The organism is Natrinema sp. SYSU A 869 (assembly GCF_019879105.1).
Taxonomy (GTDB): domain Archaea; phylum Halobacteriota; class Halobacteria; order Halobacteriales; family Natrialbaceae; genus Natrinema.
The window spans coordinates 57672-114251 of sequence record NZ_CP082249.1 but is presented as its reverse complement, the minus strand read 5'-3'; the positions used below and the strand labels follow the sequence as shown (position 1 = coordinate 114251).

The 56580-nt window shown below is 61.4% G+C and carries 52 protein-coding genes, 1 tRNA gene and 6 pseudogenes (2 of these 59 running past the window's edge); 37 read left to right on the top strand and 22 right to left on the bottom strand.

Annotated elements, in window-relative coordinates:
• Both eno and rpsB read left to right on the top strand, forming a co-directional pair.
• A protein-coding gene (eno, locus tag K6I40_RS08650; RefSeq protein WP_222918644.1) for a phosphopyruvate hydratase crosses the window boundary here: on the top strand, window positions 1–290 show its 3' portion. 916 nt of this gene lie to the left of the window's left edge; only the last 290 of its 1206 coding nucleotides appear in the window; its start codon lies beyond the left edge, outside the window; the stop codon is at window positions 288–290.
• Window positions 287–1096 carry a 30S ribosomal protein S2 gene (gene rpsB / locus K6I40_RS08645; protein WP_222918643.1) on the top strand — a complete coding sequence of 270 codons (810 nt, stop codon included), beginning with the start codon at window positions 287–289 and terminating at the stop codon, window positions 1094–1096. Before eno ends, rpsB begins: the two co-directional genes overlap by 4 nt.
• A 508-nt stretch (window positions 1097–1604) precedes the next feature.
• Here rpsB and K6I40_RS08640 read toward each other — a convergent pair.
• On the bottom strand, window positions 1605–2531 hold the full coding sequence (locus K6I40_RS08640) for a thiamine-phosphate synthase family protein (RefSeq protein ID WP_222918642.1): 927 nt from the start codon (window positions 2529–2531) through the stop codon (window positions 1605–1607).
• A gap of 113 nt (window positions 2532–2644) precedes the next feature.
• On the opposite strand from K6I40_RS08640, the gene mvk reads away from it, so the two are divergent.
• Both mvk and K6I40_RS08630 read left to right on the top strand, forming a co-directional pair.
• A complete protein-coding gene (mvk, locus tag K6I40_RS08635; RefSeq protein ID WP_222918641.1) occupies window positions 2645–3631 on the top strand; it encodes a mevalonate kinase in 987 nt (328 codons plus the stop codon).
• A complete protein-coding gene (locus tag K6I40_RS08630) occupies window positions 3628–4368 on the top strand; it encodes an isopentenyl phosphate kinase (protein ID WP_222918640.1) in 741 nt (246 codons plus the stop codon). The genes mvk and K6I40_RS08630 overlap by 4 nt, the downstream gene beginning before the upstream one ends.
• Window positions 4369–4405: 37 nt before the next feature.
• On the opposite strand, the gene K6I40_RS08625 is transcribed toward K6I40_RS08630, so the two are convergent.
• Window positions 4406–5944 (bottom strand): TrkH family potassium uptake protein, encoded by a 1539-nt coding sequence (locus K6I40_RS08625; protein ID WP_222918639.1) that lies wholly within the window; start codon window positions 5942–5944, stop codon window positions 4406–4408.
• A gap of 216 nt (window positions 5945–6160) precedes the next feature.
• On the opposite strand from K6I40_RS08625, the gene K6I40_RS08620 reads away from it, so the two are divergent.
• The 4 genes and pseudogenes from K6I40_RS08620 (at window position 6161) to K6I40_RS08605 (ending at window position 8552) form a co-directional block, all read left to right on the top strand.
• Complete coding sequence (locus K6I40_RS08620) at window positions 6161–6406, top strand: hypothetical protein (RefSeq protein WP_222918638.1); 246 nt, start codon at window positions 6161–6163, stop codon at window positions 6404–6406.
• Window positions 6407–6547: 141 nt separating this feature from the next.
• Window positions 6548–7232, top strand: a pseudogene (locus K6I40_RS08615) (TrkA family potassium uptake protein).
• 199 nt (window positions 7233–7431) lie between these two features.
• Window positions 7432–8352: pseudogene (locus K6I40_RS08610) on the top strand (potassium transporter TrkG); the annotation flags it as partial.
• The gene (locus K6I40_RS08605; protein ID WP_222918637.1) at window positions 8349–8552 is read left to right on the top strand and encodes a hypothetical protein; all 204 of its coding nucleotides are present in this window, start codon (window positions 8349–8351) and stop codon (window positions 8550–8552) included. The pseudogene K6I40_RS08610 and the gene K6I40_RS08605, both read left to right, overlap by 4 nt.
• Window positions 8553–8731: 179 nt before the next feature.
• Here the strand turns inward: K6I40_RS08605 and trkA are convergent.
• Window positions 8732–10062 (bottom strand): annotated as a pseudogene (trkA, locus tag K6I40_RS08600) (Trk system potassium transporter TrkA).
• A 363-nt stretch (window positions 10063–10425) separates the two neighbouring features.
• On the opposite strand from trkA, the gene K6I40_RS08595 reads away from it, so the two are divergent.
• Window positions 10426–11778, top strand: coding sequence for a ribonuclease J (locus K6I40_RS08595; RefSeq protein ID WP_222918636.1), 1353 nt, complete (start codon window positions 10426–10428; stop codon window positions 11776–11778).
• A 1-nt stretch (window position 11779) separates the two neighbouring features.
• Window positions 11780–12832: a polyprenyl synthetase family protein gene (locus K6I40_RS08590; RefSeq protein WP_222918635.1), complete on the top strand. Its 1053-nt coding sequence runs from the start codon at window positions 11780–11782 to the stop codon at window positions 12830–12832.
• A gap of 174 nt (window positions 12833–13006) precedes the next feature.
• Here K6I40_RS08590 and K6I40_RS08585 read toward each other — a convergent pair whose 3' ends face one another.
• Window positions 13007–14311, bottom strand: a complete 1305-nt coding sequence (locus K6I40_RS08585; protein WP_255681899.1) for an FAD-dependent monooxygenase — start codon at window positions 14309–14311, stop codon at window positions 13007–13009.
• Between the two features lie 164 nt (window positions 14312–14475).
• On the opposite strand from K6I40_RS08585, the gene K6I40_RS08580 reads away from it, so the two are divergent.
• Window positions 14476–16218: a glutamate--tRNA ligase gene (locus K6I40_RS08580; protein ID WP_222918633.1), complete on the top strand. Its 1743-nt coding sequence runs from the start codon at window positions 14476–14478 to the stop codon at window positions 16216–16218.
• Between the two features lie 82 nt (window positions 16219–16300).
• Here K6I40_RS08580 and K6I40_RS08575 read toward each other — a convergent pair whose 3' ends face one another.
• The 3 genes from K6I40_RS08575 to K6I40_RS08565 all read right to left on the bottom strand — a co-directional run bounded on the left by K6I40_RS08575 (window position 16301) and on the right by K6I40_RS08565 (window position 17566).
• Entirely contained in the window at window positions 16301–16630 is a 330-nt protein-coding gene (locus tag K6I40_RS08575) for a hypothetical protein (RefSeq protein ID WP_222918632.1), read from the bottom strand.
• 242 nt (window positions 16631–16872) lie between these two features.
• Complete coding sequence (locus K6I40_RS08570; protein ID WP_222918631.1) at window positions 16873–17037, bottom strand: hypothetical protein; 165 nt, start codon at window positions 17035–17037, stop codon at window positions 16873–16875.
• Window positions 17038–17080: 43 nt separating this feature from the next.
• Window positions 17081–17566, bottom strand: a complete 486-nt coding sequence (locus K6I40_RS08565) for a DUF456 domain-containing protein (RefSeq protein WP_222918630.1) — start codon at window positions 17564–17566, stop codon at window positions 17081–17083.
• Window positions 17567–17644: 78 nt separating this feature from the next.
• Here K6I40_RS08565 and K6I40_RS08560 point away from each other — a divergent pair, with 78 nt between their 5' ends.
• Window positions 17645–18385, top strand: a complete 741-nt coding sequence (locus K6I40_RS08560; RefSeq protein WP_222918629.1) for an SDR family NAD(P)-dependent oxidoreductase — start codon at window positions 17645–17647, stop codon at window positions 18383–18385.
• Between the two features lie 42 nt (window positions 18386–18427).
• Here K6I40_RS08560 and tmcA read toward each other — a convergent pair whose 3' ends face one another.
• On the bottom strand, window positions 18428–20734 hold the full coding sequence (gene tmcA / locus K6I40_RS08555; RefSeq protein ID WP_222918628.1) for a tRNA(Met) cytidine acetyltransferase TmcA: 2307 nt from the start codon (window positions 20732–20734) through the stop codon (window positions 18428–18430).
• A gap of 70 nt (window positions 20735–20804) precedes the next feature.
• Window positions 20805–21845 carry a hypothetical protein gene (locus tag K6I40_RS08550; RefSeq protein ID WP_222918627.1) on the bottom strand — a complete coding sequence of 347 codons (1041 nt, stop codon included), beginning with the start codon at window positions 21843–21845 and terminating at the stop codon, window positions 20805–20807.
• Between the two features lie 282 nt (window positions 21846–22127).
• Here K6I40_RS08550 and rpl7ae point away from each other — a divergent pair, with 282 nt between their 5' ends.
• From rpl7ae to K6I40_RS08515, 7 genes are all read left to right on the top strand, one after another.
• Window positions 22128–22490 (top strand): 50S ribosomal protein L7Ae, encoded by a 363-nt coding sequence (gene rpl7ae / locus K6I40_RS08545; RefSeq protein ID WP_222918626.1) that lies wholly within the window; start codon window positions 22128–22130, stop codon window positions 22488–22490.
• Window positions 22491–22501: 11 nt separating this feature from the next.
• Window positions 22502–22726, top strand: a complete 225-nt coding sequence (locus K6I40_RS08540) for a 30S ribosomal protein S28e (RefSeq protein WP_006064297.1) — start codon at window positions 22502–22504, stop codon at window positions 22724–22726.
• Window positions 22726–23085, top strand: a complete 360-nt coding sequence (locus K6I40_RS08535) for a 50S ribosomal protein L24e (RefSeq protein WP_222918625.1) — start codon at window positions 22726–22728, stop codon at window positions 23083–23085. The genes K6I40_RS08540 and K6I40_RS08535 overlap by 1 nt, the downstream gene beginning before the upstream one ends.
• The gene (gene ndk, locus K6I40_RS08530; protein ID WP_222918624.1) at window positions 23082–23546 is read left to right on the top strand and encodes a nucleoside-diphosphate kinase; all 465 of its coding nucleotides are present in this window, start codon (window positions 23082–23084) and stop codon (window positions 23544–23546) included. The genes K6I40_RS08535 and ndk overlap by 4 nt, the downstream gene beginning before the upstream one ends.
• Window positions 23547–24053: 507 nt before the next feature.
• Window positions 24054–24461 (top strand): hypothetical protein, encoded by a 408-nt coding sequence (locus K6I40_RS08525; RefSeq protein ID WP_222918623.1) that lies wholly within the window; start codon window positions 24054–24056, stop codon window positions 24459–24461.
• Between the two features lie 217 nt (window positions 24462–24678).
• Window positions 24679–25281 (top strand): superoxide dismutase, encoded by a 603-nt coding sequence (gene sod / locus K6I40_RS08520; protein ID WP_222918622.1) that lies wholly within the window; start codon window positions 24679–24681, stop codon window positions 25279–25281.
• 202 nt (window positions 25282–25483) lie between these two features.
• On the top strand, window positions 25484–28615 hold the full coding sequence (locus K6I40_RS08515) for an FAD-binding and (Fe-S)-binding domain-containing protein (RefSeq protein ID WP_222918621.1): 3132 nt from the start codon (window positions 25484–25486) through the stop codon (window positions 28613–28615).
• A gap of 320 nt (window positions 28616–28935) precedes the next feature.
• Here K6I40_RS08515 and K6I40_RS08510 read toward each other — a convergent pair whose 3' ends face one another.
• Window positions 28936–29622, bottom strand: a complete 687-nt coding sequence (locus tag K6I40_RS08510; RefSeq protein ID WP_222918620.1) for an RNA ligase partner protein — start codon at window positions 29620–29622, stop codon at window positions 28936–28938.
• Between the two features lie 138 nt (window positions 29623–29760).
• Here K6I40_RS08510 and K6I40_RS08505 point away from each other — a divergent pair, with 138 nt between their 5' ends.
• Window positions 29761–30900, top strand: a complete 1140-nt coding sequence (locus K6I40_RS08505) for an RNA ligase (protein ID WP_222918619.1) — start codon at window positions 29761–29763, stop codon at window positions 30898–30900.
• 42 nt (window positions 30901–30942) lie between these two features.
• Here the strand turns inward: K6I40_RS08505 and K6I40_RS08500 are convergent, their stop codons facing one another.
• Window positions 30943–32757: a histidine kinase N-terminal 7TM domain-containing protein gene (locus K6I40_RS08500; RefSeq protein ID WP_222918618.1), complete on the bottom strand. Its 1815-nt coding sequence runs from the start codon at window positions 32755–32757 to the stop codon at window positions 30943–30945.
• Between the two features lie 402 nt (window positions 32758–33159).
• Between K6I40_RS08500 and K6I40_RS08495 the strand changes: the two genes are divergently transcribed.
• A complete protein-coding gene (locus tag K6I40_RS08495) occupies window positions 33160–33426 on the top strand; it encodes a DUF5827 family protein (protein ID WP_222918617.1) in 267 nt (88 codons plus the stop codon).
• Complete coding sequence (locus K6I40_RS08490; RefSeq protein WP_222918616.1) at window positions 33423–34253, top strand: ATPase; 831 nt, start codon at window positions 33423–33425, stop codon at window positions 34251–34253. Before K6I40_RS08495 ends, K6I40_RS08490 begins: the two co-directional genes overlap by 4 nt.
• A gap of 62 nt (window positions 34254–34315) precedes the next feature.
• On the opposite strand, the gene K6I40_RS08485 is transcribed toward K6I40_RS08490, so the two are convergent.
• Window positions 34316–34894: an MBL fold metallo-hydrolase gene (locus K6I40_RS08485; protein WP_222918615.1), complete on the bottom strand. Its 579-nt coding sequence runs from the start codon at window positions 34892–34894 to the stop codon at window positions 34316–34318.
• A gap of 188 nt (window positions 34895–35082) precedes the next feature.
• Between K6I40_RS08485 and K6I40_RS08480 the strand changes: the two genes are divergently transcribed.
• The 3 genes from K6I40_RS08480 (at window position 35083) to K6I40_RS08470 (ending at window position 37820) form a co-directional block, all read left to right on the top strand.
• Window positions 35083–36300: a hypothetical protein gene (locus K6I40_RS08480; protein WP_222918614.1), complete on the top strand. Its 1218-nt coding sequence runs from the start codon at window positions 35083–35085 to the stop codon at window positions 36298–36300.
• Between the two features lie 175 nt (window positions 36301–36475).
• Window positions 36476–36550: transfer RNA gene (locus K6I40_RS08475), tRNA-Glu, on the top strand.
• A gap of 166 nt (window positions 36551–36716) precedes the next feature.
• Window positions 36717–37820 carry a site-specific integrase gene (locus tag K6I40_RS08470; RefSeq protein ID WP_222918613.1) on the top strand — a complete coding sequence of 368 codons (1104 nt, stop codon included), beginning with the start codon at window positions 36717–36719 and terminating at the stop codon, window positions 37818–37820.
• Window positions 37821–37932: 112 nt separating this feature from the next.
• Here the strand turns inward: K6I40_RS08470 and K6I40_RS08465 are convergent, their stop codons facing one another.
• A complete protein-coding gene (locus K6I40_RS08465) occupies window positions 37933–38985 on the bottom strand; it encodes a site-specific integrase (RefSeq protein WP_222918612.1) in 1053 nt (350 codons plus the stop codon).
• A 583-nt stretch (window positions 38986–39568) separates the two neighbouring features.
• On the opposite strand from K6I40_RS08465, the gene K6I40_RS08460 reads away from it, so the two are divergent.
• Complete coding sequence (locus K6I40_RS08460; RefSeq protein WP_222918611.1) at window positions 39569–39976, top strand: hypothetical protein; 408 nt, start codon at window positions 39569–39571, stop codon at window positions 39974–39976.
• A gap of 335 nt (window positions 39977–40311) precedes the next feature.
• Here K6I40_RS08460 and K6I40_RS08455 read toward each other — a convergent pair whose 3' ends face one another.
• Entirely contained in the window at window positions 40312–40743 is a 432-nt protein-coding gene (locus K6I40_RS08455) for a universal stress protein (protein ID WP_222918610.1), read from the bottom strand.
• 269 nt (window positions 40744–41012) lie between these two features.
• Between K6I40_RS08455 and K6I40_RS08450 the strand changes: the two genes are divergently transcribed.
• The 6 genes and pseudogenes from K6I40_RS08450 to K6I40_RS28985 form a co-directional block, all read left to right on the top strand.
• On the top strand, window positions 41013–42119 hold the full coding sequence (locus K6I40_RS08450; RefSeq protein WP_222918609.1) for a hemolysin family protein: 1107 nt from the start codon (window positions 41013–41015) through the stop codon (window positions 42117–42119).
• An 88-nt stretch (window positions 42120–42207) separates the two neighbouring features.
• Entirely contained in the window at window positions 42208–43311 is a 1104-nt protein-coding gene (locus K6I40_RS08445) for a hemolysin family protein (RefSeq protein ID WP_222918608.1), read from the top strand.
• Window positions 43312–43456: 145 nt separating this feature from the next.
• A complete protein-coding gene (dpsA, locus tag K6I40_RS08440) occupies window positions 43457–44005 on the top strand; it encodes a DNA starvation/stationary phase protection protein DpsA (RefSeq protein WP_222918607.1) in 549 nt (182 codons plus the stop codon).
• A gap of 13 nt (window positions 44006–44018) precedes the next feature.
• The gene (gene dpsA / locus K6I40_RS08435; RefSeq protein WP_222918606.1) at window positions 44019–44600 is read left to right on the top strand and encodes a DNA starvation/stationary phase protection protein DpsA; all 582 of its coding nucleotides are present in this window, start codon (window positions 44019–44021) and stop codon (window positions 44598–44600) included.
• Window positions 44597–45166 (top strand): DNA starvation/stationary phase protection protein DpsA, encoded by a 570-nt coding sequence (dpsA, locus tag K6I40_RS08430; protein WP_222918605.1) that lies wholly within the window; start codon window positions 44597–44599, stop codon window positions 45164–45166. The genes dpsA (K6I40_RS08435) and dpsA (K6I40_RS08430) overlap by 4 nt, the downstream gene beginning before the upstream one ends.
• 79 nt (window positions 45167–45245) lie before the next feature.
• Window positions 45246–45479 (top strand): annotated as a pseudogene (locus K6I40_RS28985) (transposase); the annotation flags it as partial.
• Between the two features lie 269 nt (window positions 45480–45748).
• Here K6I40_RS28985 and K6I40_RS08425 read toward each other — a convergent pair.
• The 5 genes and pseudogenes from K6I40_RS08425 to K6I40_RS08405 all read right to left on the bottom strand — a co-directional run bounded on the left by K6I40_RS08425 (window position 45749) and on the right by K6I40_RS08405 (window position 48652).
• Window positions 45749–46012: a hypothetical protein gene (locus K6I40_RS08425; RefSeq protein WP_222918604.1), complete on the bottom strand. Its 264-nt coding sequence runs from the start codon at window positions 46010–46012 to the stop codon at window positions 45749–45751.
• Entirely contained in the window at window positions 46009–46212 is a 204-nt protein-coding gene (locus K6I40_RS08420) for a hypothetical protein (protein WP_222918603.1), read from the bottom strand. The genes K6I40_RS08425 and K6I40_RS08420 overlap by 4 nt, the downstream gene beginning before the upstream one ends.
• Window positions 46213–46282: 70 nt before the next feature.
• Window positions 46283–46951, bottom strand: a pseudogene (locus K6I40_RS08415) (sulfite exporter TauE/SafE family protein); the annotation flags it as partial.
• Window positions 46952–46980: 29 nt separating this feature from the next.
• Complete coding sequence (locus K6I40_RS08410) at window positions 46981–47226, bottom strand: hypothetical protein (protein WP_222920487.1); 246 nt, start codon at window positions 47224–47226, stop codon at window positions 46981–46983.
• A complete protein-coding gene (locus tag K6I40_RS08405; protein ID WP_222918602.1) occupies window positions 47219–48652 on the bottom strand; it encodes an FAD-binding oxidoreductase in 1434 nt (477 codons plus the stop codon). The genes K6I40_RS08410 and K6I40_RS08405 overlap by 8 nt, the downstream gene beginning before the upstream one ends.
• Before the next feature lie 149 nt (window positions 48653–48801).
• On the opposite strand from K6I40_RS08405, the pseudogene K6I40_RS08400 reads away from it, so the two are divergent.
• The 4 genes and pseudogenes from K6I40_RS08400 (at window position 48802) to K6I40_RS08385 (ending at window position 52222) form a co-directional block, all read left to right on the top strand.
• Window positions 48802–49742 (top strand): annotated as a pseudogene (locus K6I40_RS08400) (transcriptional regulator).
• A 181-nt stretch (window positions 49743–49923) separates the two neighbouring features.
• Window positions 49924–50190, top strand: coding sequence for a winged helix-turn-helix transcriptional regulator (locus tag K6I40_RS08395; RefSeq protein ID WP_345779428.1), 267 nt, complete (start codon window positions 49924–49926; stop codon window positions 50188–50190).
• A gap of 144 nt (window positions 50191–50334) precedes the next feature.
• Window positions 50335–51360 (top strand): methyltransferase, encoded by a 1026-nt coding sequence (locus K6I40_RS08390; RefSeq protein ID WP_222918600.1) that lies wholly within the window; start codon window positions 50335–50337, stop codon window positions 51358–51360.
• Window positions 51361–51382: 22 nt separating this feature from the next.
• Complete coding sequence (locus K6I40_RS08385) at window positions 51383–52222, top strand: plastocyanin/azurin family copper-binding protein (protein ID WP_222918599.1); 840 nt, start codon at window positions 51383–51385, stop codon at window positions 52220–52222.
• A gap of 310 nt (window positions 52223–52532) precedes the next feature.
• Here the strand turns inward: K6I40_RS08385 and K6I40_RS08380 are convergent, their stop codons facing one another.
• The 3 genes from K6I40_RS08380 to K6I40_RS08370 form a co-directional block, all read right to left on the bottom strand.
• Window positions 52533–53075, bottom strand: coding sequence for a cupin domain-containing protein (locus K6I40_RS08380; RefSeq protein WP_255681896.1), 543 nt, complete (start codon window positions 53073–53075; stop codon window positions 52533–52535).
• 227 nt (window positions 53076–53302) lie between these two features.
• The gene (locus K6I40_RS08375; protein WP_222918598.1) at window positions 53303–54298 is read right to left on the bottom strand and encodes an ArsR family transcriptional regulator; all 996 of its coding nucleotides are present in this window, start codon (window positions 54296–54298) and stop codon (window positions 53303–53305) included.
• A 253-nt stretch (window positions 54299–54551) separates the two neighbouring features.
• Window positions 54552–55799 (bottom strand): alpha/beta fold hydrolase, encoded by a 1248-nt coding sequence (locus tag K6I40_RS08370; protein WP_222918597.1) that lies wholly within the window; start codon window positions 55797–55799, stop codon window positions 54552–54554.
• A 508-nt stretch (window positions 55800–56307) separates the two neighbouring features.
• Here K6I40_RS08370 and K6I40_RS28980 point away from each other — a divergent pair.
• A protein-coding gene (locus tag K6I40_RS28980; protein ID WP_345779427.1) for a tyrosine-type recombinase/integrase crosses the window boundary here: on the top strand, window positions 56308–56580 show its beginning. The gene runs 303 nt beyond the window's last position; the window shows 273 of its 576 coding nt (coding positions 1–273); its start codon is at window positions 56308–56310; the stop codon falls past the right edge of the window.

Sequence of the window (56580 nt, the reverse complement as noted above, 5' to 3'; positions counted from 1 at the left end):
TCACCAATACCGACCGTCTCGTCGAGGGAATCGATCGCGGCGCGGCCAACAGTATCCTGATCAAGCCGAATCAGATCGGGACGCTGACGGACGCGTTCGACGCGATCGAGCTCGCGACGGAGAACGGCTACGACTCGGTCGTTTCCCATCGGTCGGGCGAGACCGAAGACGCGACGATCGCACACCTCGCCGTCGCGACCGACGCACCCTTCATCAAGACGGGTGCCGTCGGCGGCGAGCGAACCGCAAAGCTCAACGAGCTCATTCGAATCGCAGACGACGCGACATGACAGAGAACGACGCAACCCAGGAAGGGCTCGACGCCGCCGAGGAGGCGATCGACGAGGAGCCAGCCGAAGGGGCTGGCCCCGCCGCCGACGCCGACGACGTCGAGCCAGTAGACGAACAGCCCGCCGACGCCGAGGAATCGCCCGCGGCCGACGCCGAACAAGCCGACGACGTCGACGAGGAGGACGCCGGTCCGACCCTCGACGACGACGTTATGTCCGACGAGGAGGCGGACCTACTGATCCCCGTCGAGGATTACCTCGGCGCTGGTGTCCACATCGGGACCCAGCAAAAGACCAAGGACATGGACCGGTTTATCCACCGCGTCCGGACCGACGGGCTCTATGTGCTCGACGTCTCGAAGACCGACGGCCGCATCCGTACGGCCGCGGACTTCCTCGCGAACTACGACCCCGAGCAGATTCTGGTCACCTCGAGTCGCCAGTACGGTCGGTTCCCGGCGGAGAAGTTCGCCGAGGCCGTCGGCGCTCGCGCCCGCACCGGTCGCTTCATCCCGGGCACCCTGACGAACCCGAAGTACGACGGCTACATCGAGCCGGACGTGCTCGTCGTCACGGACCCGATCGGCGACGCCCAGGCCGTCAAGGAGGCCATCACGGTGGGTATCCCGGTCATCGCGATGTGTGACTCGAACAACCAGGTCAGTAACGTCGACCTCGTCGTCCCGACGAACAATAAGGGTCGCAAGGCCCTCTCGGTCGTCTACTGGCTGCTGGCCAACGAGGTCCTCGATCGGCGCGGTGCCGAGCCGTCCTACTCGCTCGAGGACTTCGAGAGCGGCGTCTAATTCGGTCGATTTCAACACTGTCCGTTTTCTCGCTGCCCTGTCGCGAAGAGCTGCCGCGCTCGAGTGCGAGTCACAGCTATTGCCCCGAGTGAGCGATTTCTCGGATCAAATTGGTTCGAGTAGTGGGTGGTGAGTTACGGGTTCGATCAAACGGATGGGGTTACCGGTTTATCGAAAGAGACGTCAACCGGAAGCAATGGAGAATGTTCACGATGCGATAGACATTCTCGTGGCGGTATGGATAGAGCGCCATCACATCGACCTGCTACGTAATTCTGGTGAGATCGAGTTTTACTGTCCTCTCGGCCGAGCCATGGCGACAGACCGGCGACGAGATTCCCGACCAACTGGTCGTCGGGTGTCGGACGCTCGAACGAGAACGCGAACGTGGCAGTTCGGAATGTGGACTCCGTGACTGAGTGTCGGAAAATGGGTTCTACGACGAAACTCGAGCTGCTCGTACCGAGAATTGAGCGCAGGAGTAAAGCACAGCGTCAGTGAGGCGGTGTCACAGTGACGATGATTCTGTGAGCAACGTTTCGATCCGGTTAGCGGCGTCGGCGGCCGTCGCGCCGAAGACGTACGTCGCAGGTTCGATACCGAACGCGCCGCGGTGGTAGGCGACGGCTGGTACCCGCCCCTGGTCCGCAAACCGGCTTCGGAGGTGTGCGCCGCGGTCCTCGTAGTCGGCGTCGAACTCGAGCGGGTCGATGCCCATCGTTCGTGCAGCTTCGAGTAGGTCGTCGTCGGTTGCGATGTTGATCGCGCCGCGGATTTCGGAGTCGACGCTGTTGGCGGCGAGGACCGCCGTCGAGACGTGTTTGGACGCGCCGAACTCGGGGTTGGCGGGAATCTCGATCCGGCCGTTCATCGCGTAGATCCGGCCCGGAACCGCAGCGACGTCGGTCTCGTCGCGGGGATCGGGCAGGCACATCCCGACGTTCGTGCCAACGTTCGGGATATTGCCGGCCATGCTGGGAATCGAGGCGAGCGTCCGCGCGGCCGTCCGAACGTTCGCGAGGACGTCCCGTTCGGCGCGCACGTCGGGATCGAGACCGCGGACGCACAGATCACAGCCAAGCCCCTGCAGTTCGGGCATCACCTCTTCGTGGAGTTCACAGATGGGGCCCCGATCCTCGAGACTGCGGACGAGCGAGAGGAGTTCGGCGAGGGCGTCGTAGCCGTCCATCTCGTCGCCAGCGAGTCCGTCCGCGATGCGGTCGACGGTGGCAACGGTTTCGGGATCGTCCCGGAAGCGATCGTCACCGCCGCTTTCGCCGCCGATATACTTGCTGACCGCGGCCTGGGTGACGCCGAGTTCGGCGGCGATCTCCTGTTGGGTCAGTCCGTGCTCGGCGAGGCGAGTGGCCAGCATTGCCCGGACCGTCGGCAGGAATCGATCGACGACGAGTTCACTCGGGACGACGAGCGACATACCACCGACGTTCGCCCGCAGGGGCATAAGTCCGACTCCAGTGGGCCGACCGACCCACCGCTGGGCGATGCGACAAAGATAGCTATTAACCGTCGTCGGACGAACGGCCGGGCATGACACGCTCGAGCGCTCCCGGGAAGGTATACTTGTTCGGGGAGCACGCGGTGGTTTACGGCGAACCAGCCGTTCCATGTGCGATCGAACGGCGGGCGCGAGTAGCGGTGCACAGACGCGATGACGGACGCCTCCGGGTCAATGCCGAGGATCTCAGCCTAAATGGGTTTACGGTCGAGTACGGAGCCACGGCGGACAGCCGACCTGACGTCGACGTGCCAGAACCGCTGGTGACGGCGGCGACGCAGTACGTTGATGGTGCGATCGAACAGGTCCGAGACGTTACCGGCGAGGACGACGCCGGCTTCGACGTCACGATCGAGAGCGATATCCCGCTGGGTGCGGGACTCGGTTCCTCGGCGGCGGTCGTCGTCGCGGCCATCGACGCGGCGACCCGCGAACTCGGCGTCACCCTCGAGCCCGCCGAACTCGCTGAGCGTGCCTATCAGACGGAGTCGCAGGTTCAGGACGGTCAGGCCTCGCGGGCCGACACGTTCTGTTCGGCGACCGGCGGCGCGGTCCGCGTCGAGGGCGACGACTGCCGCTCGCTCGAGGCCCCGGAGCTGCCGATCGTGATCGGGTTCGACGGCGGCGCGGGCGATACCGGTCAGCTGGTCGCGGGCGTTCGCGACCTGCGCGAGGAGTACGATTTCGCGGCCCACACGGTCGAAGCCATCGGTGACGTTGTCCGGAACGGCGAAGACGCCCTCGCGGACGGCGACATCGACGAAATCGGCCGGCTGATGGACTTCAATCACGGGCTCCTCGCTGCGCTGGGGGTCTCTTCGCGCTCGCTCGAGACGATGGTCTGGGCGGCCCGCGACGCGGGTGCCCGCGGTGCGAAGCTCACCGGTGCCGGCGGGGGCGGCTGTATCGTCGCGCTGGATCCCACAGAGGAGACGGAGACGGCTCTCTCTTTTACGCCGGGCTGTGAGAACGCTTTCCGCGCAGAACTCGCCGAAACGGGGGTCGAACGGCTCGAATGATCGTCCTGAAACTCGGCGGCAGTGTCATCACCGAGAAGGACCGAGCGGAGACCCTCGACGGCGAGGCGCTCGAGCGGACGACAGATGCGATCGCGGCGGCACAGAAGGACAGTCGAGAGGATCTCGTAATCGTCCACGGCGGCGGGAGCTTCGGCCACCACAACGCCAGCGAACACGGCGTCAGTACGACCGACGGAACGCACGACGCGAGCGCGGCGCTCGCCATCCACGGCGCGATGAAGACCTTGAACCAGTTCGTCCTGAGTCGACTGCTCGAGCGCAAGGTACAGGCGGTGCCGGTTCATCCCTTCTCAGCGGGCCACCGCGACGGCGAGGGGGAACTCGACCTGCCGACCGGACAGGTCGAAACGATGCTCGAGGAAGGGTTCGTCCCCGTGCTCCACGGCGACGTGATCGCCCACGCCGGCGCAGGTGCGACCGTCATCAGCGGCGACGAACTCGTGGCAGCCCTCGCCGGTGCGCTCGAGGCAGACCGGGTCGGACTCTGTTCGACGGTCCCCGGCGTGCTGGACGAGGCGGATACCGTGATCGATCGGCTCGACGATTTCGATGCCGTCGCCGACGTGCTCGGAGCGAGCGAGGCGACCGACGTGACCGGCGGGATGGCCGGCAAAGTACGGACGCTACTCGGACTCGAGGCCGAGGCGTCGATCTTCGGGCTCGAGTCACTCGAGTCGTTCCTCGACGGCGAGAATCCGGGGACGACGATCGACTGAACGCGGGAGCAGAGGTGAGAGAGGACGGACGGTCTTTTTAGCGCGTCCAGAACCCGCCGGTGAACATGACGAGGACAGGGATGATCTCGAGGCGGCCGATCCACATCAGGAAGACCATCAGGAGCTTCGAACTGTACGATAAATTGATATAACTCCCGAACGGGCCGAGCGAACCGAACCCGGGACCGATATTTCCGATCGTCGCGAGGCTCGCGCTGAACGCCTCGAGGGGCTCGAGAGAGTAACCGATTCGGCTGGCGTCGAGCATGATGACCAGCGTCGCGAGAGCGAAGATGAAGAGATACATGAAGGTAAACCCGAGGACGCCGCGAATGGCGTCTTCGTCGACCACGTTCCCGCCGAGCCGAATCGGCCGGATGACTTCAGGGTGAGCGGCCGTGAACAGTTCACGCCGGAGTACTTTGAGCACGATCAGCCATCGAACGACCTTGACACCGCCACCGGTCGAGCCTGCACAGCCGCCGACGAGCATTGCGAACAGGAGCACGACCTTGCCGGTCGCAGACCACGCTGCGAAGTCACTGGTCGCATATCCGGTCGAGGTCAACAGTGACGCAATCTGGAAGGCGCTTTGTCGCAGTGAGTTCTCGAACACGCCCTCCGTCACGCCGCCGAGCTCCGCCAGCGCCGGCGCGGTACCGACGTAGAGCATCCCGGCAAGAAGGACCGTAAGCCCGGCAATCGCGCTAATGTAGGCGCGAAACTCGGAGTTGCGGACGAAGCGATGACCCTCGCCGCTGAAGACGTGCCAGAACAGGGCGAAATTGGTCCCGGCGATGATCATGAATGGAATAGCAGTCCACTGCACGACCGCAGAAAACGCCGCGACGCTGTCGGCCTCCGGCGAGAACCCGCCCGTCGGGAGCGTCGTAAACCCGTGGGCGATTGCGTTGTAAAGGCCCATATTAGGAGCCATCCCTGCGAGGTGGAACCCGTAAAGAAGGCCGATGTAAACGATGGTGAACGCGAAGTAGACGAGCCAGAGGATACGCGCCGTCTCGGCGATTCGCGGCGTGAGTTTCTGTAACTGCGGCCCCGGCGCTTCCGACTCGACGAGCTGTGCGCCGCTGACCGCTAACTCGGGCAAGATCGCGACCATCAACACGATGATCCCCATCCCGCCGAGCCACTGGGTGAGCTGTCGCCACATCATGATCGCGTGCGAGTGACTGTCCAGTGAGATCTCCCCAAGGACCGTCGCTCCAGTCGTCGTAAAGCCGGACATCGACTCGAACAGGGCGTTGACGGGATGAGCGAGCGTCGATTCGGTTCCCCAGCCCGCGAGCACGTACGGCACTGCGCCGATGACCGCCACTGCCAGCCACGAGATCGCCACGAAGAGCATTGCCTCGCGGATCTGCAGGTCCGGGTCCGGACTGAGCTGCTCGAGGCCGTAGCCGACGGCGATCGTGAGAGCGATAGTTGCGATAAACGGGAACACGGGGTCGCTATAGATGAGGGCCACAACGAGGGGAATCACTAGCGGGACGGAGAGGTACTTGAGCACGGTTCCGACGAGCGCAAAACTAGCGCGCCAGTCGGTTCGAAGCCTCATAGAAACACCCCACTCATAGAGTCGCGTCTGGACACGGTATGTAACGGCATTTGGGTTAGGTCGTATTAATCCATCGTAAGCGGGCCTCCGTCGCGGCAGTGTCCTCGCTTTGGAACAACTGGAATCCTGACGCGGATCGGACCGGTTCGGAGTGAAGAACGCCGTTTCACCTCTCTGAGACGAGGACCTATATACGAATCGCGCGTATATTGACATATGGGCGTTCGATTACCAAGCGTTCGCCACCCGCACTCGTTTTACGACGTCTTCAGCGTCGTCGTCGCCGCGGTGGCGATCATGGCCCTCGTCCTCACCATCCGGTACGGGTCAGTCATCCGGCTTGAGATGGCCGTCTTCATGACGGTCGTCTTCCTGTGGGTCGGCTGGGCTATCGAACGGATTCTGGCAGAATCCAAAGACCGATCGAGACGGCAACAGCGACGGAAACGGCCCTGGGAGTAATATCCTCGCAAGAGATCCCGTCGTTCATCCGCCGCAGTCGACGGGATTCGGGATTTTCAGTTAGTACTACTTGAGCCCACAGCGAGCGATCGAAGTCACTAAAGCGATATATTTCAATGGTTACGCAAGAAGACCGACGCAATGTATATCGTCATCGTCGGTGCGGGCGATATCGGGATGCCGCTCATCGATATCGCAACCCGCTCAGGAAACGAAGTCGTCGTCATCGAGAACGACCCTGAGCATGCGGATCAGGTCGCTGGTGAATACGACTGTCTGGTACTCAACGACGATGCGACGGCCCACGGTGCACTTCTGGACGCTGGAATCAAGAACGCGGATGCCCTGATCAGTACGACTGATCGAGACGCGACCAACATCATGGTCTGTCTGCTAGCTCAGGAACACAAAACCACCCAGTATCGTGTCAGTAGTTCACGACCCTGAACATATGAACGTGTTCCGCCAGATCGGCGTCAACACGATGGAAAACCCACAGGAACTCATTGCCGAGTACCTCTACCGAGCGGTCGCTCGCCCGGCAATCGTCGATTATATGCGAATTGGAGAGAATGCAGAGGTGTTCGAGATTGAGGTCACAAAAAACGCGCCGATCGACGGGAAGACACTCATCGAGGCCGCGAACGAAGAGTTGCTCCCCGAGGACGTCCTGATCGTCGCGATCGAACGCGAAGGGGAGGACCCACCGATTACGCCGCGGGGAAGTACGACGATCAAGGCAAACGATCTCCTCACGATCTATTCGGCGTTCGGAGCGGAACCTGAACTCACAGACGTGTTCGGGCACCCCGAAGATCAGTTATAATGATGATCCAACGAAGCGGATCGCAGTGGCGCATCGGTCGACCACAGCGGTCGTCATTGAGCGACTGGACTCAAGCATATCGTCACGATCCCATCGCGTTTGTGAGCCCAGAACGGGCGGAGAGTGACACATGAACGAGGCAACGGAAACGATCGGCCGAGACTTGGGGCGAATGTTCCAGGCGCTGTCCGGGTTACTATTCGTCTCGATCCTGCTTCTCTGGGTCGTGGGCATGCCGATCTGGGGAGCGATCAACCACGGCATGACGGGACTCGCGACCGGCGGGTTCTCGATTACGGACAACTCAATTGCGACCTACGACAGCGCGGCCATCGACTTCGCACTCCTCCCGGTCATGCTGCTCGGCAGCATCGCGTTCCCGGTCCACTACCTCATCCTGCAGGGCGACCTACGGAACCTCTACTCGGACCTCCAAACCCGATGGGTGTTCATCTACATGAGCCTCGGGACGCTCGTTCTGACCGCGCTCGTGTATATCGGTGACACGTACAACTCCCTGTTCACGGCATTCCGCTATGGGTCGTTCCAGTTCGTCTCGGCAGCGACCTGTGACGGCTTTCAGACCGCCGCCGACGCGACCAACGTCGCGCTGGGCCGCTGGTCAGCTCAGGCCCAGCTTACCGTTACCTTCGGCATGCTCATCGGTGGTGCGGCCGGGTCGACGGTCGGCGGAATCAAGCTAATCCGCGCACTCACGCTGTTGAAAGGCATTCGATATCGCATCTCAGACGTCTTCTATCCCGAGACTGCCGTCCGGCGACTGAACATCAACGGTCGCCGCCTCACCGAACAAGAAGTACGCCAGGAGTTCGAAGAAGCGGCGATCATCGCGGTGCTCTGGTTCACGTTCCTCGCTATCGGGACCTTCATTCTCCTTCTGATCCTCCCGCAGGGCGAGTATACGCTCGAGAATCTCATCTTCGAAGTCGCCAGCGCACAGGGCAACGTCGGCCTCTCCGCGGGCATTACTGGACCGGAATCGCTGCCGACGCTCGGCAAGCTCATGTTCCTGTTCAACATGTGGATCGGCCGGCTCGAGATCATTCCGGTGTTGGTAACGCTACGGGCAGTCTTCCGCCGCGGAGGGATCTACCAATGAGGCCCAGCGAACTCCCGCTCGTCGGACAGGTTTTCGAATCAGGTGCTGAGGATCGGGTCTTCGACTCGCTCCTGCTCGTTGGTCCCGTCATCATTCTCCTCATCGTCGCTGTCGGACGCTCGCTCCTCACGACTAGTATCGCGGTCGGATACGTCCTGTTCTTCGTCGCATACGTCCTCTATCGAGGCGTGCGTAACTGAACGCGAGTCAGCTATTCGCTATCGGGCGATTCGATAGTCGGGCCCGCCGGAAATCGGACGGCAGTGAGTCGTCACTCGTGGCGCATTCGCTTGCGGATCGAGACCCGGTAGAGAAACGATGCTCGCCCGAGAGTAGAGCGATGAAACGGAGAGACGGCTCCCGTCGCGTTTCGGGGCGGCTAGATCAGTTCGATAACGTCGTCGAGAGCGGCCGCGTCGACGAAGACGATCACGTGATCGTCGGGTTCGACGACCGTCGACCCGCGGGGCGTGATGTGTTCGCCACCGCGGGAGATCGCACCGATGACGACCCCTCCGGGAGGTCGTTCGTCGCGTCGGCGATCTCTCGACCGACGAGGACGCTGTCGGGACCGACCTCGATCTCGAGGACCTCTGCGCGGTCGTGCTCGAGCATGGCTACCTTCTCGGTATGGTCGGTCCGGGTAAAGCGGATGATTTCTTCGGCGGTCTCCTCGCGGGGGTTGATCGCGACGTCGACGCCGACGGTCTCGAAGAGGTCGGCATACTCTGGTGTTTCGATGATAGCGACAGTTCGGTCGACGCCGAGGCGGTCGGCGAGCAGGGAGACGAGCAGATTCTTCTCGTCGCTGTCGAGGGCGGCGATCACGACATCGGCCTCATCGACGTGTTCGCGGGCGAGAAAGTCGGTATCGGTCGCGTCGCTCTCCATGACCATCGTGTTCGGCAGCGCTTCGGCGACCTCGCGGGCCCGGTCGTGGTCCCGTTCGATCAATCGCGGACGGAACCCGTGATCCTCGAACTCGCGAGCGGTCTGGAATCCGATCTCGCTGGCACCGACGATGACGACCTCTTCGGCCTCCTCGGGCATCATCGCGACCTCGTCGGCGAAGTCGTTGATCGAATCGGGGCTACCGATGACGACGACCCGATCTCCGGCTCGAATGACCGTGTCACCTCTCGTGACGACCATCTCGTCGTCCCGAAAGATCGCGGCGAACGTGAGCGAATCGTAACAGTCGGCCTCCCTGACGGTTCGATCTGCGATCGGGCTGTCCGCCGGAATATCGAACTCGGCCATCCGAATGAGGCCGCCAGCGAACGTATCGACGTCGTGTGCGCTCGGCAGGCCGGAGATCTGGAAGATCGTCTGTGCGGTTAGCAGGTCAGTACAGACCATAAAGTCGACGCCGAAGGCACCCTGCGATCCCTGCCACGTCTCGAGCAACGTCCGGCGTCGCACCCGTGCGACGGTGAACACGTCCGTCGCTGCCTTCGCAGCGCCACAGACGACCGCGTTCGTCTCGTCGTTGTCCGTACAGGCGATGACGAGTCCCGCCTGCTCGAGCCCCGCATCGCGAAGCGTCTCGAGATCGGTTCCGTCGCCACGGATCGTGAGTACGTCCAGTGAGTAGGTGAGTTCCTCGACCATATCGTCATCGCGATCGATGACGACCACGTCGTGGGTATCCTCGAGGTTCGCAGCGATCGAACGGCCGACCTCGCCGGCACCGACGATAATTACGTACACGACGATCCCTCCGAAAGCATAGTCACTGACACCCGTTTCGAGGCGACCGGCAAATGAATTGCGGTGTCAGAACGGTCACCTCGTCTACCCGAACGGGTCGGAAACCGCCGAGACGGCCGGTGTCGCGGCTGACGATCCAACCCACTGCGTTTTTAACACCCGGGCGTGTACTGGCCACTAGCGAAACCCGCGGGCAAGTGCGTTCGGGGCTTGCGATGTCGCGAGCTATCGAAGACGGATCCGCCGTCGCACCGAGCGCATAGCGGGATGGCCGACGCGCTGCAAGACGCCGGGGCCGTACGACTAGGCGTCCGCGGACCGTTTCGATGAGAGTCCAGACAGCGGCTTTCAATACAAGGAACCATGGAAATCGAAATCGCAACCATTGGCGGCTACGAAGAAGTCGGACGGCAGATGACTGCCGTCCGCGCCGGTGACGATGTCGTCATCTTCGACATGGGTCTGAACCTCTCGCAGGTCCTGATCCACGACAACGTCGAAACCGAGCGAATGCACAGTCTCGACCTGATCGACATGGGTGCAATCCCGGACGATCGTGTCATGAGCGACCTCGAGGGCGACGTGAAGGCCATCGTGCCGACCCATGGCCACCTCGACCACATCGGTGCCATCTCGAAGCTGGCTCACCGATACGATGCGCCGATCGTCGCGACGCCGTTTACGATCGAGCTGGTCAAACAGCAGATCGAGGGCGAACAGAAGTTCGGCGTCGAAAACGACCTCGTCAAGATGGAAGCCGGCGAGACGATGTCGCTCGGCGACTCCGGAAAGGTCGACCTCGAGTTCGTCAACGTCACGCACTCGATCATCGACGCGATCAACCCGGTCCTCCACACACCCGAAGGCGCAGTCGTCTACGGGCTGGACAAACGGATGGATCACACGCCCGTCATCGGCGACCCGATCGACATGGAGCGCTTCCGCGAGATCGGCCGCGAAGGTGAGGGCGTCCTCTGTTATATCGAGGACTGTACGAACGCGAACAAGAAGGGACGAACGCCCTCCGAGAAGGTCGCTCGTGAACACCTCCGGGACGTCCTTTACAGCATCGAGGACTACGACGGCGGCATCGTCGCCACGACGTTCTCGAGTCACATCGCCCGCGTGAAGTCGCTGGTCGAGTTTGCCGACGATATCGGCCGCCAGCCCGTACTGTTGGGTCGATCAATGGAGAAATACTCCGGGACTGCGGAGCGACTGGACTTCGTTGACTTCCCCTCCGACCTGGGGATGTTTGGCCACCGCAAGTCCGTCGACCGCACGTTCAAGCGAATCATGAACGAGGGCAAGGAGAACTATCTGCCGATCGTCACCGGCCACCAGGGCGAGCCCCGTGCGATGCTCACTCGAATGGCCCGCGGCGAGACCCCCTACGAACTGGAAGACGGCGACAAGGTCGTCTTCTCCGCCCGCGTCATTCCGGAGCCGACCAACGAGGGCCAGCGCTACCAGGCTGAGAAACTGCTCGGCATGCAGGGCGCACGGGTCTACGACGACATTCACGTCTCGGGTCACCTCAATCAGGAGGGCCACTACAAGATGCTCGATGCACTGCAACCACAGAACATCATCCCTGCTCACCAGGACATGAGTGGCTACTCGAGCTACGTCAACCTCTGTGAGAGTGAGGGGTACAAGATGGGCCGAGATCTTCACGTTACGCGTAACGGGAACCTCATCCAGCTAGTCGACTGATATGACGAGCCCCGAGGCACGCGAAGAGGCGGTGCTCGAGGCGGTCCGGCAGCGCCGCGAGCAGGTCAACGACGCGATCCCAGAGGAGTTGCCAGTCAAGCGGCCAGAACGACTCTACGAGGCTTCCCGGTATCTGCTTGATGCGGGCGGCAAGCGGCTACGGCCGGCCGTCCTGCTGACGACGGCGGAGGCGCTGACTGATGTCGAGCCGCTGTCGGCAGAGTACCGCTCGTTCGACGCACTCGACGGGAGCGGGCCGGTAGACGTGATGGCCGCCGCAGTCAGCGTCGAGGTCATCCAGTCGTTCACGCTGATCCACGACGACATCATGGACGACGACGACCTTCGACGGGGCGTCCCCGCCGTCCACAAGGAGTACGATCTCGAGACGGCGATCCTGGCCGGCGACACGCTCTACTCGAAGGCATTCGAGATCATGCTCGATACGGGAGCCAAACCGGACCGCATCGTCGACGCACTGGACGTCCTCGCGACGACCTGTACGAAGATCTGCGAGGGGCAGTCGCTCGACGTTACCTTCGAGGAACGTATTGACGTCTCGCCCGACGAATATCTGGAGATGGTCGAACAGAAGACGGCGGTGCTGTACGCCGCCTCGGCGTGTCTCCCCGCGATCTTGCTGGGAGCCGACGACGAGACGATCGACGCGCTCTACGGCTACGGGCTCGATGTCGGCCGCGCGTTCCAGATCCAGGACGACGTTCTTGACCTGACTGTGCCCAGCGAACAACTCGGCAAACAGCGAGGGAGCGACCTCGTCGAGAACAAGCAGACGCTGATCACCGTCCACGCCCGCGACCAGGGCGTCGACGTCGAGACCCTGGTCGACACCGACGACGTCGACGCGGTCACTGAGGCCGAGATCGACGACGCGGTCGCCGAACTCGAGAACGCGGGCTCGATCTCCTATGCCAACGAGACGGCCCGCGATCTGGTCGAGCAGGGGAAGAACCGCCTCGAGGTCGTGCCGGATAACGAGGCCCGCGAGTTGCTCTGTGAACTCGCGGATTATCTGATCCAGCGCGGCTACTGAGCACGCTCGCGGGCCGGTCAGTGGTGAGCCGATCCCCATTGGGCGGATGGCCGACTCGAAAGCGTCGGCCCCTCGACTCGTTTTTCCGGACACAGGTCACGGACGTCCCGCCGGTCGACATACCGTGAACGTATCACTACTGCAAGCATGTCATGAGCGAAGTGGAAGGCGGAGTCAGGGCTGGATGACTCGTCGGACGATCTCGGGCCGCACCAACGAGGTCATCGGCTGCTCGAGTCTGAAGACGCGATAGTACGTGTCCGTCAGCGTCCCGTCGGTGTGGGCCTTCCGAATCAGTCGGTTCACGTACCGATTGAAGAGATCCGTCCCGAACGGTTTCGGACCGGTCGTTTGCGGAAACGCGAAATCGGCCCCGACGGCTATTTTCCAGACCTGATCGATCAGATCCGTCGCCCGCTCGAAAAACCGCGCTGCGAGATCGTTTCCGCCGGTGGCCACGAGGATATGGTGTAACAAGAGGGCCTCGAGGGCACCCACGGACATTCCCTGGCCGTAAATAGGGTTGAAGCTGGCAATCGCGTCGCCGGTGACGACGAGTCCGTCGGGAAACCGCTCTATGGCCTCGTAGTGACGGCGGACGCTCGACGGGAACGGGTAGTGGTGGATCGCGTCCGAGTGCCACTCGCGTTCGGTCACGAGCCGTTCCACATCCGGGACGGGAAGGCTCGAGGCGAACTCGACGAGCCCTGCCCGATCGGTCGGCGTGTCGTCGCCGTGGATCCCCTGAACGATGAACTCCCACTGGTTGTCTTCTATCGGAATCGCCGCGGCACCGCGCGTTCGCGGCGGGGAGGGCGGAACGAATAGCACGGTCCGGTCGTCCGGTGGACGGTCGATTCGGACTGTACTGTAGGTCACGTCGACAGCCACCTCGTCTACGTCGGGCGGGGTGAATCCGTGTTCGTCCAACCAGGTCGGCGTCCGACTGGTCCGGCCGGTCGCATCGACTACGAGGTCGGCCGTCAGGGTCGCGCTCGCCCCGCTCTCGTCGCGGTAGGTCACACCGGTCACGCCGTCGCCGGCTTCGAACCGATACGCCGTGAACTGACACCCATCGTAGAGAGCGACGTCGTCCAGAGATCGGACATGTGTCCGGGTGACGTGTTCGAACAGTGCCCTGCTGGCACACAGCATCGGTAACCGATTGGGCCCGTCCGCGAGGAAACCCCCCTGATCGTAGTACGCCATCTTCGTCGCGGCGTCGACCATGAGTCCGCCGTTCCTGATGACGTCTTCGCTGAACCCGGGGAAGAAATCCTCTAACGTCGCCCGTCCAGCCTCCAACAGTACGTGTGGGTGTCGGGTCTGTGGAGCGCCGTCCCGCGTCACCGGCCCGTCGGGCAACGAATCCCGCTCGATGACGACGACATCGTCGAACCCATCGGAAAGTACCCTGGCAGCGGCGAGGCCAGCCATACTCGCTCCGAGCACGACCGCCCGTCCGCCGAGACGCGGCATTTCCCTCGGCCTGTATCGTTTCAGATTATCTAATACCATTGGGGACCCATGACTATCGATTGACGACCAGCGCGCATAAAATCGCACCGCGATCATCGACGGGAAACCGGACCCGCGATCCGACACCGCGGGGGTTTTGGTCCGGGCGCGAATATCCTCGAGTAATGAACGACGAGTTGCGCGAACGCGTCGAGCGCGAGGCCGAAAAGCACGCGCTGTTGAACGCCGTCAAACACGAGAGCGACGCTGCGGTCGGTGCCGTGATGGGGCCGCTGATGGGCGATAACCCGGACTTTCGCGAGCACTCCGACGCCGTCCCCGGCGTCATCGGCGGTGTCGTGGGTCGGGTTAACGATCTCACATACGAGGAGAAACGGGCCCGTCTCGAGGAACTCGCACCCGAGGAACTCGCCGAGATCGAGGCCGAGGAGGAGGAAGACGAACACGACCTGCCGGACCTGCCCAACGCCGAGGCGTACGACGAGATCCGGATGCGATGTGCGCCGAACCCGAACGGGCCCTGGCACGTCGGTCACGCCCGGATGCCCGCCGTCATCGGCACCTATCGCGAGCGCTACGACGGCTGGTTCTGCGTGCGATTCGACGACACCGACCCCGAGACCAAGCGCCCTGATCTCGAGGCCTACGACGCGATTCTCGAGGATCTCGACTATCTCGGCTTCGAACCGGATGCGACCTACAAGGCCAGCGACCGTCTCGAGACCTATTACGACCACGCCCGCGAACTCATCGGGATGGGCGGAGCCTACACCTGCTCGTGTTCGGGCGAGGCGTTCTCGGAGCTGAAGAACTCGGCTGAGGCCTGTCCCCACCGCGAGAAGGACGAAGAGACCGTACTCGAGGAGTTCCAAGGGATGATCGCTGGCGACTACAGCAGCGGCGAGATGGTCCTGCGGGTCAAGACCGACATCGAACACAAGAACCCGGCGCTGCGCGACTGGGTTTCCTTCCGGATGATCGACACGCCACACCCGCGAGAAGAGGCCAGCGAGTACCGCTGCTGGCCGATGCTCGACTTCCAGTCGGGGGTCGACGATCACCTGCTTGAGGTCACCCACATTATCCGCGGGATCGACTTGCAGGACTCCGCGAAGCGCCAGCAGTTTGTCTACGACTACTTCGGGTGGGAGTATCCTGAGGTCATCCACTGGGGCCACGTCCAGCTAGACGACTACGACGTGAAAATGAGCACGTCGACCATCTCGGAGCTGATCGACGACGGTGCACTCGACGGCTGGGACGACCCGCGAGCGCCGACGCTCAAGAGTCTGCGCCGGCGCGGCATCCGCGGCGAGGCCATCGTCGAGGCGATGACCGGACTCGGCACCTCGACCACCGACGTCGACCTCGCGATGAGTTCAATCTACGCGAACAACCGCGACCTGATCGACGAGGAGACCGACCGCTGGTTCTTCGTCCGCGACGGCAATCAGATCCCCCTCGCCGGCGACCCGCCTGCCGAAGCGAACCCGCCGCTTCACCCCAATCACGAGGACCGCGGCGTTCGCGAGATCCCCGTCAGTGACTCCGTCATGCTCGAGCTCGGGGACATTCCCGACGAAGATGAGAGCGGGGAGCAGCGCATCTGGCTGAAAGGATTCGGCTGTTTCCGGTTCGATGACGGCGTCCTCCAGTACACCGGCGACGATATCGATGTTGTCCGCGAGGGCAGTGTCGACGTCATCCATTGGGTACCAGCGGACGGGAGAGTCCCCGTCCGCATGCGAACCATGGACGGCGACGTGACGGGGCACGCGGAACCGGGCGTCGCCGACCTCGCTATCGACGAAATGGTCCAGTTCGAGCGAGTCGGGTTCGCACGAATTGATCGACACGAAAGCGACGATGAAGCCGAGGAGACGGTCGCATACTACGCGCATCCCTGACTCGCATCCTCGAAGCGATATCGACCTCAATCCGGATCAGTTCGCGGGCGTTACTGCGAGTTGTGCGACCGGAGCATGACGGTCAGTTCCGTCGTCCGACGAATTTGACCTGAACGTCGCCCGCGACTCGCTCGTATCCTGCCACGTTCGTCACGATGCGGTGTCGACCGTGCTCGAGCTCGAGTTCGAGCTCACCTCGTCGACCGACGCCCATGCGCCGTCCGTCCGAACGGTCGCGCCGTCGACAGGGGCCCGGTATCGTCGACGACGGTACCGGTGATCCGGCCCGTTTCCGGAATCTCGCCGTCGCCCTTGGCGAGCTGGACCCAGCGAAGACCGTCTCACCGTCCTCGACCAAGACTTCCTGATAGCCGTCGCTGTATCCTCGGCGTTCATGACAAGGATCTCCCACCAGCCCTCGCTCACCTCGAACCCGTTCTCCCAGTTTTCGTTGTCGGGGACCGATCCGGTCGGTGCAGTGGTACCGTAGCGCTCGTCACCGAAGACCGTGATCTCACACGGAATCGTCCGGCCGCCGCCGACGGGCGTCGCTGAGACCTCCAGATCACCGCTGCCGGGGCCTCACTCGCGCTCGAGATAGACGTCCCTCGTGACTACCGTACCGTCCGCGACGCTGACCGCAATCGATCGCGATTACTCGAGTAAGTCCTCGCTCCGGTCGGGGAGCGGGTCCGCGACGACGCCGTCCCGTCGACCCAGCACGCGGGCGTGGGCGGCACAGACGAGACGGTTCTCGTCCCAGGGGATGTGTAACTCAACCGCCGCGGGGCGCTCACAGTCGGACTCGGAACACTCCATTCATTCGTGTGAACTGCACCCACGGATTCAGTCTTTCCGGTGATCAGAGCAGGAAGACGGCCACGACGAACCCGAGCAGGATCGACGCCGTCAGCAGGACCTGGACCGCCGTCGACGCGAGGGTCCCGACGGTCGTGTAGACTGCCGAGCGTGCGCTCCCCTCGAGTTCCCCCTTTCGGACGAACTCGAGGACGAAGACGGTGCCGAAGAGACCGGCGAGCAGCCCCAGCGGGCCGGTGACGAGCATGAGGACGATCCCGACGACAGCGGCGACAGCCGTCGTCAACCACGATGCGCCGCCTGCGCGTGCGGCGATCGAGCCGCCGAAGAACTCGACGAGTGCGGTGACGACGGCGATGAAGACGAGGACAGCAAAGGTGAGGGCGCTCAGGTCGGCGAATCCAGAACCCCACCAGTAGACGCCGAGTCCGGCCAGCGAGAGGAGACCGCTCGGCACCATCGGGACGGCTGCGCCGACGATTGCACCCACGAGCAACGTGACGGCGACGACGAGAACGACATCGACCATATCGGTGGCGACGACGGACCGAGGCAAAGGCGTACCGCCTTCAGTAGCGTTAGGTGTGGTGCACCGAACGTGTGGGGTATGACCCACCAGCGCGGCGCGATCATCGTCGGCGCATCGTCGGGTATCGGTGAAGCGCTGGCCCGCCGACTCGCAGCGGACGGCTACGAGATCGGTCTGACAGCACGGCGAACGGAGCGAATGCGAGAGATCGGCGCGGAACTGCCGACCAAATCATACGTCGCGACGATGGACGTCACGGAACCCGAGGACGCTCGAGACGGCTTTTTCGAACTCACCGAGGCGATGTCCGCGGTCGATCTCGTCGTCATCAGCGCTGGGGTCGCGACCGTCAACCGGGACCTCGAGTGGGAGCCCGAACGGCAGACAATCGACGTCAACGTGGGCGGCTTTACCACCATCGCAACGGCGGCGATGGAGTACTTCGAGTGGAAGGCCGATCATGCGAACGAAGACGGTGGTCATCTCGTGGGAATCTCTTCGGTCGCGGCTCACATCGGCAACGGCGACGCGCCGGCGTACAACGCCTCCAAGGCCTACGTCTCGACGTATCTCGAGGGCCTTCGCTATCGGCAGACCGATCGCGATGCCGACGTGGCGATCACGACCATCGAGCCGGGGTTCGTCGACACCAAGCTCTCGCTGGGCGGATTCTGGGAGTGTTCGCCCGAGACGGCGGCCGAGCAGATCGCTCGAGCGATCCGCAAAGAGCGGAGTCACGCCTATGTGACGCGGCGATGGCGGGCCATCGCGTGGGTGCTGGATCTGGCTCCGGAGGGACTTCTTCGACGGCTGTTCTGAGGCGCTTCTCGAGTCTCAATACTCTGAGTCGAGCAAACGAGATCAGTCGTCGGCGAATCGCTCCCGAACCTCGAGCGCCGCGTCCGTTCCGTAGTGGTCGACTAGCGGGCAGAACGCGTCGCCGATCGATCGCATGCACTGGCCCGATGACGGGTACTCGAGTCGGTCCGCGACCGTCTCCCAGTCGTAGCCTTGGAGGGCTCGCAGGACGAGCAATCGTTCCTCGCGGTCCGTCAGGGCGACGGTCTCGGGGTCGTCGACGAGGTATCGGACGACGAGGTCCCTGAACGGTCCGGGATCGACGTCGAACAGTCCCGGGCCGTAGGCCGCACCGGCGACGACCTGCCACTCGTGGTCCGTCAACTCGAGGGGTGGTCCAGCATCGGCGTCGACGGTTCGGAGGAGCGCTCGAGCGACGTCGGGTGCGAGGTCGTCGAGTGCGTCCGAACTGAGTGCGGCGAACCGGCGGGCGAACCAGTCGGCGTGGCGTTCGTGGAGTGCCTGACCGTCGTCGGTCATCGGCGCGAGCATGAGTGCGGAGTACTCGCCGCTGGCGTCGTTGCGGGTCGTCGAGACGTGGACCGTCCGATAGCCGTTCTCGCGCCAGAACTCGAGGAGGCCGGGCGTCGCGCCGAAGCCGGTGCCGAGCCAGTCGACTCGCTCACGGGACCGTCGGTCCCGTTCGTCGTTCGAGACGCGGGGCGTCTCGCCATCGGCGAACTCCTCGCGGATGCGCTCGAGGAGGCGTGAGCCGAGCCCGCGCGAGCGGGCCGCGTGATGGGTCGCGATCCGGACGACGCGACGGCCGACGGGTTCGCTCGCCGCCTCGTCGCGTAACTGGCTCGTCAGCACGTCCGGGAGCATGTTACCGCGGACGCGGCCGCCCTCGTACATCATCGCACGAGTGTCGGCGGGCAGGTCCCCCTCGCGAGCGAGCAGGGCGACGCTGACGACGTGGCCGTCGTGGAGTAACGCGCGCGCCGCGAGATTGGGTGCGTCGAGCAAGCGCGCGAGGTCGTTCGGCTCAGTCCGGTAGTGTGCGATGACGAGCAGGCCGAATGCCTCGCGAAGCAATCGGTCGTCAGCGAGGAGGTCGTCGGGCTCGAGTCGCCGATATGTGACCGTCTCAGGCGTCGCGTCGGCCACGAGCGGTTCGACCGGTGGGCGAGCATCGAGCAACAGTGCCCGGAAGGCCCACACCTCAACGGGGTCGCCCGCTGCGTAGCGGATCGGCTCGACGAGCGTGCAGTCGGTCACCGCGTGATCACTCTCCGAGAGCCGATCCCGGAAGCGGACCGAAAAGCCCCGCCCTGCGCCCTCATAGCCGTGGATCGTCGTCGCGAAGGCGACCCGATCCGCCGCGAGTAACGACTCGAGCGTCGCGACCGGCAGCGCCGCGGCCTCGTCGACGATGACGACGTCCGCTGACTCGAGGCTTTTGATGGCCGCGGTCGGCTCGAGGAATTCGATCGAGCCACCGGCGGCTGTCTCGATCCGATGGGGTCCGACGGTCGCACCGTCGCCCTCGAGCGCCTCGCAGAGTTCCCCCGCCCGATCGAACAGTTCCGCCGCGTTTCGGGCGTCAGGAGCGGTTACCAGGACGTTCTCGCCGTCGAGAGCGAACGCTCCCGCGGCCAGCCCGGCAGCGCTTGATTTGCCGCGGCCGCGATCGGCCTCGAGCACAACGGCCTGTTCGGCCTCACGAAGCGACTCGAAAGCGGCGACGGCGTCGACCTGATCGGCCGTGAGACAGGCCTCGTAGGCGGCGACCGGAAATCGGTGGTCCGGGGGCGGAGTCGGGGTATCCGTTGCCAGCCGCGGGGCTGGATCGGTCAGCCCATCGGCCTCGAGTCGATCGGTCTCGAGGTCGACGATCGCGATGCCGCGGTGTGCCCGCAGCGTCCCGACGAGGCGGCGTTTGAATCGGCTGGTGACGTCGTCCAGTTCGAACGGTGGGATGGCGAGCGATTCGTCGAACGCGCCGCGGCGGTCCGGCCACGCCTCGAGAGCCGGCGTCAGCAAAACGAGCAGGCCGCCACCGTCAACCGCGCCGGTGACTTTGCCGAGCGCGTTCGGCTGGAGACCGTCGTGGACATCGACGGCAATCACATCCCGTGTCGTCCCGAGGAGCTCGCTCGCGTTGACCTGTGAGAACTGTTCGCAGCGGAGTCTGTTGTCGGGACCGACCAGCGTCGTACCAGTGATCGGCACCGAGAGAGCATCGAGAATCGACTCGAGGGCGTCGTATCCGCGCTCGCGGTCGCCGGCGAGAACGAGTAGCCGGCGTTCGTTGACCCGTTGGGCTTCCTCGCGGAGTGACTCGGCGAGGCCGACGGCATCGACATCCATGTGTTCGGCTTGGGTCCTCGAGAGTAATAGGCCACGGAACGCCGACGACCGGACCGAAAGTCGAGGACGGCTATCGGCGAAACGGATCCGACGGACGTAGATACCACATTGCTTGCCCGGGGGTGTGATGGTGCCAGTGATCGTCGTCGAAGAACCCCGGATTTCGCCATCGGAACCGGCCGTTCGCCGTGTACGAGAACGGTTCGGGGAGTTCGGGCACGGTCACGACGGCCCGCTGGCACGCGGTGAACGATCGGTGGGCCGCATCACTCGTGGGGTGAAACGAGTGGTCCGCCGCGTCCTCGGAGCGGTCGCCTCGAGTTCGGATCTCGACCTTATCGGCCGGATGCGCGGCGGTATCGACGCCCTCGAGTCGCTGATCGAAGTGATCGACGAGTCGGACGGTATCGGCGTCGAACCCGTCGCGACCGCCGACGATAGTCGCCGTCGTCTCGAGAACGAGCCACGCGCGCTTGGGCCCGGTCGCCACCTGAACGCGGTCCCACCGATCGAATCCGCCGGGCCGGGTCCGACTTCGGATTCGCGAGGCCCCAACGGGAGTCAGCGAGTCGGCGGCGTTCGCCGGAACAGCGGCCAACGAATCAATTCCGGCACAGTCGCTACCGCCTGTCGAGAACGTTTCACCGAGTGCCCATGGGAGTTCGTCCGGGACGGAAACGTCGGTGTAGACATGCGTCTCGAGGCGTGTCGAGTGGGGAACGGCGGCGACCACGTTCATGTCGGCACTCCAGCTATCACTGCAGAATCCGTACGACCGTCCGTCTGCGTCACACGCCCGTTCGACCGTCAACCGGGCGTCTTCGCCGACGACGGCAACGATCGTCTCCGCTGCGAGCGCCGATCTCACTGTCTCCTCATCCTCGGTCGCAGCGAAGACGGCGAGATCGGCATCGGTCGGGTCGTTAACCCGCCTGACGTCGTCGACTCGTATCGTGACGGCGTCGGCGACGAAGATTGATTTTCCTCGCAGTCGCCGCGCGGGGGACTCGGCCGTCCGTGAACTGTTAGAGGGAGCACCACAACCGGCAGCGACACCGGCGAATCCGGTCACGGCCGCTGCGAGGAGGGCACGGCGGGAGCGTCGGGGCATACGCCCCTTATCTGTCGGAATCGAAATATATCTGTGGATACCCGGCGCGGTCGTCTCCGAAACCGCGTTCGCTCCGATCGATCCGTCTATGGGTATCGATCGCACGGCTTCGTACGTTTGAACACGCTTTTAAGGGGGGCAACGCTATTCGAGTGTACACCCTACGCGGGGTTGATGATGCTCCTAGCTTTACAGGACTCCGCCGGGATCGGCCCGGCACGGGCACCCAGTGCCCGGACGGCAGGGGAGCGCGAGCCCACGTGTAGGAGAGGTGAACAACCAATGTCAGTTTACGTAACCACCGACATCCCAGCCGACCTCGCTGACGACGCTCTCGAAGCGCTCGAGGTCGCACGAGACACAGGCCGAGTAAAGAAAGGAACGAACGAAACCACAAAGGCGATCGAGCGCGGCAACGCCGAGCTCGTCTACGTCGCCGAGGACGTCTCCCCGGAGGAGATCGTCATGCATCTCCCCGAACTCGCCGAGGAAAAGGGAATTCCCGTCGTCTTCATCGAGACGCAGGACGACGTCGGCCACGCAGCCGGCCTCGAGGTCGGCTCGGCCGCCGCGGCGGTCGTCGATGCCGGCGAGGCGGAAGATGACGTCGAGGACATCGCCGATAAGGTCGAGGACCTCGACTGAGGTGATCAGAGATGAGTGCTGAAGAGGAAGAAAGCGGCTCTACGCCCGCCGAGGTCATCGAGATCGTCGGCAAGACCGGCATGCACGGCGAAGCCATGCAGGTCAAATGCCGAATCAAGGAGGGCGAGAACCAGGGACGCATCATCACCCGTAACTGCCTCGGGCCGGTCCGCGAAGGAGACGTACTCCAGCTCCGCGAGACCGCCCGCGAGGCCGACTCCATCGGAGGACAATAATGGTCGAGAAACGAACCTGCGACTACACGGGCGAAGAGATCGAACCCGGCACGGGCATCATGTACGTCCAGACGGACGGCACCGTGCTCCACTTCGTCGACTCCAAGGCGGAGAAAAACTTCAAGCTCGGGCGCGAACCGCGCGACCTCGAGTGGACCGAAGAAGGTCGTCGCGGCAAGGGTCCCACACAGGCCGACACGCCTTCCGACGAGGAAGCCGACCAGACCGAGCAGGTCGAGGCCGGCGAAGACGAGGACCTTGAGACGGAAGCCGAAGCCGTCGACGACGACGAGGAAGACGTGCCCGCCGGGGACGAAACCGTCGACGAGACCGAGGAGTCCGAGGCCGAAGAAGCATGAGCGATCACGAACGCACCTTCGTGATGGTCAAGCCCGACGCCTTCGGGCGCGGACTGGTGGGCGAAGTCGTCTCTCGACTTGAGGACCGCGGGCTCAAGCTCGTCGGTATCAAGGTCGAGAACATGCCCCGTGCACGAGCGGAAGAGCACTACAGCGAACACGAGGACAAGCCGTTCTATGACGGCCTCGTAGACTTTATCACCTCGGGACCGGTCGTCCCGATGGTCTGGGAGGGCCAGGACGTGACCCGACAGGTCCGCCAGATGATCGGTGAAACCGACCCGCTCGAGGCCGACCCCGGGACGATCCGGGGCGACTATGCGCTCGATCTCGGTCGGAACGTCGTTCACGCCGCCGACCACGAGGACGAGGGCGCGAATGAACGCGAAATCGGAATCCACTTCGACGACGACGAGCTGATCGACTACGATCAGCACGACGCTGAGTGGCTCTACGAATAACTCCCTCGACGCACCCACGGTAACGGTTCGGACGTCACCGGGCTGCGTTGTGACGAGGATGATTCGCTCCATCGATTCTTCTCAACGGACTCAATTCGAGAGTGGGAACGCTGCGACCGATCTCTCGCGGCCGATCGTCTGCCACTCCATCGGACTCTGCTCCGTGTTCGAGACGAGGCAGCGGTCGATTTCTCAATCCGAAACATACGCCGACTTGGATTCGGAATGAAACGAACCGTTTCGACAGATGCTGGACTAGTCAGACTGAGCAGCGGTCCAAATCGTGAGTATTCGATGCCGTCTCCCCGTTGCCCGCTTCGTTGAAATTCAGCTACGTACCGCTTTACGGCTTTAGCGGTAGTATCTGTGAAACCTATCCGTTAGGATCGTCGAGATAGTGTAATATTTAACACAGGTATTTTCTAGGGAGACGTAAGGTCTAATGTGACGGCTGTTGAAGGGATCCGTGGTGGTTTCGAATGGTAACACACGGTAGGTGGTTTGTGGATGCGTGAAACGGAGGGAGCGGCCACGTTGACAGCGGACGTGACGCCGTCGCTGGACCTCGTTTTCGATCTGCTTTCGAACAGTCGACGACGATACGTCCTCTACTATCTCAACGATCAGTCGGATGGTGTCGCAACGATTGAAGACCTCACCGAGAGCGTTATCACCCTCGAGGAGGTGACGGTGCGTGGCGACGCGGACGAGGAGTCGACCGCGAGTTTGACGGCCGGCCACGACTCGCCGGACCAGCAAGCCGAGGTCCAGATGGAACTCCAACACATCCACCTGCCGAAACTCGAGGATGCGGGAGTTCTCGAACAAGATCGGCGTAGCGAGACGGTTCGGTACTGGAGCCAACCGTCGCTCGAGGAATGGCTCGAGCACGCACATCACAAGGAATTCGAGTAATTCGAGAAGAGCGGTACTATCGTCGTAGCAGCGGTCACGCGACGGTGGTCGATACCGATTGGGGTTGCTGAAAGATTTAATACTCAGTCCGTGGTTGGTCCACTGAAGTGTCGGTAAATCGCGAGACGGGACGGCCGTGTCTTTATGAGGTGTGATATCGTCTCACTCCTCAAAACTTAACAGGCGAGATACCGATACAGAACGTGAGGTGCATACTATGGCTGATCAGGAACTTCCACCACTGCCGTACGATTACGACGCGCTCGAACCGGCTCTATCCGAGCAGGTACTGACCTGGCATCACGACACCCACCATCAGGGGTATGTCAACGGTCTCAACTCCGCCGAGGAGACCCTCGCGGAAAACCGTGAGGAGGGCGACTTCGGCTCGACGCCTGGAGCCCTCAAAAACGTCACCCACAACGGCTGTGGCCACTATCTCCACACGCTGTTTTGGGAGAACATGTCCCCCAACGGCGGCGGCGAGCCGGAAGGCGACCTCGCCGACCGCATCGAGGAGGACTTCGGTTCCTACGAGGGTTGGAAGGGCGAGTTCGAGGCCGCTGCCGGTGCCGCCGGCGGCTGGGCGCTGCTGGTATACGACCCGGTTGCGAAGCAGCTTCGCAACATCGCGGTCGACAAACACGACCAAGGTGCACTCTGGGGATCCCACCCCGTCCTCGCGCTGGACGTCTGGGAGCACTCCTACTACTACGACTACGGTCCGGACCGCGGAGACTTCATCGACGCCTTCTTCGACGTCGTCAACTGGGAGAAGGCCGAAGAAGAGTACGAGAAGTGTCTCGGCCACTTCGAGTAAGCCCGTCAGCAGCGTAAGCGACGAAATCAGTCGATCTCGACTTTTATCGCCGGTCGTGTCACGGAGACAGTATCAGTGGTCAGTATCGCTCGAACGGGCCACGTCCCATCCGGTCGAGTGGACAGCCGACGCGACCCGAGTTCACATGTAGTGTGAGTAACTATCATGGTTTAACTGCGTGTGTACCGACCACACACCACATATGGCCGCCGAGGACAGTAGCGCCGACGCGATGGTTGAGGATCGGGACCAGCAGCGACAGCAACCGCCGCTCGAGGCGGAGCCGGAAGCTGTCGGCGGAGCACTCGCGGCCGACCTTCGAGCCGCCTGTGAGGGGGACGTACGGTTCGACGAGTACACGCGCGTCCTCTACGCGACCGACGGCAGTATCTACGGCGCACAGCCCGCGGGCGTCGTCTTCCCCCAGGATACTGACGATGTCCGCGACGCGATGCGTGTCGCAGCCGACCACGGCGCGCCGATTCTGCCACGCGGCGCGGGCTCGTCACTCGCTGGCCAGACGGTCGGCCCCGGCTGTGTCGTGCTCGATCTGTCACGACATATGGACGGGATTCTCGAGATCGATCCGGACGAGCGGACAGCTGTCGTCCAGCCGGGCGTGGTTCAGGACGATCTCGACGCCGCACTCGAGCCTGATGGCCTCCGATTCGCGCCCGATCCGGCCTCCTCGAATCGGGCGACGATCGGCGGTGGGATCGGAAATAATTCGACGGGCGCACACTCGGTACGATACGGTATTACGGACGCCTACGTCGACGAGTGCGAGGTCGTCCTCGCGGACGGGTCGCTGATCCACACTCGAGATGTCGTCCTCGACAGTCCCGAATGGGACCGAATCGTCTCCAAGGACGACCGCGAGGCCGAAATCTACCGGACAGTACGCGCTCTCGTCGAGGACAACGCCACGGAGATCGAGGAGCGGTATCCGGACCTCAAGCGGAGTGTCAGCGGGTATAACCTACAGAAGGTGATTCGAACCGATCTAGAGGGCGAGGCGGCGACGGCCGCCTCGGAAAACCGGGCGGGCGAAGCCCGCGAGGAGGGGGAGCGAATCATCAACCTCTCCAAACTGCTCGTGGGGGCCGAAGGAACCCTCGGGGTCGTCGTCGAAGCCACGCTCTCGCTCGTGACCCAGCCAGACGAAACCGCACTGGCCGTCTACTGCTACGACGACCTCCTCGAGGCGCTTGCGGCCGTTCCAGAGGCGCTCAAACTCGAGGCCAGCGCGGTCGAACTCATGGACCGGGAGGTGTTCCGACTGGCCGCGGAGTCGGCGGAGTACGCCGAGTACGCGGAGCCGATTCCGGCGGGGACCGAGGCGGCATTGATGCTCGAGTTCGACTCCGAAGTGGTCGAGGACCTGCCGGACGCGATCGCGACCGCAACGACTGATCTCGTCGGCAGCGGGGACGCGTTCGGCTCGATCAAGGCATTCTCGCCAGCCAAGCAGGAGCGACTCTGGAAGCTCCGGAAGGCCGCCATTCCGCTGTTGATGAGCATGGAGGGCGACCCGAAACCGTATCCCTTCGTCGAGGACGCCTCCGTTCCCCCCGAAGAACTCGCCGAGTACGTCGCGGGCTTTCAGGAGATCCTCGAGAACCACGACACGACAGCCGCCTACTTCGCCCACGCCGGCGTCGGCACGCTCCACATTCGGCCGGTCCTGAACCTCAAGGAAGACGACGACGTCGAGAAGATGCGTGCCATCGCCGACGACGTCACTGACCTCGTCTCCGAGCACAACGGCTCCTTTTCCGGCGAACACGGGGATGGCCTCGCCAGGACCGAGTTCAATCCGAAACTATACGGCCCCGAGCTCTGGCGGGCGTTCAAGGACCTCAAGTCGGCATTCGATCCGGACTGGCGGATGAACCCGGGGAAAGTCGTCTACCGCGAGGACGACCCGACCGACATCCGCGAACACCTCCGATACGGGCCGGACTACGCCTCGCTCGAGCCCCGGACGACGCTGGATTTCGACGACGAGGGCGGCTTCTCGCACCTCGTGGAACTCTGTAACGGCTGTGGCACCTGCCGGCAGACCGACGGCGACGTGATGTGTCCCACGTATCGGGCGACCGAGGAGGAAATCGCGACTACTCGGGGGCGAGCGAACCTGCTCCGAGCGGCGATCAGCGGCGAGATCGACCCCGAGGAGCTCTACGGCGATCGGTTCCAGGACGAGGTGCTCGACCTCTGTATCGGCTGTAAGGGCTGCCAGAGCGACTGTCCGACTGGCGTCGACCTCGCAAAACTCAAGGCCGAAGTCAAACACCAGTATCACGACCGCGAGGGGACGAGTCTCCGGGAACGACTCTTCGCGAACGTCGACCGACTCGCGGCGCTTGGAAGTACGTTCGCACCGATCGCCAACCGCGCGACGGAGGTCCCAGGTGCGCGGACGGCCCTCGAGAAGACCGTCGGAATCGCGGCCGAGCGGACGCTGCCGACGTTCCGGCGGGAGACGCTGGTCGACTGGTTCGAGGGACGAGACGCCGACAGCGTCTCGGAAACGCGAGCAGCTTCGCCGCGAGCAAGCGGCGGATCGCGGGTCGATCCCGAGACCGCGACTGCGGGCGTCGTCCTCTACCCCGACACGGACACGAACTACTCGAATCCCGAACTCGGGAAAGCCGCTGTCGAGGTCCTTGAGGCTGCGGGGATCCGCGTCGCGATCCTCGATCTCGGCCCGACCGGGCGAGCGGCGTATTCGACGGGGCTGCTCGACGTCGCCGCCGAACAGGGGCGGGCGCTGCTCGATGAACTCGAGCCGTTCCTCGAGCGCGGCTGGTCGGTTCTGTTCGTTGAGCCCTCCGACGCGGCGATGGTCGTCGACGAGTACCGGTCGCTGCTCGAGGACGATCGAGCCGAACCGCTCGCAGCGAACGCGTTCGGGGTCTGCGAGTACCTTGACGAACACCGGCTGGACGAGGAACTGTCGTTCGACCAGGTCGAGACCGCGAACACGCAGTTGACGTTCCACGGCCACTGCCACCAGACGGCCCGCGGCGCGGACCACCACGCGGTCGGCGTGCTCCGACGGGCGGGCTACGCCGTCGATCCCGTCGACTCGACGTGCTGTGGGATGGCCGGCAGTTTCGGCTACGAGGCCGAACACTACGAACTCTCGGCAGCTATGGGTTCCCTGCTGCGTGACAAGCTCGAGGAGAGTATGGCCGAGCGAACGGGCGGCGACGGCGATTCAATCGTCGTCGCGCCGGGCACCTCCTGTCGGACTCAAGTGGGCGACTTCGCGGGCTACGATCGGCCGTCCCATCCCGTCGAGTTGCTCGCTCGAGGGCTCTCGGAATAGTTGGAGTGCTGCTCCGTCGGTTTCGATGAGTGGACGCGGCATGCGGCGTCTGCTAGCTTGGCGGCATGGTGTAAGCCACGCCCTCCCAGCCGATTTCTGCTCACGGGCGCGTAGCGCCCGTTCGCATGGTTCGCGGAACCGAAGGTTCCGCGCTAACGCTCGGTCACTTGCTCTCTCGCTCACCCTCGCACATGTTCGCATCGCGGTTCGCACGGCTCGTGGGTCATTCCGTTCCCCATTCGCTTCGCGAGGGCTCCGTCGTTCGCCCTCGCACTGTTCACCGCGATCCAGCGCGCGCCACCGCACTTCCGTGGCGAGGTTCACACCCCGTCCTCGACGCCGGCCGCGCGCAGATACTCCTCGAGCAGCGTCGGGAACTGCCCGCCGCGGACGTACCGGAGGCCGAACTCGTCGGCCCAGGAGATGATGCCCCGGTCCTCGGTGACGACACCGGCATCGAGTTCTCGAGCGAGGATTAACAGGTCGAAGTCCTCGCGAGAGTCAAGGACGCCCCGTCGGAGTGCGCGGCGGTACTTGTCGCGCATGTCCGAGAGGATCCGGTCGGCGTCGGTCATGTACTCTTCTTTCCCGTCGTTGTTCGAGCTACTGGCGAGCGCCTCGGGATCGAGCTGTTCGACCTCGCGGATCGCCTTTTCGGAGACGCGGAGACCACGGTCGACCCGGTCGCTCATTTCGTCGATGAAGTCGTAGACGATGTCCGCCGGAATCGTGACGCCGTACCGGTCGGGGCTCTTGCGCACGACCCACGTGTCGAGCCGCGAAAACACCGCCTCGTCGACGTCTCGCTCGCGCAACATCGTCGCGAGTTCGTCGTGGATCGACGGCGGCACGTAACAGGAGATGTTGAGTTCGAGCCGAGCGGTTGCGACGAGGTCGAGCAGCCGGACAACGGCTTCCTCGAGCGATTCGTCGTCCCGACGGATCTCCTCGGTGATGAACAGCGACGTGTCGAGGACGAACTGTTGGCGCGGCAGTTCCCCGGGCATAGTCGTGGGTTGGACGGGAATCCACATAGGCCTCATCCCCAGCGCAGCCGGCTTTCGGTCCGGTCGGAAACGGGCCAAATCGACGGTCGATCGGCGACCGGCCCGGTGTTTTTCACCGGGAACGTGGTCGGATGACGCATGGACCGCGAAGACTACCTCGAGCGGCTCGAGGCCACCACCGGGGACCCCGACGATTTCTTCGAGCACGTCGAACAGCGGTCAGCGGCGGGTCAGACACACTACGTACTCACCGCCGCCCGTCACGGCGTCGAGCGCGGAACAGTCATCGTTGAGGAGAGCGACACCGTCGTTCGCGGCTATCCGAGCGTTCCGCGAGTCCTCATGCTCGATCCTGGTATTCCCTCGTTCTTCGAGGAGAGCGATACCGTCGCCATTGAGGAGAAGCTAGACGGGTTCAACGTCCGGATCGCAGTCGCTGGCGATGACGGGAGCGACCCCCTCGCGTTCACCAGAAGCGGCTACGTCTGTCCGTATACGACGGCGCGGGCGCGCGACCGGCTTCCGCTCGAGGACTTCTTCGCGGATCACCCGACGAAGACCCTCTGTACCGAACTGATCGGGCCGGAAACACCGTACACGACCCACGACTATGAGGGAGTCGACTCCCACGAATTCCGGGTGTTTGACGTTCGGGACCGTGAGTCCGGCGACCCCGTTTCCGTGGCCGATCGGCGAACCCTCTGTACGGAGTACGGGTTCAGCCAGCCGCGGTTCTTCGGGCACTCGGAGCCGTCCGCCGCCGTCAAGACGGTTCGAGACGCTATCGACGACCTCGATGCGGCGGGACGTGAGGGCATCATCCTGAAATCGGCGGACGGCGAGTCGATGGTCAAGTATACCACGGAGTCCCAGCACCACGAGGAACTCGCCTACGCGTTCTCGCTGCCCTTCGAACACGGCCGTGACTTCCTCTTCTCCCGAATCGTTCGCGACGCGTTTCAGGCCGCTGAGTTGGACGACACCGATGACCGGATCCGAGAGCGGGCTCAAGACCTCGGCGAGTCGATTCTCTGCCCGATGGTCTCGACCATTCGGGACGTCCAAGACGGCGAGCCCGTCGGCGAACGCCACACCGTTAGGGGCGATCCCGACGCGATCGACGCGCTGCTTGAGCACCTTGACGAGCAGTCGCTGACGATCGACCGCCAGTCCGACCGCCGCGAGGACGGCGAGCGGGTCGTCGAGTTCATGAAGGTAGCGGAGTCCAGCCGGGACCGGATCCGGTACTATCTGGACGGAGGAACGCGAGACGAGTGACGGCGGCCGCAATCAGACGCGAAGAATCCTACGAGTGGGTATTCACGAGTCGGTGTCGGAAGTCGTCCCGACCGCTGGATCCGGAGTGGTCCCGGCGGCTCCTGTCTCGACGCTGCGGAACTCGAATCGGGCACCGCCGCGCTCGCTCTCGCTGGCGTCGACGGTCCAGCTATGAGCGGTCGCGATCCCCTCAACGATGCTCAGTCCGAATCCCGTGCCCGTTGCGGTAGTCGTATAGCCGTCCTCGAAGACGCGGTCGCCCCCATCGGGCAGTCCCGACCCGTCGTCGGTGACGTAGAACCCCGCTGAACCGTCGCCTTCACCGATGGCGAGAGACCCCACTTCGACCTCGAGCGAGGGTGAAGTGGGATTCGCGACGGGTGTGTCGCCCGCTTCGTACTCGACGGGGACGCCCGCCGAATCCGGGACGGACGAGTGTCGATGCTCGTCCGCTCGCTCGAGATCCGGCATCCCGTGTTCGATCGAGTTGCGGAACAGATTCTCGAGCAGGCGCGTCATCCGATCGGCGTCCGCGAGGATCGTTGTGCCTGACGCGACTGTGAGGGTGGCGTCACCGGTATCGACGTTTTCCCACGCTCCCTCGGCGAGGTCGGCCAGCGAGACCGGTTTCGGATCGGTGACACTGCGTCCGTCGCGGGCTAGTGCGAGAACGTCCTCGATGATCGCCGCCATCCGGTCGTGTGACTCCTCGATCTCGTCGAGAGACGGCTCAGGATCGTCGGCCTCGCGGGCCAGTTCGAGGTAGCCGTCCGCGACGTTCAGCGGGTTCCGAAGGTCGTGAGAGACCACGTCGGCGAATCGCTCGAGGCGCTCGTTCTGTCGCTGGAGTTGCGTTTCGCGTTGTTTTCGTTCGGTAATGTCCCGGACGATGAACAGCCAGCCGACGTGGTGATCGCGGTCGTCCTCGATTGGCGTTGTTTCGATGGCGTAGTCGCTGCCAGCGACCCCGAGTTCGCATTCTTCTTTCGTCGAACTGTCGATCAATTCCCGAACCTCGTCGCGTAATTCGGGGCGCTCAGCGAACAGCGAATCGATGCTCGAACCGATGAGCGACGCATCGTCCGCCGCGAGGAGCGACCGTCCGGCAGGATTCGCATCGATCACCCGATCCCGCTCGTCGACGACGAAGATACCGTCGGAGATGTTTTCGACGACGCGATCGCGGGCGATCGGGACGATATCGGTCAACCGATAGCGAACGATCGCGGCCGCGTACAACGCTCCGCCGATGACGAATCCGATCGGAGAGATATCGAAGTCAACGATCCCGGCCATGTAGATGCCGTTCGCGAGCCAGGCAGCGAGCGTTCCGCCGAGGAGTGCCCCGCTCTGTCCTCGATATAACGACCGAGACCGGACGAGAAATCCGACGATAAATGCCGTAACGGTTCCGAGAACGACGTATGAGTAGCCGAGATGGAGCCAGAAGAGGAAACCGCCGTCGAACCCCTCCGCTGTCAACCGGAAGAAGAGTCCGGACGGATTGACAGCAGCAAAGACGGTGATCAGTACCGGTTCGACCGACAGGGCGGCGAGTACCGTGGGCCTGACGAATCGCTCTCGGCCGGTGTAGGAGAGCGTGAAAACGAGCACCGTCATCGTCCCGAACCCCACGCCGAGAAATAGCGTTCCGGTCAGCACTGACTCGATAGTGGGGTTCTCGACGACCCGCAGCAGGGCCAGCGACCCGGCCCACACTCCCGATGAGAGGACGTTTGCGAGTAGTGGGACTGCACCGGTCTGCTGGCGGTGCTTCCAGAGCAGAACGGCGAGCAGACCACAGAAAAACACCGAAAACACGTAGATTGCCAAGATAGGGTCGAATCCGAGTTCCATCACCCCTACTCGAGTAGCGGCGATATAAAATCCGGTGGCCGTTCGACTATAGCAGCCACTGAAAGTCAATGCACACCTGATCGCATGACAGCTGTGCGATCAGTGTGTAAATCGTTTCAGTGGCTACTATAGCGCCCGAGCCACACGCCGTCAGCGTCCCATCGCAACGAAACTAGCAGGAAATCGGACCAGTCACACGGGTCGACTGCCAGCTGTGGCCCGTCGAGAGCCCGTCGACGATGTACAGTACACGAGATGGCTTTTCCGTCGTTGACGACGGGCTGCCGGATGATTGCGACTGTGTCTTCGAGAGGCACGACCGCCAGGACGAACGGGATTCGCACTGCGACGATACTCGGTCGCGAACGAATCATTTAGGCACCGGCCGACGGTACGAGGAGTATGCCCGTCCCGAAATCCGAGTTCGACGAACTCCCGCCGTGTGACTTCTATACGCCGGCGGAGCTCTTCGAGGATGACCAGATGTACACCGTCTACGAGATCGCCCGCATGCTACAGGGAGTCGAACCTGACGCCGAGCTCGACCCCGAGACCGAGGATATCCTGCTCGACTGGGCGATTCCGTGGGTCATGACCAACGCCGACGACCTCGTGGTCGCCGAACCCCGCGACGAGGACGAGCCCGGCTACTACGGCCTGAGAGAATGATCCTCCTCGTGGTCGGTGCCGATCGCGTCGATGCCGGCAAGACCACGTTCTCGTCCGGCCTGCTCGAGCGAACCGGCGCGGTGGGCTACAAACCCCGCGCCGGCAACGACTTCTGGTTCGACCACGACGACTGTCAGCGAGCGCTTACTGACGGCCGGCTCTACGGCAAGGACGCCGCGCGCCTCTCGGCGGCCGACGGCCGCGATCGCCCGCCGGAACGACTCAATCCCGTCCATCGGCTGTGGCGACCCGTCCCCGATGGTGGCACCGGACTGCTCGGCCGAGCGGACAGGGAGTTCCTCCTCGACCGAGTCGGTCGCGACGGCGACGACCCGCTGTTCGTCCGCAACGCGACCGCCGAGGTGCCGGCACAGGTCGCCGAGGCACTCCCGCTTGAGGATGCCATCCGCGTCGAGAGCGTCGATGAGTTCAACGAGCTCGCCGAAGAACGGTATCTCCCCGCGTTTGATCGACTGACCGCCGAGATCGAGGCGACCGATATCGCCGTCGTCGAATCCTACAGCGACATCGCGCAGCCGCTCGAGTCGCTTTCCCCCTCCTCGATCGCCGCCGTGGCTGCCGTCGAACCCGGTCGCGCGCGGCTCTATCCGGGCGATCGCTACTGTCGGGCCTGTGAGATCGCCAGCTCGAGTCCCAGAGACGGGGCCATCGAAAAACGCGTTCCCGACGTCCTCGACTATCTCGACCCCATCGATCGCGTGTCACTCCCGGCGCTCGGAAGCGACCGACAGAACGATCCCGCGCAGGTCGCACGCGCGTACGACGACGCCTACGAGGCGTTGCTCGAGGTCGCCGGACAAGTCTGAGTAGCTAGCATGCTGTCGGAAGCGACGAATAGGAGTGTGAATCGACGGGAGTGCTGCCGAACTCAGGCCTGCCGCGCCATCTGGGCTGACAGTTCGACGTGATCGTAGGGATCGGTCGTCACGCTCGGTCCGTGGCCGGTGTGCATTTCCGCGAGGTCCGGATCGATTCGCTCGAGCACGCGGTCAATGCTCTCGATCAGAGTCCCGCGATCGCCTTCCTCGAGATCAGTGCGGCCGAAACTCCCGTTTTGGAAGACGAGATCGCCCGCAAATAGCACGCTCGCCGTCTCCGAGTGAAAGCAGAGGTGGTCGTTTTTGTGTCCGGGTGTGTGGAGCGCGACGTACTCGTCGTCGCCCAACCGGACCGTCTCCTCGTCCGCGATGGCGTGATCGACACCCTCGATCGCGGTGTCGTACCCCCATGCGTCGACGTCGAAAGCGTCTTTGACCGCGGCGAGGTTGCCGACGTGATCACGGTGCGTGTGGGTGAGGATTACTGCCTCGAGGTCATCGACTCGGGAGCGGACGGCGTCGACGGCGTCAAAGTTCGCGCCCGTATCGATGAGCACGGGTCGGTCCCCGGTCACCAGAAAGACGTTGCTGGTAAACGCTTGCACGCCCTGTGCGAGGTTGGTGATCATGCGACCCGGTACACGGTCGTCGGGTTTGTGGGTATCGACACGGATCGGCGACTGCCGGACGTTGATCCACCTCCACCGAAATGCAGCCCTGAGGCCCTGAGGCGCAATATATCGAGAGAGTTGGAAGTCAAGTCGTTTGATTCGTGTATTCACAAGGATTTTTAGCTCCGGCACGTAGTGATAGACGAATGAATCGGCCGGTCTCTGTCGGACTCGTCGTTCTCGTGATCCTTGTGTCCGTTGCCGGCGTCAGTGGGTCGGTCGTGCTGACGACCACCGGACTGGCCGCCCAGTCAGCCGCGGAACCCAATACTGCGGATTCGAACCGGTTCGTTTCCCAGGAACGGGACTGGGATGACACGACCTTCGATATCACAGTATACGAGAACGGGAGTGCAACATGGACGTTCCGCCATAAGCGGCTGTTCGCGAACGAGGAGAACGCGACCGAGGCCGAACAGAACTTCAGGGCGTTTGCCGAGGCGTTCGAAGCCAACGAGACCGGGCGATACGAGGCGTTTATCAACCAATCGCGTGAGCTGGCAGCGGCCGGCTCACAGGAGACCGGTCGGGAGATGGAAGCGACGAACTTCAACCGGTCTATCCGTGTCGACGAAGGGCGGATCAATCCGCGCGGTGTCGTCGAAATGTCGTTCACATGGACGAACTTCGCCGACATCGATGGTGAAACGGTCGTCGTCGGCGACGTCTTTCGGGAACTCTATCTGGCACCCGACCAGTCGATTGAACTCAAGGCGGGCGATGATCTCCAGTTCCGCTCCGTCGCCCCTGAACCCGACAGCCAGTACGATAGCAGTTCGCTCGAGAATACGACATCGGTCGAGTGGAGCGGCGAACAGCAGTTCACCAATGGCCGTCCGCATGCAGAACTCACCAGTTCGACCGGTGGGACCGTCGGGAGCGGTGACCAGAAACTGCTCAGTGCGATGAGCGGTGACCTCGGCTGGTATCTCGTCGGCCTCCTTGTCGCCGGTGCCGGGCTTGTGGCCATCGTCTGGTACCGTCGATACGGCCCCGGTGCCGACGATACCGACGGCACCGAGATCAGTCGCTCGGCCGAGTCGACGACGCCGGCAGCCGACACGCCCAGTGACTCGAGCCCGGACACAGGGGCAACCGACTCGGACGACACCGGGACACCCCTCACCGACGAAGACCTCATGACCGATGAGGACCGCGTCGTCACGCTCATCCAGGATAACGGCGGCCGGATGAAACAGGTCAAAATCGTCGAAGAGACCGGCTGGTCGAAATCCAAAGTCAGCATGCTCCTCTCGGACATGGAAGACGAGGGAACGATCAGCAAACTTCGAGTCGGTCGCGAAAACATCATCAGCCTCGAGGGGTTCGAACCCGAAGCGACGAAATCGCCGTTTGAGGAATAACGGCGACTGCTGTCAGTGGGCCGCTGACAGGTTCTCGCGTGGGACTGTTCGACACTATCGGAACAAAACGGAATCCTTAAACATCGTACTGCGCTACGATTGAGTGAAGACGAAGCCCGCTCCGGTGTCCTGCGGATCGAAGCGATGCAGGGCGCAAAGAGAGGCGATGCGTCGAGCTCCGATGGTGTAGTCCGGCCAATCATATTGCCCTCTCACGGCAATGACCTGGGTTCGAATCCCAGTCGGAGCACTCCTTCCTTCCGCTGTCCCGTGATTTTGAGCCCGTGCTAACGTTAGGTAAACATGTGGCTCGAAGGCAAACCGATTCGCAGGACACCCCTATCCCGACGCCGTCTTGCGATTAGCGAATTTGGACAGGCAATCCGACTCGTATTGCTCGGGACGGTGGTTCAGACATGGATCTGAGCGACTTCGCCATCGTTCCGGAACCAACCGAGGAACGTCTCGCCCAGCGTCAGCTGGTTGACTACCGAAGTGAGCGTGAGGACTGGATTGAGTGGCTCCTCGCGTTCGGAAAGAACCCGGATAAGGCAGAGGGTTACGCTGAGACCACGGTCAAAGCACGCATCTATCGGATGGACCACTTCTACCGGTACGTGTGGGATGAAGAAGGCCATTACACTACGAGCGTCACTCACGAACACGCCGACTCGTGGATGAAAGAGTTGGCCTACGAGGACTGTAGCGACGCCCACCGCGATTGCTGCCAGAAGGCCGTCATGATGTTGTTCAAGTGGCGGGCTCACGAGCGTGGTGGAGCAGAGTGGAAACCCGAAATGCGATTCAGTTCGGGGAACCAGACGACAGCGCCACGCGACTTCCTCACCCGCGAAGAGCGAAAGTTGATTCGTGAGGCGTCACTGGAGTACGGCAGTATTCCGTCCTACAACAACGTCACGCCGGAAGAGCGGAAACGCATGAAGGCGTATCTTACTCAACGCTTCGAGAAACCGAAGAAGGACGTGTCGAAGGCCGATTGGGAGCGCGCTAATGGATGGAAGATTCCCAGCCTCGTCGGCACCAGCCTCGACGCGGGGCTACGACCCATCGAGGTCGGACGTGCAGTGACGTCGTGGGTTGACCTTGAGAACGGACTCCTCCGCATACCCAAGGAGGAAAGCTCCAAGAACGAGGGGCACTGGCATGTCGGTCTCAGTGATCGCACAATCAGTATGCTTGATCGGTGGATAGACCAACGTGAGACGTACGAACTCTACGATGGACGTGACGAGCTCTGGCTGACGCGTGAGGGGAATACCTACGGTTCGTCGACGCTTCGCCGACTGCTCCACGATCTGTGTGACATCGCCGACATCGACCACGCTGATCGACAGATGAGCTGGTACACGATCCGCCACTCGACGGGGACCTATATGACCCGTGAGGAGGATCTCGCAGCGGCACAAGCGCAACTTCGTCACAAGAGTCCGGAAACAACCATGAAGTACGACCAGGCGCCGGTTGAGGATAGACAGGACGCTCTGAACCGAATGGGTTAATCAGACCAAGCCCTCCATTTTTAATTAGGCGGCTATCGGAACCGAGTTTGATTCTTGGGCAACGGTCCGGGTCGAAAGCACATTCAGGTATAGGTAGCGATGAACCTTCGCCTCAGTTGATCGAGTTGAGGTTATCGCGAACGTCCTCTTCGGGTGGGTGGATGTAGTTGAGTGTCGATTCGATCGATTCGTGGCGCATCTGGCGTCTGACTTCCTCGAGGCTGTCCGCGGTCATCGAAAGGTACGTCCCGAGCGAGTAACGGAGACTGTACCACGTGATGTGCCGGTCGCTGTAGTCGAGGTTTGCTTCGTCCATCAGGCTCCGCAGGTTCCGACAGAGGGGACCCGATGACAACGGCTCACCCTCCCTGGTGAGCCAGACGTGGTCGGTATCATCATACTTCGGGTCAGTGTCTCTCTGTCGAAGCCAGCGACGCAGAGCATTGGCGGTACGTTCCGTGATCGGGACCTCCCAAGTACGGTCATTTTTTGCTGCGTCGTTCCGTGGCACCTTGATTGCGGGTTTCGAGAGTACCAGCCAGTCGACCGTCATTCGCTCGAGTTCGACGGGCCGAGGACCGATGTCGAGGCCGACCATCAGAAGCGATGGCCACTTCCAGCACGTGTTCACTTTTTCCCAGTCGCTCGGAGTGATATCTGACTTCGGCTTTCCGAGGCGCTGAGCAAGTTCGGCCCGAATCCGATCCCGCTCTTCAGGAGTGCAGTTGTTGTAGCTCTTGACTGTCTTGTACTCGAGGGCTGCTTCACGAATCTTTGGCCGTTCTTCGAGCGTGATCGGATCAGAGATCCGGGAGCCAGAATCCTCTTCAAAGAGGGTGAACGGCTCCCAGGCCTTGCCGTTACGTTGATCCCAGCGGAAGCGGAAGAAGTTGAGTAGGCAGCATGCGTTCTTCGTTTTCGTACTGCCCGCATACGGTTCACCGTTGTCCCGTCGGAACTCATCGTCACGTAACTGCTTGAGATACCAGTCACCCATTTCCGGGGTTATCTGGAGGGTGTACCCATCGAATTCATCCCAGATTCGCGGGAGAATCCGGGTGATTCGCTTTATGTAATTAGCAGCCGTGCTTTTTCTGTGCCCCTTCGGATCACGGTCGTCAATTTTCTTCCCTTTCTTCAGCATCCAACCTAGAAATTCAGACATTTCGACCTCGAAGTCCATTTTTTGGCGGGGACCGAGACGATCAATAGTTTCCTGCCTAATGAGGTCGGAGACCTCAATGTCATTAGTTGGAATGTTGCCACTGACTCGCTCAGATGGAGGTTCGTGCTTTAGTTTCGATTTTGGTTTCATCGTGTTTTCGATAGATGTCACTGCTCATCTGGTTCAGTGGCAGGTAGCCTGACAAAAGCCCGAGAGTTAGATTTTTCACAGCTCTCGGCCCATCTCTCAACTAGGTCGTCGCTGCAACGACGGCCGAGCCGAGCGTCAGACTGGCCTGTCACGCTCGATGCTTACACTGAGGGACCGCGATCTCTGCTAGTTTGGGGACGCGGTCCCTCTCCACACTCCATCCTACTTAGCAGGTTTGACTTAAACCCTACACGTCAAAGGTTCACACGGCTCCCTTGACCAGATATTTTTGATATATCAGAAAATATCTCCTGAGGTTTTTTCCGAGATAGTGAAAAGGATCAGGCGTAGCGGCAGTCACTCTGCCAACGAATCGCGGTACGGCTCGTTGGTAGACAAGGAAAACAGCAACACAGATAGTTACAACTCTACGATGACAAACCAAGAAACGAGAACGGTTGAAGACATCGACAGCCTTTCTGAACAGCACCGACCAGTCTACGAGTTTGACCCTAACGCTGGTCCCTTATCGGTCGGCGAGGTCGTTTGCAACGTCCCGCGAGAACACCAAGAAGCGGCACTGAGAGCGATTGCTGGAGACGGGACCGTCGAACCAGATGGCTGGTTCGAGGGATACAACAGCATGTCTCTCCCCGTTCTCGACGGCATCCCAATTACACTACTCGAATCCTCGAAAGACATCGGCGGGCGACAAGAAGGGGCCGAGTCGTGGAGTCGGTACGCCGTTAAAAACGTCGGCCATGTCGAACTCCACCGCGCCGAGCGGCATCCGACGAACGTCAGCAAAATCAAGGTCATCACTGCCTCCCACGAAGGATAGCCGACGACTGTAGTGTTGGTTCAAAGAAGGCGTCATAGAACGGTTCTCCTACCCTTACTGCACTATCCACCGAATCGCTCTGCACAGGTCAAACAGTTACCGGAGCGGTTACCGATCTCTCTTGGATCTGTCAAAAGCTGCCTGCTGACTATAGAGGGTGCATTCAGCACAGTCGATGTGTTTGATTCGCGTACAGGCTGGCGAAAGCACTGACGAATTCGAATCAGAGTCACGATCTACCGATTTCGCCGTAAATCATCGTCTGGAGAGGCAGTTCCCCGTGGATGGTTCTCTGACGGACTGGTGCGATAACGGTAGTTTCTACGAGCGGGGACTCATTCCCGAGCGACCAGAACCGAGGTAGTAACCGATTCGAGAACGTCTTCCGTCGTGCTCCCGAAGAGTCGTTCTGTGAGGGTCGAATCCTCGCTTTCTCCGATCACGATGAGGTCGATCCCGTTATCAGCGCTATACTGGGGTATTGCGTCTTCGGGAAATCCTTCGAGAACGGCTCGTTCGGACGCAACTCCGGCCTCATCGGCCATTTGCTCGGCCTGCTCGAGCGCCTCTTCCGCTTCCTCATCAAGCGCTTCGGTGAGGTCGTCCGCGATGTCGCCAACGGCGGATGCGGACATCTCCGTCCCAACGTCTACAACGTGCAGGAGATGCACCTCGGCACCCACACTCGATGCGATTTCTATCCCGTGGTCCAGCGCTGTTGCGCTCGCATCGGATCCATCTGTCGGGATAAGGACGTCGCGGTACACGTCGAGGTTCTATTGGCTGAACGGCAAAAAGCGTGACCCCGAGTCAGATGGGCCAGACGATGTCGTGATATTGGGAACTTGGCTCGTGACCCGCCGGAGCGGAACACGCTCGAAGAAGGTCTCACCGTCCAGCGCGTCATTGAGACCATCTATCGCTCCTCGGAGACCGGACGGGCGGTCAGATTCGATTGAACGGCCCACCCGGCAGCAATGTCAGTTTGCCACCCGTTCTTTTTTGCCTCGACGCCGTATCGATGGACCCATACTGAATGCAAGCACCCGAAATACTCCTCCGTCTCGTCGCGGGTGCCGCGTTGATTCTCGCCAACGGGTTTTTCGTCACCATCGAGTTCGCGCTGACCCGCGCCCGACAGTATTCCGAAGCGGAGTTCATGGAACCCGGCCTCGAACGCGCGTGGGAGATGACCGAGGATCTCGAAATCTATCTCACCGGGTGTCAGGTCGGCATCACCGCCGCTAGCATCGCACTGGGTATCGTCGCCGAACCCGCGCTCGCAGCGCTGTTCGAGCCGTTGTTCGGCGAGACGGTTCTCGCGTCGATCGGTGCGGGCGTGATCTTGGCATACATCATCGTGAGCCTGGTACACAAGGTCTACGGCGAACAGGCCCCCACCTACCTCGGCGTCGAGCGCTCGAAACAGGTCTGTCGCTACGGCGCGACGCCGCTGTATTGGTTCACGTGGGTCATTCGACCGATTCTCCGCGTCGGTGACTGGGTAGCGAAATGGACGCTGTCGCTGTTCGGCGTCGAGATGACCGGTGCGTGGCTCGAATCCGACGGCGAGGACATCGAGGGGCGTGCGGACCTCCACCGACAGCTCGGGTCGATACTCGACGACGGCGAGGTCCCCGAAGAGCGTCGTCAGGAAGTGATGAACGCGTTGGTGGTCAAGGAAATCCCCGTCCGTGACAGCATGGTGCCGCGCGAGGAAATCGCCGCACTCTCGACCAACAACACCCCCGAGGAAAACCTCGCGGTCATCGAGGAGCAGCCACATCTCTGCTTTCCGCTGGTCGGTGAGGACATCGACGATTTCCGAGGGGTCGTTTATCTCGCGACGGTCACAAACCAGTTCGAGGCGTTCAAAAACGGCGACATCGACATCGAAGACCTCGCCGAGCCCCCGATGACGCTGCCGGCCGACGAGGAAATCAGCGGCGCCATCGACCGCTTCCAGACGGAAAATCAGGAGCTCGCGCTCGTCACTGAGGAGGGACGGGTCGTCGGCCTGCTAACCTCGACGGACGCCTTCGAGGAAGTGATGGGCGAACTCAAGGACCCAATTGACGCCTACCAGCGCAAACAACGTGGGGACGACGCATCGGGACTAGACTCCCAGAGCGACCCGGCTTGAGACATCTCGTGAGGACGGGATCGTCGGAGCGCGAAGAATCGGTTTGCAGACAAGCCGTTTATCCGTGTTGCTGCTCGTATAACTTGGTATGCCGATGACCGCGCTCGAAGCCTCCATCAGGCTTATCGCCGGTCTATTACTCATTCTCGCCAACGGGTTTTTCGTCGCCATCGAGTTCGCGCTGACCCGCGCCCGACAGTATTCCGAAGCGGAGTTCGTGGAACCCGGAAGAACCGCTCTCGAACGCGCGTGGGAGATGACTCAGAATTTGGAGATTTACTTGACCAGTTGCCAGATCGGGATTACGTTCTCGAGCATCGCGGTCGGGATCGTCGCCGAACCCGCGCTCACGGCCATCTTCGAACCGCTGTTCGATGGTACCGTTCTCGCATCGGTCGGCGCAGGGGCCATCCTCGCGTTTCTCATCGTCAACCTCGTCCATCTCACTCACGGCGAGCAGACCCCTACCTATCTCGGCGTCGAGCGCTCGAAACTGGTCTGTCGGTACTGTGCGACGCCGCTGTACTGGTGGACGCGAGCCATCTGGCCGATCATCAAGTTTGGAGACGGAGCGGCGAAATGGACGCTTTCGCTGTTCGGCGTCGAGATGACCGGCGCGTGGCTCGAAACCGAAGCCGACGTCATGCAGGGGCGTGCGGGCCTCTACAAGCGCTTCAGCTCGACCCTCGAAGCGGGAAACGTTCCCGAAGAACGCCGGCAGGAGGTCATGAACGCGCTGGCCGTTGGCGACATCCCGGTCGAGGTGATCATGGTTCCGCGCGAGGAGATCGTCGCGCTCTCGACCGAGAACACCCCCGAGGAGAACCTCGCGCTCGTCGAGGAACACTCCCATTCTCGCTACCCAGTGGTCGGCGAAGACATAGACGACTTCCGCGGCATCGTCTATCTCCCGACGATCACGAACCATTTCGAGGACCTCATGAGCGGCGACGTCGGCATCGAAGATATCGCCGCGTCGCCGATGACGCTTCCGGCCACGGAGGAGATCAACGACGCTATCGACCGCTTCCAGAGGGAAAATCAGGAACTCGCCCTCGTCACCGAGGGCGACGAGATCATTGGTCTCCTGACCTCGACGGATGCCTTTGAGGAGGTCATGGGCGACCTCGAAGATCCGATAGACGAGCGGGCCGGACGCGCGCACCGTGGTGCGGACTCGACCGGGACCTGAGACGACTTCGGCGATCAGTCGCTCGACGAAACGCTTGAGTACCTTTACAGACTGAGATTACTGGATCTACAAAACGAATTTAAGTCTCCCGAAAATGTATGGTTTCTGAAAGCTTTAAGGTTGTCGAGCGACTACCTCCCATGAGATGAGTTCCCAAGAGACGACCGTCCGTCAAGAAGCCGGCACCGTCGACGAAAACGCGCTCCGGCTCGATCAGGACAAAGCCGAGCAGATCGTCGAGGCACTGAACTCCGAACTGGCGAACTCGTACGTCCTCTACCACCAGCTCAAAAAGCACCACTGGGTCGTCGAGGGAGCCGAGTTCCTGCCGCTGCACGAGTTTCTCGAGGAAGCCTACGAGCACGTCGAAGAGGGTGCCGACGAGATCGCCGAGCGTGCGCAGGCGCTGGGCGGCGTCCCCGTCTCAGGCCCGTCGAACCTCGAGGAGCGCGCGACCGTCGAGTTCGAGGGTGAAGACGTCTACGATGTTCGCACTATGTTCGAGAACGATCTCGAGATGTACGGCGAGATCATCGAGTCAATGCGCGGCAGCATCGAACTCGCCGAGAACCTCGGTGACCCCGCAACCGGCGAGATGCTGCGCGAGATTCTCGTCGACCTCGAAGAAGACGGTCACCACTTCGAACACTACCTCGAAGACGACACGCTCGTCCTCGAGAGTGCCACTCACTGAACGGGTAACCTGAATGGCACAGAAACAAGGCCGACTCGTTCGGGAGCCCGATACAGGCGAGCGCCGTCAAGAATGGGGTACCATCGCAGAGAACGCACTCCGGGTCAACCGCGCCGACGCCGGGGTACTCATTGACGCCCTGAGCGTCGACCACGCAGGATCGTTCAACCTGTTCTACCTGCTTCGCAAGCATTACTGGACCGCTGCAGGTGCCGAACACGAAGAGGTCGCTAACTTCCTCGAGGATGCGTATAAACGAGTGCGCAAGATTAACGACGAGCTCGCAATTCGTATCGTCGAACTGGGTGGGATTCCCCCGAACACACCGCCGACGCTTCAGGAACGGGCCGAGGTCCCCCTCGAGGCCGAGGATCTGTACGACCTTCGTGCCTCCTTGGAGGGTGATCTCGATGGATATGCGATCCTGATAGTCAGTATGCGTGAACATATTGCTCTGGCAGAAGAGAAGGCCGACCCGGGCACGGCTGAACTGCTCCGTGACCACCTCGAAAACCTCGAAGATGACGCCCACACTATCGAGCAATTCCTCGAAGATGAGACGCTCGTTCGAGCGGAGGTGCTGAAGGAACGATGATGAGTACACCACATCTCCGGAGCCATGACCAATCTCATGTCCGTCAGGAATGGGACGCGGTAGCCGACAATGGGCTCCATCTCGAACAGGACGTAGCTAAAGAGCTGGTCACGGCCTTGAACAGCGAAGTGTCGGGACTGTATATCCTCTTCAATCAGGTGCGCAAGCATTACTGGCTCGTCGAGGGGGCCGAACTGACCCTGATCAGTGACTTCCTTGAGGATGCTGCCGACCGGCTCACGGAGATGACCGACGACATCGCCATTCGGATCAGCGCGCTCGGCGGTGTTCCGGCCTGTGGGCCGATGGGTATCCGCCAACACGCGCCCATATTCATCGAAGAAGCCCATCACTACGATATCCGCTCGTCGCTCGAGCGTGACCTCGACGGGTACGCGACGCTCGCGGTGCAGTGGCGTGAACATATCGAACTGGCGGACCAGCTCGGCGATAAGGCGACGAGCGAACTCCTGCGCCGCCATCTGAAGACACTCGAAGAAGACGCGCACGTCCTCGATCGATACCTTGCCGATGATACGCTCGTTCTGCGCAACGCGACCGGGTGAATCGTTTCGGGACAATCCCCATGGCATTCGCTTTATCAGCCCGTATACCATTCCCGCCGATACTCGGGACTGAGGTCACCGACGGTTGGTTCGGCGTGCGAAAGAACACGTCTTGATTGAGACAGCGTTCTGTGATCGCGAGTTCGACTCGATGAGCGTCTTTTAGATGCGCTCGAACCGCCATATGAACTACCTCATCTCAAAACGGATTCACAGCACAGAGCGTGAGGTCATTGACCAAATGGACACAGACTGCCACGATGTCGCTGTTGAGTTCGCATCAGTCAGTGTTGACGCAGGGTCACACGCGATGTGATTCCTCTATTGAACACACACCGTTCATCCCCAACTGGGCAGCGGACTACTGAATGCGCGCCCTATATCTCGCACGGCTATCGGAAAACGTCTCAGAACTGGTAGAACCCTCGCGGTCAATACGCACATTGCACACGACAGTGCGTTCATTGCAAACCCGCCAAAATCAACTGCTATGTGAGTTGTTCTATGACACCCTCTCAAAGGCATTCGCTGCCGTATCCTAGGCACACCTACAGAAAAGTGGCATCTATTTATAGAAGACTATCAATTAGAGCTTTCCCTCTCATCGGTGGGAAGTTCCTCAACGGCGTCGACGAGTGCTTCGCCGAGTGCGCGCATCCCGTCGTGGTCCCCTCTGAGAGTCACCCGTTTATTCTCTCCCTGACGAGCAGCTGAAAGTTCGATAGCGACACCTCGAGGATCACTACCAGCCGGAGCAATGACTCTCGCTTCGACGAGAGTCGGCTCCTCAGGCGGAACTTTATGTTCAAACAACGACAGCAGTTTCTGAATGGTTTCGTCCGTCATTCTTCTTCCTCGTCTTCTTCTGGCAGTGATTTTGTACTCGCAACGATTGCCTTGCCGAGCGCGAGCATATCGTCGCGGCTACCAGCAATGCTAACTCTCCCATTGTTGTCAACGATCGAACCTTCAAGATCCATTTTGACGACTTTCTCACCAGTCTCCGCTTCAATAGGTGACCGGACGCGTGCGCGTATATCCATCATTAGGCAAGTTCACCTCTATTGGTAGTAGCAGCGTCCTCCACATTACTTTCGGGGGGTGCAACCTCCAGAAGACATCGACGGCGTTCGACTGGGCGTAGACGAACGTCCCAAATGCACCTGAAACCGTGATTTGGAGGATGCTGGTCCCGGCAGCGACGGCGGTGGGAATGCCGAACCCGTAGACCATGACGGGGAGCAGCAGGAATCCTCCACCGACGCCGAGACATCCGGAGAGAATGCCGATACCCGCCCCGACAAGGAGGATAACCCACACCGAGACGGTCGAACCGCCGAGGAGCGACACCATCGGCGAGAGCGTGATAGCCTGCACCCTAGTCGTAACTCGACCTGGTCCCACGTCGGCACCGCCGGTACGAGCATCACGGAGAACAGCGAGTCCGACCGCACCAAGAAGCCCGACATACACCACGCTGATGACGACGTCAGCGCTGCCGAGCTCCGCAAGCAGGAACACGATCCGGGTACCGACCTCGATACCGACCATCATTCCGAGGATCATCACCGCTGCCAGTGTATAGCTGACCTGACCGTAATCGTGGTGTCGGAGCGCACCGATGATACTAGTGCCGAAGACGAATGCGAGGCCGCTCCCGACGGCCACCGGAGCCGGATAGCCGACTACCAGCAGCGCTGGCGTCAGGAGGAACGACCCACCCATTCCAAAGAACCCGAAGAGAATACCGATGAGCAGGCCGAATCCGACGAAGAACGTGATCATCTCGATACCGAGGCCGAGAGATTGCACAGTTAGTCCCTCACGAGTAGTTCACGGGCGGTCGGGCTAGCGATCCGCATCAACACCCCATAGCCAACGTACAGCACGAGTGCCTCCGCCAGAACGAAACCGACCGTGCCAGCAGCCTGCCCGGACTCACTGACCACTGAAATGGCCAGCAGGGCGCTCAGCAGAATCACGAATATCCTCGGTAGCGTGGCGTGGGCTGTCGGTACCTGCTGCAAGGCTATCCCGAATTCAGCGTACCAGTCAGTCATGGCACGCCCCACCGTCGGATCGAGCGTTTTCGGACGGTGCGATGTTCTGGTTGCGGCGAAACAAATTCGTCGGGTCGTACTCATCCTTTAGCGCGACCAACCGCTCGTACGCCGGGCCGAACGTGGATCGCATCATGTCGTCGCCCTCTTCGAAGAATCCCGGGAAGTTCAGGTACACCGAGCCGTCCGAGAACTGGCGCATGCCGTCGAGACAGTCACGCACCCACTCGACGTTAGCGTCGTCGTCCTCCGGGCGTTCCCAGTTTGCCTCGACACCGAGCAGGTAGGGCGCGTATCGCCCCGCGAACGCACTATCCTCGACGTCAACTCCGGCGATTGCACCCCCCAACTGCCACACATCGACTGTCGAGAGCGGTGACGGTGCCACGTCACTCCAGTAGGCAATTCGATCGATGGCGGACTCCGAGAGGCCGTCGAGGTACAGCGATTTCCAGTAGTAGCGCATCCCGTCGGGGTAGTCCTCGTCAAAGAGTTGCTGGAACTCCACGTATGGCATCGTCCCGCTGAAGTCGGCGATCGGCTCGCCGATCTCTCGCAGGGGCCTCAGTGCGCGCTCGCCGTCCTTAATCGGTCCTGCATAACAGCCCACAATTCCGATTTTGGAGGTATCTACAGCATCCGCCGGAAAAATTTCCTCGTCGGGCATTACGCCCGCCGACGTGAGCGTGCTGGCTTCCTCGGGGGCGGAGACGACGTACTCGCGGTACCTCCGCAGACACTCGGCCAACCGGGTTCCCGGGTAGAATACGAGACATGTCGCCACGTCGGGTCCGACCGGGTGGAGGCCGAACTCGAAGCCGGTCACCACTCCAAAGTTCCCGCCTCCGCCGCGAAGACCCCAGAACAACTCCGGGTTCTCGTCATCGCTAGCGGTCAGATACTCACCTTCTCCGGTGACCACGTCTACGGATGCGAGGTTGTCACAGCTCAATCCGTACTTGCAGCGGAGGTGGCCAATTCCACCACCGAGTGTCAACCCCGCGACGCCCGTGGCGGAGACGACCCCGCCGGGCGTCGCCAAACCAAATGCCTGGGTTTCGTGGTCCACATCCGCCCACGTAGCCCCGGCTTGGACCCACGCTGTTTGTGCATCCGGGTCTACCCATACGCCCTGCATTTCGGAGAGATCGATGACGAGCCCGTCATCGCAAACGGCGGTTCCGGCGACGTTGTGGCCACCACCACGTACCGCCACGAGCAGGTCGTGCTCACGGGCAAAGTCGACCGCGCTGATGACGTCTCCCACGCCCCGACATCGAGCGATCAGGGCCGGTTGCTTGTCGATCATTCCGTTCCACACCGCGCGAGCGTCGTCGTAGTCAGCGTCGTCGGGACGAATCAGGTTACCATGAAGTCCTGCTTCGAACTGTTCGGTCTGTTCATCAGGGTGGGCATGTTGTGCCATATAGAACCAGATGTTAGCACGGGTTCTGGCCTCACCTATCGAGTAGTGTTCAGTGCCGAGAGTACCGTTTCAGGCAGTGAGACAAGTTTCGGAGCGTGGACGGGACAGAGTTACTATCTCTGCCACCCTCTATCTAGAGAGTGAGTCACATGACCTCCGATCAAGACGACCGACGAAAGGACGATGGCCGCTCACCACCCGGCTCGCCGGTCTTCGAGGCAATTCTGGAAACGGAACGGAACCGCCGCTATCTAGGGCAGCGCCTGGACGCTGCGGACGATCGAATCGACACAGACCTACTCGGCGATATCGTCCGGCACGGCCCTGTTCTGGAAGCGCTTCTGGGAGAACCGCTCGATCGCCGAGCGATCGAAGAACGACTCGGTATCTCGCGGGCGACGAGCCACCGCTACACGCAATGGCTCGACGAGCAGGACTTCGTCGAGAAGGTCGATAGCCGATTTCAGTTGACCTGGCGGGGCGTAGTCATCGCCGAGGAGGTCCTCCGGTTCGAGGCGAACGTGCGGACCGCACACAGGATGACGCCGCTTCTGGATGCGGTCTGTGAGGATCACCGGGACTTCATCCTGGAACCGTCGTGGACGCGACGATTACCGTCGCGGAACCGGATGATCCCTACAGGCCGATCGAGCGGTTCATCGCGCTTACCAGCGAGTCTGACACCTTCCGTGGCTTCAATACAACGCACATGGCGCCGCTGATCCTCGGTGAGTTTCACCAGCAAGTATTCGAAGAAACCGACACCGAGATCATCTACCTCCCGCACATCGTAGAGAAACTCTTCGAGACGTACCCCGAGCGTGCTCAGGTAGCACTCGATAGTGGGCATCTGGCCCTCCGGACGCGGGATGAGCTGCCGTACGGTCTCGCTCTCTTCGACGAGCGTGTCGGAATCGGAGGCTACGACGAAACCTCCGGTCTCATGCAGGTGTTCGTCGATACGGATGCACCGATCGCGCGGGAGTGGGCCGAGCGCGTCTACGCGTCAGTGCGAACCGATTCCAACCGACTCGATGCAAAGCCGGATCTGAGTCGGCGATACACTCTCGATGTGGACGGAGACGCTTGACGACCATTTACCATCCGTACAGAGACGCGGGATACCCTTTTGTCACGTTATGTGGAAGCATAGAACACATTCCATGCCTTGCATTGACCCACCACCCAGGCCAGACCCTGACGACGACCTCTTCGAGATATGCCCCGTTGCGCGAGCGTTCGAGATAGTCGGCTCCAAATGGCGGCTTACCGTGCTGCGGAGCCTCCATCTCTACGGGGAACAGCGATTCAGTGACCTCCAGGAAACGACAACTGCCGATTCGGCCACCCTCTCCCGCGTACTCGGAGACTTAGAAGAACAGGACCTCATCAGCCGACGACTCGAGGACCGTCCCATCGCTACGTACTACGACCTGACAGAGCGAGGTGCATCTCTCACCGGCGTCTTCGAAGAATTCGAGGCGTGGGCATTCGAGCACACGGCCGCGGAGATGCCGGACGTCGAGTTACCGGAGTAATCCACCCAGCGCCGATCGTTGTAGTTACAGAATGTTACTTGGTTGGGCGACCACCACAGACTTGCATATATATCACAAAAATTATAACTATTGTCGGGGGCAAAATCCTCATCGTGGTCACACCGACCACGGAGGTTGACAGATATGACCGCAGACGGCCCAAGCCCCGAATGGATTCTGGACATCGGTCAGGGGTTCTGGGCATCAAAGACGCTGATGAGTGCCACCAAACTCGGCGTCTTCACCGAACTCGACCGTAATGGGCCTCAGACCGTCGAGGAGCTAGAGGACGCGCTCGGTCTGCATCCGCGGGGTTCACGGGATTTCCTGGATGCGTTGGTCGCGCTCGATCTGCTCGACCGTGAGGACGGCCAGTATCGGAACACGCCTGAATCCGCTGCGTTCCTCGTGGAGGGTAAACCCACGTCGTTCGTCGGCTGGTTCGAAATGATCAACGACCGGCTGTATCCGTTCTGGGACGACCTCGAAACGGCGCTCCGAACCGGCCGGACCCAGAACGAAATCGACGACGAGCAGACTCACCCGTTCGAGGGTGTCATCTACCAGGATGATGAGATTCTCGAACAGTTCGTCGGCGCGATGACCAGCCTCAGTATGGGTGCGGCAGAGGTCTTCGCGCACGAGTTCCCCTGGAAGGACCACGAGACAGTTGTCGATTTAGGCACCAGTGAAGGAATTGTTCCAAAGCGCATCGCAGAGGAGAACGACCACGTCCACGCCATCGGAGCTGATCTTCCCCGGATCGAACCGTACTTCCGAGACTTCGCCGGGAAGAGTCCGGCCGCCGACCGCATCGAATTCCAAGCCGCTGATTTCTTCGCTGACGAGCCACTGCCCGCAGCGGATGTCTACATTCTCGGCCACATCCTCCACGACTGGGGGCTCGACGACAAGCGAGCGATCCTCTCGAAGGTCGCCGAGGCGGTCAATCCGGGCGGGGCCATCGTCGTCTACGGAACGATAATCGACGAGGAGCGCCGCGCCGCTGAACTACCGTTGCTCATGAGCCTGAACATGCTGATCGAAACGCCTGACGGCTTCGATTATACGGCCGGCCAGTGTATCGAATGGGTCCACGAGGCGGGTTTCGAAGGCGGAGAGGCGAAACCGCTCCCGGGTCCGGATACGATGGTTGTGGCGAGGAAGTAACACATCCAAGAGAAACGAACTAATGACACCACCAAACGAGACAACCGACCAGACGAGCATCGAACAACTCGGAACCGGACGGCGTCCGCTGTTGAAAATACTCGGGACCAGCGCGGCACTTTCGCTCGAAAGTGGCGTAGCAGCCGCTCACGACGGCGATAGCGGCGACAACGGGACCGAGGGAAACGGTGGTGCGGAGATCGATCCACGTTACGGCTTTTCCACGCCGAACGCCGACAATATTCCGGGGGAACTCGAACCAGATCACGAGGTCGAACTTCACATCGCCGATCCTGTGCCTGAAAACCACGGCCCCCTGTTCCACTTCGAACCGACTGGACTGGCAGTAGAGGAAGGTGACATCGTCCAGTTCACCTTCACGACTCCCGACCACACGATCACGGCCTACCATCCCGGCCACGGGTTCCAGCAGCGGGTTCCAGATGGTGTGCCGCCGTTCTCGTCGCCGGTCGTAAACGCTGGTGGAGGCTGGCTCTACCAGTTCGAGGAGGAGGGCCTGTACGATCTGTACTGTGCCCCGCATCACCCCCTCGGAATGACGATGCGAATCGTCGTCGGAGAACTCGATGAGGGGGATGAACCGGAGTACGAGGACACGTTTGAGGGCACCGAGGATCCGCCACTCCTGCCTCCGTTTAGCAAGGAGATGCTTGAGGAGGAACTCGAAGTATTCAGTGAGCCTGGCAAAAACGTCCGTCCCGAGTGGGTGTGGCTCACGCCAGCGGAGGTTCTCGATACGGAGGTACTCGACCCCGGGCAGATCCAAGCAGAGGGCTCAGTCCCGTTCAGTGATGTCCTCGACGAAATCAGCCGTATTGAGACGAGTCACGGCCACGAGTGAATGTGGCTCACCGTCGCTTTTTTATGACGATCTGGGCCCGGATGGCGTGACCTGGTTTCTCAGCACAGACATGTGAGCGATTCTCCCCCATTCTCTCATTCCATCTTGAGTTGTGCTGAATGCGCGGCCTCGGTTTTCTCGACACAGAGGTGCTCTATCCCGCAAAGATCCAAGAAAATAACCGATCTCGATCGACGAAATCAGCCTATCTGGTCGGATTATGACTACGAATAGCGAACGTCTATCGCAGGAAGGGTGCCTCTCACCCTCCCGTCTTCTGCCGGCTGTTACTACAGCTTAGAACCGCTGCCTAATCTGGGAGGTGGTACCCGAGCAAGCGGCCCAGGCCAGATAGACCCTTAAAGACCCAGTGTGGGGGACTCACTGCGTATATGTCCTCCTCGTGTTCTGTCGTCAGCATCGCTAACAACACGACATCTTTGAAGCCCTCCGGAGGCAATGACACACCTTGCTCCGTGACGAGCTGATGGAACCGCCGGAAGAACGCCTCGTGCTGTAGGGCGGGCTCGTGGACGTTTCTGATCTCGACGGGGGTCGCGTTCCTGAACGTGTGGGCCGTGCCTGGAGGGACGGTGTGTTCCTCACCGGCCGTTACCTCCATCCATTCCCCGTCCACGTACACTTCTAGCACGCCCGAAACCACTTCGTAGCGCTCCTCGGCGTGCGGATGGGTGTGGACGAACGGGCCATCTTCGGGGACGTCTTCGATCTCAAATCGCATTTCCAGCAGTTCCCCGTCCGTGTCCGCTGTCGAACGCGTGATTTCCCAGCGGCCAGGGAAACCACCCCAATCGAGGACGCGATCCTGCTTGCCGCGATCTATTGCCGTCATGGCGTTCCCCCCGTGGTACACTCGCTGTTCGGCATCGATTTGCTAGTCATGGTCATTCGTCACCTCCTGTGCCATCCGTTCCGCCGCTTGTGTCGCCTCGAGTACCTCCGCGTAACGGACGCCACAGTGCCGGATTGTGCTCTGATACGAGCAGCTAGTGTTAGCACTGAGATCGCCTTATGTATTAGGAGAAGGACACTTCTCTAACAGAGTCAGACGTATCCAGATTACGAAACGACGGTGTCAGTCCGTGGCTCCCGATTGAACTCGACGATGTTCATCTCGTCGTCCAAGGTGAGAGTGAACACCGTCGTTTCGACCTCGATACAAAGCGATACGCGGAGAGGCTCCATCGAGACGTTGGTCTCGACGTTGTTCTGTAGCAGTTCGATGGCGTCGTCGACCGCCGGTGAGTCGATGTCTAACTCGGGATTGCCGGTCAGTTCGGTTGCCAAGACGAGACCAGTTGCAAACATCTCGACTGGTAACCGCTTGGCGAATCCACAGGTGTTACATCTCATATCTGCCCAGACCGGAAACGGCGTTCCACAGGTGTCGCAGGCGTGCTTCCCATCACGTTCGTGCACGTCACAGACTGTCACCGACGACGAGATCGGCCCGGCACACTCCCGACAGATGCCGTACATTAGATACGTTATGTCCAGAGCACACCGATAGAGTCCGGCTGCGAGCGCTTGCTTAGTGTTGCGGGTCGTCAGCCCTGCTGCCGGATAGTTCGTGAGGAAGAGCGTCCCCGTCGGCGCTTGATCGCCGAACAACCCATCACACTCGGTGCAGCCGACTCGCAGCCACTGATCCTCGTAGGTGGCCGCAACGGTTGCTCCGCACAACGGGCAATTCTCGTCGAGTTCCTGAGAGAAGTCAAGGCTCTCCGCTCCAGAAACGGCTATCACCGTTCTGGCGATCTGCTTTCCTGCACTGCTCAACCGGTATCCGTCGTCAGTTCGGCGGACGAAGTGAGGAGCGAGTTCCGAGAGGTGGTAGTTGAACTTCCCGTTATCATCGACGTCAACCTCGTTTTGCAACTCGGAATACGACACCACTTCGACAGCATCAGAGCCGTCGTCGTACACGTGGGCAGCACCTGCCCGCCAGAGCACGCGGATGATCTCTAACCGGATTTCGTTCCCCAGAATGGCAAAGGCCTCGTCCGGGGAAAGCCCGTCCAGGTCGAGATCAGGAGTGAACCGAGTCTGAGACATGGTACCAATACACGCTACAGCTCATTAAACGCACCTCCAGACCGTTCGCGGGAGGCTGAAAAAGGTGCAATATACGCGCTATCTATGCAGCAGTACCGGGTAGACATACTCGTACGCCGTCAGAAGCCGGGTGATCGATACAGAGGGTGCATGCAGCACAGGGGGTCGTTTGGAACGTCCGTTCTGAACCGACTACTCCGTGATCGTCAATAGCAAACGCCACCGAATGTGAGCGAAATTGATTGTCGGTCAGTCAGGATGATCCCTCGATAAACGTGATCACCTCGTTGATGAACCGGTCCGGTGCGGTGTGTATCGCCATGTGCTGTTCTCCCTCGAAAATGGCGATCCGGCTGTCAGGAAGTGATTCGTTGACCGCTTTCGTCGCGTCTTTGTACAGTGGGGGGCTCTTGCTGCCGGACAACAGCAACGTCGGTATGATCACATTTTCGAACCGGGCTGCCTCGAACTCATACTCGTTGATCCCCTCTAACTCCCGAGGGAGTGTATGGGCCGCAGCGACCATCTCCTGCCAGACCGGTGCCGAACGAAGCGCGTCAATCTCGTCCGGCGGAAGACCTGCGATGTCACGCATGAATTGGACGAGCGCTTGCTCACTCTCATCGCGCTCCATCAGCGCTCTCATCTCAGTGAGCTCCTCGGCGATGTCGAGTTCGTTGTCGCCGACCTGAATCGGTGGTTCGTACAAGATGAGTGTACGGAGGTTGTCGGTTCGCAGGGCCGCCTCCAGCGAATAGAGGGCGCCACCGGAGTGGCCCAGCAGCGTCACCGGTTCGTCGATGGCCTCGACGACTGCCGCCACATCCTCGGCCTCGCGTTCCAGTTTGTACTCGGCGGCGTCACCGCTCTCGCCGCGGCCTCGGCGCTCGATGGTGTGGACCGTGTACTGGTCGGCGAACGCGGAACGGACTCCCCCCTCTTCCCAGAACTGGAGGATGTCGCCGTTCCCGTATACGAGTACGATCGGTGGCCCGCTTCCGGTTCGTTCATAAGCAATTGGCGTACCATCTGCTGATGTGGCCGTTTCCATCGTTCTTCGGCTCGACGGGTCTCTGGGCAGTTCGATGACGCCGAGTTGCTGCATAAGGCCGAACAAGTCGGGCTGGACCCACCGTTCGACGATTTTCCCATCTTCCATCTGGAAGAACGCCGTGGCCGGGTATTCAACCCCCCGTCCCGTCGGTTCGATGCCCAGAAACTCGCCATCGTGCGTTCCTTGATCAATCGCCCACAGTGCCACAGTATCACCCTCAGCGACCAACTTCTCGGCGGTCGCTGAGAAGTCCGAAAACGCGGCGTGCAGGGATTCGGCTCGTTCTTTGATCGGTTCACGGCCTCGGGTGTCGCCCATCAGAGTGTGGTCGAGTACGTCCTCCGCGAAGAGGTCGTCAATGAGGTCGATGTTTCCCTCGGTCACCACGTCGTCTAATAGCCGGCGGACAATCTGTTTGTTTGACTCGGTTTTGGGTGTTGCTGCCATAGTTTCCTCCTTCCGATACACCCACCTCGACAGGTCCCGACCTCAACGTGGCCTCGTAGTGAGCGCAAGTTACAGCTACGTCGCGTATCACGTTAGATGTTACCAAACATCACAGAAAGTAGGAAGTACACCGGTAGATCGACACAAGCACGCGGCTCGTCCTCCTGGCACTCACAGTCCTGTTGCACCCGCTGGCGGACTTTGTTCGGCGACGATAGCCAGCCAAGGCCGCGCTCCCACGATCACGTTATGGCGATTCCCACGTCCAGGATCATGACATGCTACCGTGCGAGATTCGCACAGTCTATACAGCAGAGAGGCTGTTAGTTGTCGTTGGTTTGTGGAATACTCATTCTTGGTCACCACACTCGTGTAAAGGATAGTTCATCAAGGAACGTCGAAGAACGAATGGGCCGACCGACACCGACAGGCACTGACCACCCGCCATTCCCACGAGGATGTACTCAACGACCGAGAGTTCGAACTGCTGTTAGAGGCGTGCGGGGATTTGCCAGCACCACGTGGCTTCGAGGCACGGTTCATCTGTCTGCTCGGTGATCGGCTTGGCCTCCGCGCTGGGAAAATCGCACACTTTCATAGCTCTTGGTTAAACTGGAATCGCAAACTCATTCGTATTCCACAGCACGAGCCGTGTGACTGCGGGTACTGCCGCCGACAGGCCCGTCAGAAAGTCGCCCACAATGACCAACTGACTGAAACTGACGCTATCGCTTCACGCTGGTACCCAAAGACCGTCGCATCAGCTCGGTCAATCCCCTTC

Bases quoted from the DNA above. Each gene is read 5' to 3' on its own strand.
- K6I40_RS08460 (WP_222918611.1), top strand. From the start codon at position 39,569: ATGACAAACCAAGAAACGAGAACGGTTGAAGACATCGACAGCCTTTCT.
- K6I40_RS08570 (WP_222918631.1), bottom strand. From the start codon at position 17,037: ATGGAGTGTTCCGAGTCCGACTGTGAGCGCCCCGCGGCGGTTGAGTTA.
- K6I40_RS08420 (WP_222918603.1), bottom strand. From the start codon at position 46,212: ATGATGGATATACGCGCACGCGTCCGGTCACCTATTGAAGCGGAGACT.
- K6I40_RS08500 (WP_222918618.1), bottom strand. From the start codon at position 32,757: ATGGAACTCGGATTCGACCCTATCTTGGCAATCTACGTGTTTTCGGTG.
- K6I40_RS08470 (WP_222918613.1), top strand. From the start codon at position 36,717: ATGGATCTGAGCGACTTCGCCATCGTTCCGGAACCAACCGAGGAACGT.
- K6I40_RS08605 (WP_222918637.1), top strand. From the start codon at position 8,349: ATGAGGCCCAGCGAACTCCCGCTCGTCGGACAGGTTTTCGAATCAGGT.
- K6I40_RS08465 (WP_222918612.1), bottom strand. From the start codon at position 38,985: ATGTCTGAATTTCTAGGTTGGATGCTGAAGAAAGGGAAGAAAATTGAC.
- K6I40_RS08390 (WP_222918600.1), top strand. From the start codon at position 50,335: ATGACCGCAGACGGCCCAAGCCCCGAATGGATTCTGGACATCGGTCAG.
- K6I40_RS08380 (WP_255681896.1), bottom strand. From the start codon at position 53,075: ATGACGGCAATAGATCGCGGCAAGCAGGATCGCGTCCTCGATTGGGGT.
- K6I40_RS08375 (WP_222918598.1), bottom strand. From the start codon at position 54,298: ATGTCTCAGACTCGGTTCACTCCTGATCTCGACCTGGACGGGCTTTCC.
- K6I40_RS08585 (WP_255681899.1), bottom strand. From the start codon at position 14,311: ATGCCGCGTCTCGGCGGACGGGCGGTCGTGCTCGGAGCGAGTATGGCT.
- K6I40_RS08640 (WP_222918642.1), bottom strand. From the start codon at position 2,531: ATGTCGCTCGTCGTCCCGAGTGAACTCGTCGTCGATCGATTCCTGCCG.
- K6I40_RS08560 (WP_222918629.1), top strand. From the start codon at position 17,645: ATGACCCACCAGCGCGGCGCGATCATCGTCGGCGCATCGTCGGGTATC.
- K6I40_RS08515 (WP_222918621.1), top strand. From the start codon at position 25,484: ATGGCCGCCGAGGACAGTAGCGCCGACGCGATGGTTGAGGATCGGGAC.
- K6I40_RS08370 (WP_222918597.1), bottom strand. From the start codon at position 55,799: ATGGCAGCAACACCCAAAACCGAGTCAAACAAACAGATTGTCCGCCGG.
- K6I40_RS08490 (WP_222918616.1), top strand. From the start codon at position 33,423: ATGATCCTCCTCGTGGTCGGTGCCGATCGCGTCGATGCCGGCAAGACC.
- K6I40_RS08535 (WP_222918625.1), top strand. From the start codon at position 22,726: ATGGTCGAGAAACGAACCTGCGACTACACGGGCGAAGAGATCGAACCC.
- ndk (WP_222918624.1), top strand. From the start codon at position 23,082: ATGAGCGATCACGAACGCACCTTCGTGATGGTCAAGCCCGACGCCTTC.
- K6I40_RS08580 (WP_222918633.1), top strand. From the start codon at position 14,476: ATGAACGACGAGTTGCGCGAACGCGTCGAGCGCGAGGCCGAAAAGCAC.
- rpsB (WP_222918643.1), top strand. From the start codon at position 287: ATGACAGAGAACGACGCAACCCAGGAAGGGCTCGACGCCGCCGAGGAG.
- rpl7ae (WP_222918626.1), top strand. From the start codon at position 22,128: ATGTCAGTTTACGTAACCACCGACATCCCAGCCGACCTCGCTGACGAC.
- K6I40_RS08405 (WP_222918602.1), bottom strand. From the start codon at position 48,652: ATGGCACAACATGCCCACCCTGATGAACAGACCGAACAGTTCGAAGCA.
- K6I40_RS08620 (WP_222918638.1), top strand. From the start codon at position 6,161: ATGGGCGTTCGATTACCAAGCGTTCGCCACCCGCACTCGTTTTACGAC.
- K6I40_RS08595 (WP_222918636.1), top strand. From the start codon at position 10,426: ATGGAAATCGAAATCGCAACCATTGGCGGCTACGAAGAAGTCGGACGG.
- dpsA (WP_222918605.1), top strand. From the start codon at position 44,597: ATGATGAGTACACCACATCTCCGGAGCCATGACCAATCTCATGTCCGT.
- K6I40_RS08510 (WP_222918620.1), bottom strand. From the start codon at position 29,622: ATGCCCGGGGAACTGCCGCGCCAACAGTTCGTCCTCGACACGTCGCTG.
- K6I40_RS08625 (WP_222918639.1), bottom strand. From the start codon at position 5,944: ATGAGGCTTCGAACCGACTGGCGCGCTAGTTTTGCGCTCGTCGGAACC.
- K6I40_RS08525 (WP_222918623.1), top strand. From the start codon at position 24,054: ATGCGTGAAACGGAGGGAGCGGCCACGTTGACAGCGGACGTGACGCCG.
- K6I40_RS08550 (WP_222918627.1), bottom strand. From the start codon at position 21,845: ATGCCCCGACGCTCCCGCCGTGCCCTCCTCGCAGCGGCCGTGACCGGA.
- K6I40_RS08485 (WP_222918615.1), bottom strand. From the start codon at position 34,894: ATGATCACCAACCTCGCACAGGGCGTGCAAGCGTTTACCAGCAACGTC.
- K6I40_RS08505 (WP_222918619.1), top strand. From the start codon at position 29,761: ATGGACCGCGAAGACTACCTCGAGCGGCTCGAGGCCACCACCGGGGAC.
- K6I40_RS08410 (WP_222920487.1), bottom strand. From the start codon at position 47,226: ATGACTGACTGGTACGCTGAATTCGGGATAGCCTTGCAGCAGGTACCG.
- sod (WP_222918622.1), top strand. From the start codon at position 24,679: ATGGCTGATCAGGAACTTCCACCACTGCCGTACGATTACGACGCGCTC.
- mvk (WP_222918641.1), top strand. From the start codon at position 2,645: ATGACACGCTCGAGCGCTCCCGGGAAGGTATACTTGTTCGGGGAGCAC.
- dpsA (WP_222918607.1), top strand. From the start codon at position 43,457: ATGAGTTCCCAAGAGACGACCGTCCGTCAAGAAGCCGGCACCGTCGAC.
- K6I40_RS08445 (WP_222918608.1), top strand. From the start codon at position 42,208: ATGCCGATGACCGCGCTCGAAGCCTCCATCAGGCTTATCGCCGGTCTA.
- K6I40_RS08480 (WP_222918614.1), top strand. From the start codon at position 35,083: ATGAATCGGCCGGTCTCTGTCGGACTCGTCGTTCTCGTGATCCTTGTG.
- K6I40_RS08540 (WP_006064297.1), top strand. From the start codon at position 22,502: ATGAGTGCTGAAGAGGAAGAAAGCGGCTCTACGCCCGCCGAGGTCATC.
- K6I40_RS08450 (WP_222918609.1), top strand. From the start codon at position 41,013: ATGCAAGCACCCGAAATACTCCTCCGTCTCGTCGCGGGTGCCGCGTTG.
- K6I40_RS08425 (WP_222918604.1), bottom strand. From the start codon at position 46,012: ATGACGGACGAAACCATTCAGAAACTGCTGTCGTTGTTTGAACATAAA.
- tmcA (WP_222918628.1), bottom strand. From the start codon at position 20,734: ATGGATGTCGATGCCGTCGGCCTCGCCGAGTCACTCCGCGAGGAAGCC.
- K6I40_RS08495 (WP_222918617.1), top strand. From the start codon at position 33,160: ATGCCCGTCCCGAAATCCGAGTTCGACGAACTCCCGCCGTGTGACTTC.
- K6I40_RS08565 (WP_222918630.1), bottom strand. From the start codon at position 17,566: ATGGTCGATGTCGTTCTCGTCGTCGCCGTCACGTTGCTCGTGGGTGCA.
- K6I40_RS08630 (WP_222918640.1), top strand. From the start codon at position 3,628: ATGATCGTCCTGAAACTCGGCGGCAGTGTCATCACCGAGAAGGACCGA.
- K6I40_RS08385 (WP_222918599.1), top strand. From the start codon at position 51,383: ATGACACCACCAAACGAGACAACCGACCAGACGAGCATCGAACAACTC.
- K6I40_RS08590 (WP_222918635.1), top strand. From the start codon at position 11,780: ATGACGAGCCCCGAGGCACGCGAAGAGGCGGTGCTCGAGGCGGTCCGG.
- dpsA (WP_222918606.1), top strand. From the start codon at position 44,019: ATGGCACAGAAACAAGGCCGACTCGTTCGGGAGCCCGATACAGGCGAG.